We start from the raw sequence: 55,173 nt of genomic DNA, 5'->3' as shown, positions 1-55,173 counted from the left end.
CGCTCAACCGTTCATTTACCTTGATGCGAGATAAGCCATAAGCCGAGTTCTGTATTAAGCAATCATCTATCTAGGCCTACTGTTGCCAGTAAGCTCAAGCGACGCACCCAGAGGCGGGACGGGCAGCCCCTTAATTGCCTCTCTATTCGGTCTTGCTCCAAGTGGGGTTTACATAGCCGTGAAGTCTCCAACACGCTGGTGAGCTCTTACCATCACCTTTCCACCCTTACCTAAGTAAAACTTAGGCGGTATATCTCTGTTGCACTTTCCTTCAAGTCGCCTTGACTGGACGTTATCCAGCACTCTGCCCTGTGGAGCTCGGACTTTCCTCTCCTAGATCAAAGTCTAGCAGCGATTGCACGTCTCACTCGCAAAATATATGTTAACATACTTTATTCGAATAAGCAAATACTTTTTTTATACTATTAAAATTTAATTATAATTATATTAAAATTAGTATTATTGTTAACAGGATTATTATTATTAATCCATATATGCTCACCCCGCAAAATAATAAAGTTAATAATATTATTCCTGCTACTATTAATTTGGGGTAGCATAGAAATAAAAGAGGATTCTTACCTGCAAAAAAGGGGAACCATCCATTTATACCTCCATACTTTTTTCGACTTCCTCCTCTAAAAAAACCTTGTATTGCTCTCCTACTATGTTTAAACATATTTTTAAAATCTTTTTTCAAATCCTCTCCAGCTCCACTGGTATAATCATCATCTCTACTCATAATTCACCACAAAATTATTATTACGGTACTATTATATGCATATCTTTCACGATTTAGTTAACATACTTTGATTTTAATAAAAAAATTACTATGAAACAGCTTATTGAAGCATGATTTCATAGTAAAAATAATTTATTATTTATATTTAAATAAATTCATAAGGATCTTCACATTTATTTGAAAAAATGAATTCTACATCTTGAAATTTATCTTTTAAGAATTCTAATGATTTTAAAAATACAAGATATTCTGTTGAAAAATGACCTGCATCTATTATACTTATTCCCATTTCTTTAAAATCAGATGCAAAATGATAAGTTGTATCCCCTGTTATTATACATTGTGCTCCAAGATTTTTTGCTTTTTGAAAGAAGTCCTGACCACTGCCATTTATAACTGCTAATACTTTTATTTTATCAGCACCTCTAACAATTCTCATGTTTTTTACATTTAGATTTGTTTTAACAAGATTGATAATATCATTTAAAGAACGTTCCTTTTCTAGCCTTACAATTCTCCCTATTCCACTATCTTTGTAATTTTTATTTTCACTAGGTTCAATTATTTCACTTGAAGCTAACCCTAACATATTAACTATTGTTTCATTAATTCCACCTTTAACACTATCTAGGTTTGTATGACATGAGTATAAGGCTATATCTTCTTTAATTAAACTTATGACTTTATCACCTAAAAGATCTCCCTTTACTATATTCTTAGGCTTTCTAAATATTAGTGGATGATGAGTTATAATCAAGTCACTTTTAGTTTCGATTGCTTCTTTAATTACTTCTTTTGTACAATCAAGAGCTAGCAAAACCTTCTTCACTTCTTTAGACTCATCGCCAACCATTAATCCCACATTATCATAGTCTTCACTTAAAAATTTCGGAGCAAATTTTTCAATCTCCTCTGCTATATCTATCACCTTAGTCATAAATTCACCACCTAATATTTTTTAATAAATTTTCTAATTTTTCATTTTTTTCTTTAAGTTCACTTTTTCTATTTATGGCATGTTCTGTATTGTCTACAATGAATTCAATAATTCTTTTATTTTTTTCAATTTTGTTTTCTATATATGACTTTAATAACGGAAGCTTTTTGTTTAACATTATAGGGCTTATTTCATAATACATATCTTCCAATTTTATGTAATCACCTAACTTATATCTTACTTTAAAAACTTCATAATATTTATTTTCATCTAAGCATAAATCTTCTTCTAAGATTTCATAGTCATTATTATATAAGTACTCCCTTAAAACTTCAGGATTTTGCGCTGGTTGAAGTATTAAGTAATCAAGGTTCTTTACTTTATTTAAATCTTTTTCTAATATATCTCTAATTAAATTACCGCCCATACCTGCAATTATTACTACCTGAGCTTCTTTATTTTTTAATGGAGATAATCCCCCGCCTAATCTTAATTCAATCTTATTTAATACTCCATCTAATGCAGCATTAATTTCAGCCTTTCTTAACGGATCTTTATTAATGTCAGAGGCAATAACTTTTTCAGCTATATTATTTTTAATTAAATAAATTGGTATATATCCATGATCTGTTCCAACATCCATTATTGTATCAGTCTGGCTGACTTTATCTAAAATCCATTTTAATCTTTTACTTAATTCCATATTTACCTCGCTTTTCTAATAAACATGATACATGCGCTTAAAAATAAGCACCTATTATGTAGGTGCTTATCTTTAATCTAAATAATCTTTTAATTTTTTACTTCTTGATGGATGTCTTAATTTTCTTAAAGCTTTTGCTTCAATTTGTCTAATTCTTTCTCTTGTAACATTAAATTCTTTACCTACTTCTTCAAGAGTTCTAGCTCTTCCATCATCAAGACCAAATCTTAATCTTAGCACTTTTTCTTCTCTTGGTGTTAATGTATCCAATACATTTATTAATTGCTCTTTAAGCATTGTAAATGCTGCTGCCTCAGCTGGTGCTGGAGCTTCATCATCTGGAATGAAATCTCCTAAATGAGAATCTTCTTCTTCACCTATTGGAGTTTCTAATGAAACTGGTTCTTGAGCAATCTTTTGAATTTCACGAACTTTATCTACAGGAAGTTCCATAACTTTTGAAATTTCTTCTGGAAATGGATCTCTACCTAATTCTTGCAATAATTGTCTTTGCACTCTTATAAGTTTATTTATAGTTTCTACCATGTGAACAGGGATTCTTATTGTTCTAGCCTGATCTGCAATAGCTCTTGTTATTGCCTGTCTAATCCACCATGTAGCATAAGTCGAGAATTTATATCCTTTTCTATAATCAAATTTTTCAACAGCTTTAATAAGTCCTAGGTTTCCTTCTTGAATTAAATCTAAGAATAACATACCTCTTCCAACATATCTTTTAGCGATACTTACTACTAATCTTAAATTTGCTTCCGCTAACTTCTTCTTAGCTTTTTGATTTCCTTCTTCAATTTCTCTAGCATAAGTTATTTCTTGTTCAGAAGACAATAAAGGTACTTTACCAATTTCTTTTAAGTACATTCTAACAGGATCATCTATTGCTATACCTTCTGGTACTGATAAATCTATTTCTTCTTCTTCAGGGTCAGTTTCATTTATATCACCTATAATTTCGACACCTGTCATTTCTAAAACTTCATAAATCTTTTCTATTTGCTCTGGACTTAAATCTATATGATCCATTGTTTCCATAATTTCTTTATATGTTAAGGAACCATTCTTTTTGCCCTTATCAATTAATTCCTTTACAGCCACCATTTTAGCATTCTTATCTTTTTTATCATCTTTTGGCTTTACTACTTTTCCATTCGCTTTTTGTTCCATATTATTATTGCCTCCTTCCGTCACAACCTTTAACCTCTCTCTCCCTTTTTAAGTGTCTCTGATAATTTAGCAAGCTCAATTGCAATTTTAATAGATTCTTCAATTTTTCCTTCTTTTTCAAATCTATTTTGTTTTTTCTTTAAATCGTCAATTTGCATTTTAAGTCTGAAGCTTTTTACTTCATTTAAGTAATCATGAATTAATCTATCCTTATCAGTAAAATCTAAGATTTCATGATCTTTAATTTTGATTAATTCTTTAGAACTTTCAATATCATCACATCTGTTTTCTACATAGGACTCTATATTTATAGTATCCTCACTTTTTCCTTGTAATATTAATGAATAAATTTTATTATGTGATTCTATCACAAAATCTCCTAATTTTATGATATTTTTAAGTTCATCATAAAATTCATCTTTAAACATCAACTTTAACAGCGCTCTTTCAGCCTTTAAATATCCTGGTTCTACATATAATTTTGTTCCAACATATTCCTTTTTATTCACAAAATTGTCTTCTTTTTGTTTTTTTGTTATTACTTGTGAAAGTAAGTCATATAATGCCTGTTCTTTAATTGATGTTTCTTCTGAAATTTTCTTTATATATACATCTTTTTCTATAGGATTTAAATCTGCCAAAATTTCTGCGAACTTCTCTCCATATGTTATTAATTCATTGCCATTCTTAAGATTAATTCCTTGCGCCGCCCTTTTAATTTTATACTCTATTAAAGGCAGTGCATCGTTAACCAACCTTAAAAATGCCTCTTTCCCATTATTTCTCACAAATTCATCTGGATCTTTTCCTTCTGGAACTGTTAATACTTTTACATTAAGTCCAGCACTTCGTAAAATTTCTAATCCTCTTTGAGTTGCAGTTTGACCAGCCAAATCAGCATCATAAGAAATTATTACTTTATTTACATATCTCTTAAGAAGTCTTACTTGATTTACAGTAAGTGCAGTCCCAAGCGATGCTACAGCGTTAGTAATACCATATTGATGAAGCGCTATTAAATCCATATATCCTTCAACTATAATTATATAGTCCTCTTGCAGTCTATTCTTAATTGCAAAATTTAACCCATAAAGATTAATTCCTTTTTGGAAAATCATGGTTTCTGGTGAATTTAAATATTTTGGTTTTGAATTATCTAAAACCCTGCCTCCAAATCCAATGACTTTTCCTCTTGCGTCAAATACAGGAAACATCACTCTATTTCTGAACTTATCATATACATTTCCAGTCTTTTCATTCTTTGAAACTAATCCTGCCTCAAGTAATAAATCATTTTTATATCCTTTTGATCTTAAATAATTCATTACTCCGTGCCAACTGTCACTAGAATAGCCCAAGCCAAATCGCTTTATTGTTTCTTCCTTGACTCCTCTTTTTAAAAAATATTCTTTTGCTACTTTATCTTTTTGTAAATTTGCAAAATAATATCGAGCTGCTTCTACATTTATCTTATACAAAAGTTCCTTTTTTCTAGATATCTGATTGTTTTCCTGACTTTTCATTTCTAATGGAATATTAGCCTTATCTGCTAAATATTTTGCTGCTTCTACAAAAGTAAGTTTCTTATATTTCATGACAAATGTAAGCACATTTCCAGCTTCACCACAGGAAAAACACTTGTATATCTGCTTTTCACTTGAAACACTAAATGACGGGGATTTATCATTATGGAATGGACATAAACCCATATAGTTTCTTCCCGATTTCTTTAATCTTACATTTTCTGAAATAATATCAACTATATCATTTTGTTGTTTTATATTTTCAATTACTTCTTCTGGTATTTGCAAGGAGACATCTCCCTCTCTACTGCTTTTTTTGGCAATTATATATTATTCGACATAAAAACAAGTTTTCCTCCTAAACTTTTATAAAAATATTTATTTATTTTAATTGAGTATTCACTTATTCTAAAATAATAATAATTAAATAGCATTACACTATATTAAATAATTCTTTTTTTTATTTTAAAATCCTCTTTTTATTTTAAAACTTGTTTAACAAATATTTAAACTTATTTGGCGATTTTAGCTAAATAGTTAATCAATTACTACCTTTGGCACAAATATTTTATTAAACAAAGATAAACAATAATCATCACTCATTCCAGCAATATAATCAGCAACAGCTCTCTGCAAATTTTCATTTTCCGCTATTGATAAATATATATCTGGCATTTCTTCTGGATTTTCCTCAAAATGTTTTATTAATTGTTGCAAAATAAATTTAGCTTTATTTCTCTCAACCTTTAATGTATCCCCTAAATATATATTTTTAAACATGAATTTTCTAAGTTCAACCATTGCTTCATTGATTTCCTCACTTAGCCCTACTTTTCTAATTCCACTATTAAGATTATCATTAGAAGTTTTTACAAAATCTTTAATTAATATATTCAATCTTTGAGTAGAATTATCACCTAGAACTTTAACAATTTCTTTAGGTATTTCCTCTTTGCTTAATAAACCCGCACGTATAGAATCATCAATATCATGATTTAGATACGCCATTTTATCACTAAATTTAACTACAATTCCTTCTAAAGTAATTATGTCTTTTATAGTTCCAAGTCCACTATGATTTAAAATTCCATTAATAACTTCTTCTGTTAAATTTAGCCCCAAGCCATTGTTTTCAAGCTTAGTTACAACCCTTACACTTTGTTCATTGTGACGAAAACCATCTTTTAAATATTCATTTAACACTTCTTCTCCATTATGTGCAAAAGCTACATGACCTAAATCATGGCCTAATGCAATTGCTTCAATTAAATTTTCATTTAATCCAATTCCTATACCAATATTTCGAGCAACTTGTGATACTTCTAAGGTATGAGTTAATCTTGTTCTATAGTGATCTCCAAAAGTTTTGATATAGACCTGGGTTTTATGTTTAAGGCGCCTAAAGGATTTACTTTGGATAATTCTATCTCTATCAAGCATATAACATGTTCTAATCTCATCATCTTCTTCCTTAACTTTCCTTCCCAGAGAGTTTTTCGAAAAAGCTGCTTCCTTTATCAATGTCAAGCTTTCAAAATTTTGAATTTTTTCTCTCACACTCATATATTCTCACCTCTTTTTATGTATTCTATCTTTATCATTATATTCCTCTATTTATTGGCTATATTTATTATTTGCAAATAATATAAAAATAATATCTATATTAAATAAAAATTTAAACTTTTATAAAACTCTTTAAGTATATTAATAAAATTACTTTAATATTATTTAATTATAAGGAATTTTATTGTATTCTAATTACTTCAACGTTATCAAACACGAAAAACAAAGCTTACTCTCCAAAAACAAAATAATAATTATTCTTTAATTTTTATGACAATGAGTTTGACTAAATGTATTTAGAGTAAAAAACTTTAATTATTATAATATACAATCACTTTATAAAGGAGTGTGTTTATGAGTACAGAAATTTTATCTTTAGAGGAATCTAATCTATCCCCTGAAATAATTAAAGAAAATGTTTTGCCTTATTATAATTTACAAAATGCTAAAATCTCCATAATTAAATTTAAAGATACAGAAAAACAGAGAGCCGTATATAGAATTGACTTTAAAGAAAAAAGTTATTGCTTAAAAAAAGTTTATTACAGCATTGAAGATTTGCTATATGTGTATTCAGCAACCGAGTGGCTTTACAGACATCGTATTAGGGTTCCCAAACTTTTACCTACAATTGATAACAACCGCTTTGTTTCTTATCAAAACATGCTTTTTATTTTAACCCCTTGGATAGAAGGCGATAAATGCAGTTTTGATAATTTAAACCACGTTATAATTTCAGCAGAGAAACTGGCTACTATTCATAATATCTCTCGCAATTTTCATCCCATTGTAGGTAGTTCATTAAAAAAAGGTTTTGATGATTATTACATATCAACATTAAAACATTTTCAAGATTTACTTCACGCATCAAATGAAGCGTTTAAATATAAGGACACTTTTTCAAGGCAATTTATTTTACACTTTGATACGAATTTACAACTTGCTAAACTCTCTCTCGATATTGCTAATAAGATTGAAACTAATAATTTAAGTAAATCTCTATGCCACGGTGATTATGTAAATAAAAATTTAATTTTTCCACACGACTTAGATCCTTGGATAATTGATTTTGATAAATGCAAAATAGATTATTGTTCAAAAGATTTGGCATATTTTATGCGTAGACTACTCAAAAGAGATAATACTAAATGGAATATTCAATTGGCTTTATCTGTTTTAGAAAGTTACCATAAAATATCTCCATTAACTCAATCAGACTTAAGATACATTATATCATATATTTGTTTCCCTCAAAAATATTGGAGAATATCAAGAGATTATTATAAAAACATTAACAAGTGCAACAAGTCTGCCTTCCTAACCTTATTATCTAATGCAGTCTCAAAAACAGATTTCCAATATGAGTTTGCAATAAGTATAATAACTGAAGTGCAAGAAAGATTTAATACTAATTTATTGCTAAAATAAAGGCTCCTTGAATCCAAGGGGCCTTTATTAAAAGTAAATTCTAGTCATATTTAAGCACAACAATCCCTGAATAATCTTTAATATTCGCTTTGCTTAATTCAAGTTCTTCATACTCTTTTGCTTTTAGTCCTGAGGCTGAAATGAATTTATCAACCTTTCCAAAGATATAACCCACTAGCCCTAATGCTTTTGTCCTGTAGTGCATAGGTATAACAATCGTTGGATTTAACTGCTTCATTACCTTAACAGCATCAAATGCATTAATTGTGGCTAAACCACCAACAGGAAGAAGTAATATGTCTACATTTCCTATTTCTTCTATCTGATTAGGGTTTAGAATATGTCCAAGGTCACCACAATGACAAATATTTATATCATCAATATTGAATTTATATATAGTATTTTTCCCCTTCTTTGATCCAGAGCTTTTATCATGAAATGTTTGTACACCGTTTATTTCTATTCCATGTTTTGAAAAATGACCTAGCTCATTTATGTGTACAAAACTACTCTTGACTATATCTATATTATTATGGTCCTTGTGATTGTGACTTGTAGATACTATATCAGCTTCCATTTCAGGCAATTCATAACCAAGCATTTTCTTATAGGGATCTGTTAATACTTTTATTCCACTTTTAGAGGTTATCATAAAACATGATTGGCCAAACCATTTAATTTTCATCTCAACTCTCCACTCTTTATTAATATTGTGGTTTCTATTTTATTTATCTTTATTCTATTTCAATGATGAAACTATTTCTTTTGTAGTTCTAATTCTACCAATCCTAGGAAAAATGTATTTGCAGACATAATCATGTTCTTCTTTTGTTACTGCAGTCATAGCATCTTCTGCAAAAATTTGATTATAACCATGTTGATATGCTTCTCTTGCTGTAGTATCTACACCAATGTTAGTAGAAATTCCACCTAATATAATAGTGTCAATTCCTCTACGTCTTAATTGTAAATCTAGATCAGTACCATAGAAAGCTCCCCATTGTCTCTTTGTAATAATATGAGCATTCTTAGTGTCAGCTATTTCAGGTACTAGGTTATCCCAACCTTCTGGATATTTCATTCCAACAGCTTTTGAATCAGTTTTTGGTTTAACCATATCCTTACCGTCTATAGTAGAAACTCTTACAAGAACTATAAAAGCTCCTTTTTCACTAAATGCCTTAACTAACTTGCTTGCATTTTGAATAACCTCTTCACTTGTATGAGGTGAAAGCTCTCTACCTGCAATTCCATTTTGTAAGTCTATAAGTACAAGAGCACTTTTTTCTACATTAATAAATTCATTTTCATTTAATTTTAAATTTTCCATATTTATATCTCCCTTTTCGTTTTATTTTTTATAGAATTAAGTTATTGATTAAATAAGAATTGTTTAATACTTGTTATAAAAATTAGCTATCCAACAATCTAATAATATTATTCATTTAAATTGAGTTTTTTATAAACCTTAAAGTATACCCAAATTGCATTTGCAAGTAACAATGCACTTGTGATAAGAAATACATATTGCATTCCTAAGATTCCTGCAATCTGCCCACCTAAGACTGAACCTCCAAATACTCCCAAATATCCTGCTGACATATTAAAACCAAATACTCTGCCAGTAAGAGAAGACGGTGTTATTTTTTTTAATATAATATTTACAGATGGATTAAGCCCTGCAGATGCTAGTCCTAATAGAAATCTAAGTCCCATTAACTGCCAAGTATTTTGTACAAAAGCTTGTGGTATAAAAATAATCACTGCACCTATAAGGCATGCTAACATTACTTTATGAGCTCCTATCTTATCTGAAAGTTTTCCAAGTCTTGGAGCCGCAATTATATTGGCAAGGCCAGAAGCTGAAAATGTAATTCCAGCTAAAAGTGCAATATGTGAACTGTTATTAGATAACTGCTTAACATATATTGTTACAATTGGTTCTACAGAATACAATGCTACAGATAATATAAAGAAAGTTAAAAACATCGTAACAGTTAAGCTTTTTTGTGGAACAGAACTCCAAACCTCTTTAATAGTAATTATCTTTTTCTCTTCTCTAACAAATGATTCTTTTACAAATATAAGCGTTGTAATAAATGAAATTAAAAGTAAAGCTCCTGTTATGAAAAATACACTTTGCAAACCTAATATCTCATCTATAAAACCACCAACTGTTGGGCCAAGTAAAGAACCTGCAATACTTGCTGTTGATAGTGTACCTAACGCATATCCTGCATGTTCCTTATCAGTTTGAGTTGCAATAAGTGCAGTACAAGCTGTACTGTAACCAGTAATTACTCCTTGAAGCAACCTTAAGCCTATGAGTATATACACGTTTGGTGCAAACCCCATACATCCTATAGTTATTGCCATACCAAGGCTTGCTCTAAGTATCATTGGCTTTCGTCCATATTTATCAGCTGCACTTCCCCAAATTGGTGAAAAAATAGCTGAAATTATAAATGTGATACCAAAGGCAATTCCTGAAATTTTTGTAATTGTTGCTGTATCTTGAACACCAAGATGTTGTATGTAAAGTGGTAATACTGGGGCAATCTGACTCATTCCTATAGCAGCCACAAATATTCCAAACCAACATACTATTAAATTCTTCCTCCACATTTCCATAAATATACTCCTCTCTTTTGTATAAATTAATATGTAATAAAATCTTTTCATAATAATTATTCAACTAGATTGCGCCACTCTAACAAAATATTGCTCAATAGTAATATTAGTAAACAAAACAATAACAAGTTGTGTATTTTTTCTTAATTAAATTTTCCTTATCCCAAGATTAATTGTAAACTACATTTTATAATTTGTAAACTATAAAATATAGTTTATTGTTTATAACTATAATTTGATAAATATGTTTTGTAATGTTAAACTACTGTTATACGGTAAGATTATAGGAGTGAAAATTAAATGCAAAAAAGAAATTTAACCAAAGAAAAAATTATTCAAGTTTCTTTTTCTTTGGCAGATGAAATTGGTCTTAATCAACTTACTTTCCAAAAAATCGCTGAAAAATTAAATATAAAATATCCTTCTTTATATAATCATTTTACTAATATGGATACTCTTAAAATTGAAATGACAGTATATCTTTTAAATGAATTGAATCAAAAATTAATGCAGAGGTTAATTGGTAAGAGTGGCGATGAGGCCATAAAAGAATATGCTAGGGTTTATAAAGAGTTTGCTTTCGAAAATACGACCGCTTATAGACTTTTTGTGAGTATTCCGAGTACTGAAAACTCAGAGTTATTTAATTTGGCAAAAGGAACTACTCGTATCATTCGTCAGATTTTAGAGTTTTACATTAAGGATGAAATCCGTTTGGTTCATAAGAGCCGAACTTTAAGAAGTCTTTTGCATGGTTTTGTCTCATTATACTCATTTGGATATTTTCATAATAATGAAGTAACTTTAGATGAGAGCTTTGAATCTATGATAGATGACTTTATTTCATCCCTTTCAAAAAAATAAATTAATAACATAAGGTATTACTTAAAAATTAATTTAATAAAAAATAGAGTATAGTGACTTAAAATTATTAATAAAATTAAGTCACTATACTCTATCCTTTTATAGCATTATAATCCTTATTTAATAGCCTATTATATCAAGCTTTCAGATTAAAATTACATTATTTATTCGATTTATCTTGGTTGTTTTACTTGCGCTTGTGCTGCCGCAAGTCTTGCAAGAGGCACTCTAAATGGTGAACATGATACATAGTTAAGGCCTATGTTATGGCAGAATTCAATTGATGATGGATCTCCACCATGTTCTCCACAAATTCCTAGATGAATGTCAGGACGAGTTGCTTTTCCTTTTTCTACTGCTATCTTAACTAGTGAGCCAACTCCTGTTTGGTCTAATTTACCAAATGGATCTTGTTCATAAATCTTCTTTTCATAGTAAGCAGATAAGAACTTAGCAGCATCATCTCTTGAGAATCCAAATGTCATTTGAGTTAAGTCATTTGTACCAAATGAGAAGAATTCAGCTTCTTTAGCTATTTCATCAGCTGTTAAAGCTGCTCTTGGAATTTCAATCATAGTTCCAACTTTATAATTTAAAGTTACGCCTTTTTCTTTCATAACTGCTTCAACTGTATTTACAATTACATCTTTAACATATTTTAATTCCTTAATTTCTCCAACTAATGGAATCATTATTTCTGGTACTATATCATAGCCTTTATCCTTATTAACTTCTATAGCTGCCTCGATAATAGCCCTTGCTTGCATTTCTGCAATTTCTGGGTAAGATACTGCAAGACGGCAGCCTCTGTGACCCATCATAGGGTTAAATTCATGCAACTCTTGAACTGTAGCTTTAAGTTCTTCATAAGTTATGCCCATTTCTCTAGCTAAATCCTTAATATCTTGATCAGCAGTTGGTAAGAACTCATGTAAAGGTGGATCTAATAACCTTATTGTAACAGCTCTTCCTTCCATTGCTTCATATATTCCAATGAAATCTGATTTTTGCATTGGTAATATCTTATCTAAAGCTACTCGTCTTTGTTCTACATCTTTAGAAGTGATCATTTGTCTTACAGCCATAATTCTATCTTCTGCAAAGAACATATGCTCTGTTCTACAAAGACCTATACCTTCTGCACCAAATTCGACAGCTTGCTTTGCATCTCTTGGACTATCTGCATTAGCTCTGACTTTTAATTTTCTTATTTCATCAGCCCATCCCATAAATGTTGCAAAGTGACCTGAAATTTCTGGTGTAACAGTCTTTATCTTTTCTCCATATACATTACCAGAAGTACCATCAATTGAAATATAATCTTCACTAGTATAGACTTTTCCGTTAACTTCTACAGTTCTCTTTTCTTCATCAACTTTAACAGTTCCACATCCAGCTACACAGCAAGTTCCCATTCCTCTAGCAACAACAGCAGCATGAGAAGTCATACCACCTCTTACTGTTAGAATTCCTTGAGCCGCTATCATACCTTCAATATCCTCTGGAGAAGTTTCAAGTCTTACAAGAACTACATCTTCACCAAGTGCAACTCTATCTTTAGCCTCATCAGCTGTAAAGGCAATTTTACCACATGCAGCTCCTGGAGATGCTGGTAACCCCTTAGCTATTGGTGTAGCACTCTTTAAGTCTTCAGTATAGAATGCTGGGTGTAGTAATGTATCTAATTGTTTTGGTTCAACCTTTAAAATTGCTTCTTCCTTAGTAAGCATTCCTTCTTCAACTAAGTCAACTGCAATCTTCAAGGCAGCTTGAGCTGTTCTTTTACCATTTCTAGTTTGTAAGAAATATAACTTACCTTCTTCTATAGTTATCTCCATATCTTGCATATCTTTATAGTGAGATTCTAACTTATCAACTATGTTTTCAAATTCCTCATAAATCTTAGGATCTTGTTCCTTTAATTTTGATATTGGAAGTGGTGTTCTAATTCCTGCAACAACATCTTCACCTTGTGCGTTCATTAAATATTCACCATAAATCGCTTTTTCACCATTAGCTGGATTTCTTGAAAATACAACTCCAGTTCCTGATGTTTCTCCTTTATTTCCAAATACCATTTGTTGTACATTTACAGCTGTACCCCATTCTCCTGGAATATCATTTAACCTTCTATATACTATAGCTCTTGGATTATCCCATGATCTAAAAACAGCTGTTATAGATTCTATTAATTGAACTTTTGGATCACTCGGGAAATCTTCACCTTTTTCCTTTTTATAAAGAGCTTTAAACTCAGAAACTAATTCTTTCAAATCATCAGCTGTTAAATCTGTATCAAATTCAACACCTTTCTTTTCTTTAAGTTCATCGATTTTATTTTCAAATAATCTCTTTTCAATACCCATAACAACATCAGAGAACATTTGAATAAATCTTCTGTATGAATCATATGCAAATCTAGGATTGCCTGTTAGCTCTGCCATAGCTTCTACTGCTTCATCATTTAATCCAAGATTTAAAATAGTATCCATCATTCCTGGCATTGAAACTCTTGCTCCAGATCTTACTGAAACTAGTAAAGGATTTGTGTTATCTCCAAATTTCTTTCCTGTGGATTCTTCAAGTTTAGCTAAATTATCATAAATTTGACATATTATTTCGTCAGAAATTTTTCTACCATCTTCGTAATACTTATTACAAGCTTCTGTTGTAACAATAAAACCATTTGGTACTGGAATTCCTAAGCTAGTCATTTCTGCTAAATTAGCACCTTTTCCTCCAAGAAGATTTCTCATTGAAGCATTTCCTTCACTAAAAAGATATACATACTTATTTGACATCTCAATACTCCCTCTTTTCTTGTATTTTTCTCAATATATTTACTATCGATGTCTATCCTAGGCATATTCAACAGAATAATAAATCAGCATGCTGGTCTATTTCCCGTTACACTTCGTCAGTATATTTACCTAATAGCCCACACTATGAGGTAAACATACTTCCTTGCCTAACTGGAAATATACATCGCATCATGGACTTATTATTTTCTTTCATATGCCTAAAGACCTCGTAGTTACCCAAATAATTAATTCTCACTTTCTCCAAGTCTAACAAATAATTTTGTTATATTAGTCTTAGAGACTTTGCCTATTATTTTCATTTGATCCTTACCATCAGACCTTTTTATTATGTCAACAACTGGAATACTGTCGATTTCATGTTCAATTATTTTCTTAGCTAACTCATAGGCATTATCGTTTTCGTTTGCACAAATAATATTTGGCATTCTAGTCATGATTACGCCAACTGGAACCTTATGAATATCGGTCCCCCCTATAGAAATTTTAAGAAAATCTTTTCTTGAAACAGCACCTGTTAATACTCCATTGTTTTCTATAAATAATGTCCCAACATCATTTAAAAACAAGAATACGATTGCATCATATACCATTGTATCTTCGCTTACAGTCACTGGTTTAGACATTATTTCAGACACTTTAATTTTACTTATTTGTTGATAAACTAATTTATTAGAAGATTTTCCTGTATATACATATCCAACTTTTGGCCTAGCATCTAAGGTTCCTATCATTGTGAGTACTGCTAAATCTGCTCTAAGAGCAGCTCTAGTCACTCCAATCTTCTCAGCAAGCGCCTCACTTGTTATTGGCGCATTTTCTTTAACTAAGCATACTATTTCTTCTTGCCTAGGTGATAATTTCAATCTTATCCCTCTTTCTATAAATTCAAGAAATATTTAGTTAATCTTCATTAATTTTTATCACACTCTAATTATATCATGTAATTATTGTTTGACTAGAGTTAATTTTCAGAAAAATCAAATAAATTCACCAAATATTTCTTGAATACTAATTTTATATACTTTTTAAATCTATTTTTCTTTATTTTTCTCTTAATATCCTTTAATTTTCTGAATTTTCTTTTTCTTCATCAAAGTTAACAGTATAACTATAAACTGTTTCAGATCCTGGATATACTTTTTGATTTGAATCGCTGTCCTTTTTATTGCTTTCATAATCATGCTTTATTTCACTAACTTTACTTTTAATGATATCAGCAAAATCACTTGCTGCATTTTTAACATTACTTGCGACTTCAGAAACATACTTATTTATTACTTCTACCGATCCATCTTCTTTAGTTATTTCAATAGTAATTTGTGTTGCTATAGCCGCAATAACACCAGCTGCAAGTATTGGTGGAATAATAATAGCCACAACTCCTGCTGCAATCCCTGCATTAACAGGAATATCTATTAGTTCAGTATCGTCCTTCTTTATCTTTATTCGAGTTACATTACCCTTTTCTATTGTTTGTTTAAACCATGCTTTTAATTCTTCTATAGAGATTGGTGTTTTACTATCATCTTCAAAAGCTTCATTTTCATTATTTTGTGTTCCTTCAGCCTTTTCAATGTATATTAAAGCTTCTAATACATCTCCTTCACTTTTTTCTAAGGCTTCTTTAGCTTTTTCATAGCTAACACCTGTTCTCTCACGTATCATATCAACTTTTTCCAATGTTATATTTTCCATAAATCATCACTCCTTAATAAATTTTAACATCTCTAAACTTTTAGGTTTTTTTGCATAATTATTTGATATTAAAAAAGTAATTACTTTTTCTAACTCTTCCTTTATTTCGTTATTTAAGTTTAATCTATATAATTTATCAATATCCATATTCATCAAAAATCTTAAAGCATTATATGTACCTTTTGATATGAACATTCCATGCTCTTTTGGACATTCATTACATATACCTCCATAATAGGATAAACTTATATAATTTGATGTGGATATCTTTTTTCTGCAAATGCTACAATTGTCTAATATTAAACTATATCCTGTTGCCTTTAGCAATCTTAATTCAAAAGCTCTTATCAGCAGTTCATAATCTAGTGCATTTGTATTTAATAAATATAATGTCGTAACTAAATCTTTAAAAAGTCCAGTATTTACTTCATTATCAGCACAAGCAATATCAATAAGTTCGCATAAATATGATGAATAAGTAAGTTTATGCAAATTATCTAAAAGTCCTTGAAAAGAATTTATTATCTTTCCTTCTTGAAGAGTATATAAATTTTTCCCCTTATATACCATATATTCTCCATAACATAAAGGTAAAGTTAATGCTAAAAACTTACTTTTACTTTTCTTTGCCCCCCTAACCACCGCCGTGATCTTTCCTAATTTTTCAGTATAAAACCAAACTAATTTATCATTTTCTTTAAAATCCTGTGTCTTAATAATTACAGCTTTGGTTTCAAAAATCGACAGACTAACCATCTCCCACAAAATAATTAAAAATTAAGGATGAATAATCAATGATTAAGGATAAAATTCCAATGGAATTTCTATAAAAATATAAAATCCGAGAAATTACGAAGTAATTTATTCATTCATTCTTCATCATTCATCAATTAAAATTTTCATTAATTTATTTCTTTGTCTTGTATCCTAATTCTTTTAATAACAGTTGATTGTCTCTCCACTCTTTTCTGACTTTAACCCATATTTTTAAATTAACCTTGCTTCTTAAAAATTTTTCTAATTCATATCTTGAATTTTCCCCAATTCTTTTAAGCGTCTGCCCATTCTTACCTATTATTATACCTTTGTGGGAATCCTTTTCACATATTAAATCTACTTCTATATGATATGTTCCTATTTCATTTTGTTTCATTTGAATTATATCTACCGCTATACCATGAGGCACTTCATCTCTTAATGTTCTTAATGCTTTTTCCCTAATTATTTCGGAAACTACAAATTTTTCTTGAACATCTGTAATCATATCATCCGGATAATATTTAGGCCCTTCCGGCATGGCTTTCTTCATAAGTTCCACTAATCTATCAACATTTTTACCCTTAATTGCAGAAATAGGTATCATTTCGGCAAAATCAAATTCCTTAGAATACATTTCTAATGTTTTAGCTACCCTATCTTGTGTATTTTCATCAACTTTATTCAATACAAGAAATATAGGACATTTCTTATCTCTTAATGATTCTAATATAAATTTGTCTCCTCTTCCTATCTCATCGTCGGGATTTGTTAAAAATAATACTAAATCAACATCCTTGGTTGATTCTTTTGCTGAATTTACCATGTACTCTCCTAATTTATGTTTAGGTTTATGTATACCAGGCGTATCAACAAATATCATTTGATAATCATCGCCTGTTAATATTGTTTGAATATTGTTTCTTGTAGTTTGCGGTTTATTAGAAACTATAGATAACTTTTCTCCCATTATGTAATTTAACAAAGTTGATTTCCCTACATTAGGTCTTCCAACTATTGAAACAAATCCTGATTTAAACATTTTTTCCTCCTCAAAAATAAGCTTCTCTTTATTTAGAAGCTTGACTAATGTTATACTACTTTACAAATAGTATACTCTATTTATAAGTTAATTGACAATGCACTGTAAGATTCCCTATTGATATTTTAACTAATTAGATTTTTCTTTTAATATTTTCCCCTCAAAATAATAATTTTATTATCAAATGTTTAATTAAAGCCTAAATAAAGTGAAAATGAATAAAGTTAGTAAAATCCCGAAAATAGCTCCAACAATAACTTCAAAAATACTATGTACTTCAGAATCAACTCTACTTTGCGCAGTAATAAATGCTAGTAAAAAGCTAAGCAATATACAAATTGGTTCCTCAGTAATTAATGATATTGCAGTTGCAATAGAAAATCCCAGAGCACTATGACCACTAGGCATTCCCCCTTTTAATGGAGTTCCCTCTCCAAATATAGCCTTTGCAATAATTGTTACTATACAAACTATCACTAACACAATAAGAATAGTATACGGTTCTGAATTTTTGACTTTATTAATTAAGCTAAATGAAATCTTAGTTAACTTATCCCAAAATATAATATACCCAACAAGTAATGCATTTATAGCAGTAATCAAAACTGCTCCCGCTGCTGCATTTTTTGCTATCTTAGCCAGCGGATGATAATAATTAGTTGTCATATCAATTGTGGCTTCTATAGCTGTATTTACTAATTCAGCAGCTATGACCATTGCTATTGTAACTGCCAAAATAAGAAATTCATATTTTGTAACATCAAAGAAAAAACTTGCTACCAATACTACTAAAGCTGCAATCAAATGTATTTTCATATTTCTTTCCGTTCTTACCGTATCTACAATCCCTGTTATGGCATTATTAAAGCTCTCTAAAGTTTTCTTCATTTTCATTGCTTACCCCTACTTTACTTTTTGGATGAATGATTAATGATGAATAATCAAGAATTTAGGTAGACATTGCTACGCAATGTCAATAAAATAATATAATCAAAAAGCTGCAAGCTTTTTTTCCAAAATCATTCATCATTCATCATTCATCTTCCACAAATTTCACTACCTTTTAAGCTTATAAAGAATTTATGCTTTCCAAAATATTATTTACCTAGTTATGTTAAGTTTCTCTAGAATCTCTTCTTCCCTGCTCCTCATAACTTTTTTATCTTCCTCTTCCATATGATCATATCCTAATAAATGCAGCACCGAATGCACAACTAAATATGCTGCCTCTCTTTCATAAGAATGATTATATTCTTTACTTTGTTCTAATGCTTTTTCTAAAGATAATACGATGTCCCCCAGCACAAGTTCATCTCCGTCAAAATCGCTTTGAGAAAATTCATAGCCCTTATACATTTCCTTAAATACTTTTTTATTTTCGTATTCTAACATTGGAAAAGATAAAACGTCAGTTTCTTTATTTATTCTTCGTGTACTATTATTAATTTCCTTAATTTCATTGTTATCTACAAATACCAATGAAACTTCACACGCTATGTTAACCTCTTCTTCCTTTAAAGCAAATTCTATTACCTTTGTTAATTCTTCAACAAATTCATCTTTTATTTCAAGTTTATTTTGCCTGTTATCTACATAAATCATCTACAATTACTCCTTAGTTTCAATTTCCTTATTTTGATCATTCAATTCTTTAATTTTCTCTTTTGGATACTCTATTCTCTGATGATATATTCCATTTAACGCATTTAAAAAACATATTCTAATTTTTTCTATATCTTTTAAAGTTAAATTGCAGTTGTTAAGTTGACCTGATGATAATTTATCATCCATTATACAATTAACCATTTCACTAATTTTATCTTTATTTCGATCTTTAATTGACCTAACAGCTGCCTCCACACTATCTGCAAGCATTACTATTGCTGCTTCCTTTGTACTTGGTATCGGTCCTTCATACATATAATCTTCTTCTCTTATTTCATTTGGATCTTTAGCATTATTTTTCACTATATAATAAAAGTACTTAACCAAGGTTTTCCCGTGATGTTCTACTATGATATCTTGTATTATCTTTGGAAGCTTATGTTTTCTAGCTAATTCAAGACCATCTTTTACATGGGATTTTATTATCATTGTGCTTAAGTTGGCCGGTATATTATTATGAGGATTATCTCCCCCCATCTGATTTTCCCCAAAGAAATAAGGTCTTTCTACTTTACCAATATCATGAAAATATGATCCTATCCTAGTAACTACAGAATTAGCACCTACTTCTTCTGCTGCCATTTCAGCAAGATTTGCAACAAGCATGCTATGATGATATGTCCCAGGTGCATCCATTAATAATCTTTTTAGAAGCGGATTATTAGGATTTGATAATTCTAATAATTTTAATGTTGTAACCTCATTAAATGTACCTTCTAAAAACGGTAAAATTCCTAAAGCAAATACTCCTGATAAAAGTCCTCCTATTGCTGTTATTCCACCTTTTAATAAGACATCCATAAGATTACTTGATATTAATACTCCAGTAGATAGAGTAAATATTGCACTTGAAGCAGCTATATATAAGGTTGAATACAATAATTCATTTCTTTGCTGCATTTTTTTGAGTAAGGTAGCCCCTAATATTGAACTTACTATTCCTAATATAATAATTTGAACATCAAAGCCATTTAATGCACTTATAAGTATTATATTTAAAGCGCTAAGGACAAATGATATTTTGTAGTTTACTAACAATGTAAGCATCATAGGAGCGCAAGCAAAGGGAATTAAAAATGGGGACATAATTCCAATTGTTCTGCCAAATATTAACGAAATTAAATTAATAACGCTTATTAAAATGAGCTTTTTAGTATTTTTAAATATATCAATATAATTTATTTTTATATAAATATACTGAAGGAATAAAATTATTCCTAGGAAGACCGCAAGTGCAACATATACATATAAATTTACTGTCGCATTTTCATTATCCAGCATACCTAAATCTGATAAAATGTCTAACTGATCCTTAGTAACAGGTTCTCCTTCTTTTACTATAGTTTGATTTTGCTTTATTATCACCTTTGAAATGCTTTTTTGAGCTTCTTGTATTTTTTCTTCTGTCTTTTCTGCGTCAAAAAAAACATTCGCATTGACTTGTGTCTGAATTACTTGTTTTAATACATTAGTTATTTCGGTTCCTAAATTTAATGCTTCAATTTTAGTTGTAACCGTATCTTTTGCTTCCTTGAGAGATGTTTCATCATTTTCATTTATGTTTTTTTCATACACAGAGTCAATAATATCTAATGATTTTGTTTCTAAGCCCGCTAAATTATCCTTAGGAATGTTTACCAGTACACTGTATTGTTCATCAGTTAACTGAAATATTGTTAATTTCTTTAATTCTACTATTTTATCACTTTCTTTTGGAAATGTTGCTTGGCTGGCAGCATTTATTGATACAAGCTTGTCAAATAAGCTTTTTAAATTGTCTTCAGCTTGTTTTTTTACTTCTGGTTTTAAGGTATACTGTTTGCCTACTTTTTCAAGAGCCTGATCTTCCTTTTCCTTAGTAGCTTTTTCATCTACTATGTCTCTTGGTGCTTTTATATCTGATCTAGGTATATCCCCCTCTTTTAAATTATATTGTTTAGGAGTTATTGCAGTCACAAGCAATAAATAACCTATAATAAATACAAGAGCAAATAATATAATTCTCTGAATTTTATTATCTTTCCACCTATTATTATTCTTTAAATTCATGCTATTCACCTTTTCATCTTATAATAGAGTAATTAGGCATTATAAATAACGGCCAAGTTACTTCATGGTATGTTTCTTGCAATATCTTGTTCTACTGTAAAAATCACCTTAATTAATATTTTCCCATCATTTATATCTTCTACTGTAACTTTTTTATCAATAATCTTAGCATCGTTATTGAGTGTCTTTTTTAATGAATCTTCTAATTTTTGCGTAGACTCCTTAACTGTAGTATCCTTATCTAAATTTACTGGCTTACCTTTTTTCTCAAAATATGTTATCTTGTTAAAAAATCCATTCTTTTCTTCTATTTTATCATAATTATCAAACCCATTTATAGCTTTTTTCAAGTAAATTTTCTTTCCAAAAAAGCTTAAATAAATATCGCTGTTTTTTCTCCCTGTTCTTTCTAGTTTTTCTCCACTTATCTGCATCTCCATAAATTTTTCATAAAAAGTATTTGCTACAACTGTCCCGCTAGGCTTTACTTCTCTCTCAAATCCTTCTCTTCCTTGAATAGGCAATATTAAATCATCACCTTTTTTTACTATGTCACCTGGTACTACAGCCGGATTACCCGAATTAGTATATACTCTTTTTACTTCTCCATCCATTTTAGCTACTACCTGGTTATATAATGTTTTTTCTGTAGACGGCGGATTTACTTTTTCCTTAATGACAAGTTTTAGAGTTGAGCCCTCAATTCTAACCCTAATCCACATTATTTGATCATTTAAATTCTCCATCTTCTTTTCTATATCATATACATTTATTTGTGATTTACCTATTCCAGGCTTAATTCCAATAGCAGTAAGTTGTTGTCTAATTTCAAATGGACTTAAATTTCTTTGAGTTTGTATATCTATTGCCCATATATAATTTGATAATCCATATATAACGGCAAAAAATAGGATAGCACCTATCACTAAAGAAACTCTTTTCTTTAATTTTATAAGTAAAACTATAAAACCTCTAGTATTAACTATTTTTACTTTTCCTTTATGTTTTTTAATTAAGCTTACGGTTTTCCCGTAATCTTTATAATATATTGTTAACCTAATCGTAGTTAAATTAATCTTAATAATATTGCAAGTATAAATTTCATTGTTCCAAAGAACATTTAATATATTTTCTGGCATTAATGCATTAACTTCTATGGTTGCTTGTCCTGATTTTAGACTATCAAATATCATCTTTACCTCTCATATGAAATACCTTTAAAAATTCCGCTTATTGTAATACTTGTTTCAGCAATAAAAAGTATTTCAAATTCCTCTCCTTGTATTACTATGCTTCCAATTCTGGAATTTATTTTAACCATATTAGTTTCAAAAAATATAATGCCTCTATGATTTTCAATTGTTATTTCCCTATTTCCTACTACTATTATTTTAGGTAAATCTAATGAAATATCACTTGGAAAATCTAATTTACTAAGAATTTTTTCTTTTCCTTTTTGAAATTTCTCTTCCATAATTTCCTCCCACATAAACTTCTTCATTGTAATTTATGATGGCTTTGGAAATTTAATACCTTTTTTAGATTTATTTAAATAATATATCCAAAAATAATAAAAGAACTCAAGATTACCTTGAGTTCTTTTATTATTTATTATTTAAATATTCTTTAACAATTTGACTTACAAGTTTACCATCAGCTTTCCCTAATACTTTAGGTTTAACAGCTGACATAACTTTTCCCATATCTTTAATGCTATCTGCACCCACTTCTTCAGCTGATTCTTTTACTATTTGTTTTATCTCTTCTTCACCTAATTGCTGAGGAAGGTATTTTAACAAAATCTCTATTTCAGCCTTACACTGATCTACTAAATCTTGCCTATTTCCTTTTTCAAATTCAAGCATAGACTCTCTTCTTTGCTTGACTTCTTTAGCTAATATACTAATAACTTCATCATCTTCAAGCTTTCTATTATCAGTTTTTTCAACTAATAATACAGCAGACTTAGCAGTACTAATTACGTTAGCTGTAAATTTATCTTTTGTCTTTAAAGCAGCTTTCCAATCATCTTGTAATCTATCTTTAATTATTGACATAATTGAACCTTCTTTCAAAAGCAAATATCACTATTTAAACTTTCTCTTTCTAGCAGCTTCTGACTTTTTCTTTTTCTTAACGCTTGGCTTTTCGTAATGTTCTCTCTTCCTAACTTCTGAAAGAACCCCAGCTCTAGCACATTTTCTTTTAAATCTTCTTAACGCACTTTCAAGTGTTTCGTTTTCTCCAACTTTAATTTCTGACATTTACTATCCCTCCCTCCGCTAGCTTAAATTAACTCAGCTATGGGCTTAATAACACATGCTATATTATACAATATTTAAATAAACAATGTCAAGAAATTAAGAAAAAATCTCCAATGCTTTCTGATGGAATAATAACATAGTGTTAGCCCGGTGGCCACTGTAAACTTCTTCCTCCAAGTACATGAAAATGAATATGTTTTACTGTCTGTCCGCCATCATCTCCACAATTGTTGACAATTCTATACCCTGAACTACTAATATTAAGTTCTACTACTAATTTATTAATAACCTTAAATATATGTGCAACAACATCTACATTATTATCATTTAAAGCATTAGCACTTTCAATGTGTTCTTTTGGTATTACTAAAAAATGAACTGGAGCTTCTGGATTTATATCATAAAAAGCATATACTTTATCATCTTCATATACCTTTTTGCTTGGTATCTCTCCCTTAACAATCTTACAAAAAATACAATCTCCCATAAATTCACCCCCTTTTATTCAGTTAACAGTTAACAATTAACAGTTTACAGTTATCTCAATATTTCTTCTGTTAAAAGTTAGTATTAACAATATAGAAATACTTTAATCTTTTTCCATTGTATCAAATTTATATTATTTTTCCAATAACATAATCTCCACTTGCTTCTTCAATTCTGCAAAGAATTATTTTACCTACCATATTTTCATTTCCACTCTGAATTTCAACTTTTACATAATTTCTTGTATATCCTTCAAATACTCCTGGCTTATTAGAAACCTCTTGTTCAACTAACACATCTAATTCTCTTCCAATTAAAGACTTACTAAAATCGCCTTCATTTTTTGCATTAAGCTCAATTAAAGCCTTGCTTCTTTTATCTTTAACAACCCCATCTACCTGATTAGGCATATCAGCAGCTTTAGTGCCTTTCCTTGGGCTAAATTTAAATATGTGAGTTTTAGTTAGCTTAAGTTTCTTTAGGTATTCGTAAGTCTCACTAAATTCTTCATCAGTTTCCCCCGGAAAACCAACAATTACATCCGTAGTTATAGATGCATCCTTTAGATTCTCCCTTATCCTATTGACCGCATCTTCATATTCTTTAGCCGTATATCTTCTATTCATTCTTTTTAAGGTTGCATCACAGCCGCTTTGAAGGGATAAATGAAATTGTGGGCATAGTTTTTTCATCTTTCTCATTTTCTCTATAACTTCATTGGTAAAGAAACTAGGTTCAATTGAGCCTATTCTAACTCTTTCAATTCCATCCATTTTTTCTATTTCTTCTAATAAGGTGATTAAGGTTATATTTCCTTCCAAATCTACGCCGTAAGAAGCTGTATGAATTCCAGATAATATTATTTCCTTAAATCCATGTTCACTTAACTTCTTTATTTCATCTAATACCTTTTGAGGATCCTTTGAGCAAGTTGTCCCTCTTGTATATGGTATTAGGCAATATGCACAAAATCTGTTACATCCATCTTGTATTTTTAAAAATGCTCTAGTCTTATCTTGATATTCTTCTATATTTAGTTCTTCGAATTGTTTATTCTTTAAAACTTCTCCAACCATTAATTGTGGCTTCTGCTCATCTTTTGCTTTATTTACATAGTAAACAATGTCGCCTTTATTTCTGGTTCCAAGTACAACATCCACACCTTCTATATTAGATACCTCTTCTGGCGCTACTTGTGAGTAACATCCAACAGCCGCAATTATTGCATTTTTATTTGCTCTTCGTGCTCTACTTATTATTTGTCTTGATTTTTTATCGCTCATATTAGTTACTGAACAAGTGTTTATAACATATACATCTGCAAAATTATTAAAATCAGTAACTTCATAACCTTCTCTTATGAACTTTTCTGCCATTGCTTCTGTCTCATAATGATTTACTCTACATCCTAAAGTTGCAAATGCCACTAGACTCTTTCCTTCTGTATTTTTCGCAGGCTCTTTATTAGATAATTTTTCAAGTTTAGTCTTATCATTATCTACTCTAACTATCTTCACTTGGTTTTCTCCCATTACAATAGCTTTCCTCCTAAATCTCCTAATTCATACTGAATTAACGCTGCACTTGTAAATCCAGCTGTTTCCGTACGTAGTATTCTATTTCCAAGAGTAACAATATAGGCGCCCTGTTCTTTCAAACTGTTAATTTCAGATTCTTCAAATCCACCTTCAGGCCCTATAAAAACCCCCACTTCATTTATAGTATTTAAATTTATATTATCTTTATCCAACTTCTTTATAAGAGTTTTCATTCCAAAATCTTCTGCATTCTCATAAGGAACTATAATCAAATCCATTTTTTTCAGTTCATTTATTGCTTCATTAAAATCAATAACCTCTTTAACCTGAGGGATTATACTTCTTTTTGATTGCTTACATGCCTCTAAAGCAATTCTATTTAATCTATCAAGCTTTTTAAATTCTCCCTTAAGCTTAACATCTACTCTAGCTGTTATTGTAGGAATAAATTCAAATACTCCAAGTTCTGTACCCTTTTGTACTATTAAATCCATCTTTTGACCTTTGGGCAATCCTTGGAAAAGATGAATTTTAACTTTACTTTCATTATTTATATCTAATTTCTTAATTACTTTAACTATAACCTCATTTTTCGTTATAGCTTCAATTTCACCTAAATACTCTATTCCCTGGCAATTATTTAATATTACTTCTTCACCCTCAGATAGCCTTAAGACTTTATAAATATGTTTTACATCATCTCCAAATATTCTACCTTCAGTTTCATTAATATTATGAGGTTCTGTAAAAAACTTATGCATACAAACGCCACCCCCTTTAGTCAGTTTACAGTTAACAATTATCAGTTTACAGTTGAGGTAGACATTGCTCGGCAATGTCTATATTATTAAATAATCAAAAAGCTGTAAGCTTTTTTTCCTTAATTATTCATCATTCATTTTTCATTATTCTCTTCTATTTTCCCGCTTTTATAAACCTTGTATGAGTTAAATGCTTTTAATTTACAATTATTTATTAACAGCTTTTGCAACTATGCAATTCCATTCTCCATCTTTATTTATTTCAATAACTTCAAAGCCGCATTCTGCAAATTTATCTTTTACCATGTCTACTCGGTCATGGATTATGCCAGAAGTTATAAATAGGCCACCTTCATTTAATGCTTTTTTTACATCTTCAGTTAATATGCAGATGATTTCTGCTATTATGTTTGCAACAACAATATCAGCTTTTCCTTCAACTACATCTAATAGATTTCCTTCTAATACTTCAATATTATTTAAATTATTGAAACCAATGTTTTCTTTAGATGAATCAACTGCAACTGGATCTAAGTCTACGCCAACTACATGTTTAGCACCAAGCTTTGCTGCTGCTATAGCAAGTATTCCAGATCCACATCCAACATCAAATACTGTTGTATTAGGTTTTACATACTTATCTAAGGCTTTTATACACATTCTAGTTGTTTCATGAGTCCCTGTTCCAAAAGCCATACCTGGATCTAATTCTATTATTATCTCCTCATCTTTTATCTCGTATTCTTCCCAAATTGGTTTTATAACAATCTTATCTGTTATTTTAACTGGCTTATAGTATTGCTTCCAGTTATTTGCCCAGTCTTCTTCATGCATAGTTTTAACTTCTACTTTTCCCTCACCTATATCAATTCCAAACTCTTTTAGTTCAGAAAGTTTCTCTTTTACATACGAAGCAATTTCTTCTACTTTGTCATCTTGAGAAAAATAAGCTTTAACTACTGCTGCATTTCCTTTATGCTCTAAAATATTTATATCTGCAAAATCCCAAGTTAATGGTCCTTGTTCTCTAGAAAGCAAATCTTCAGGGTCCTCAATTGCAACATTTGGGCAGTCTAACCCATAAAATATTCCTGATATAGGCTCTAAAGCCTCACTTTTTGTTATTACGCTAACTTCTATCCAAATTCCGTCCATGTTTATTTATCATCCTTTCACATCACATTATACGTGTTTCCACCTATCATCTTAATTCTTTTGAGCTATTAAAAATTTTATCTTAATTCCCTGCTCACTAAACATCCTCTCATGCTCAGTTTTCACATTTCCTTCAAAACCACTATTATGTAAATCATATGTTATATAATTAATTTTAAACTTCGACTCCTTAAAATATTCAAGAGATTCCTCAAATAATTCATCATCATCAGTTTTAAAATAAATCTCACCATCATTGTTTAAAAATATCCTATATTGTTCAAGTTGTCTTGGATGAGTTAATCTTCTCTTTTTATGCTTTTCCTTTGGCCAAGGATTACAAAAATTTATGTATATTCTGCTTATAACGTCTTCTTCACTTAAAATTTCATTGATTAGTCCTATTTCTTGAGCCATTAGTTTAACATTATCAACAGTTTTACCTTTTTCTTCATAGGCTTTTTCTATATTCCTTTTGGCTAATCCTAAAACTTCATCTTTTATATCAATTGCAATGTAATTAATATCTGGATTTTCAGAGCCATGCACTGCCATAAAGGTCCCTTTTCCACATCCTAGTTCTAAGTATATAGGCTTATCATTTCCAAAAAATTCTCTCCACTTACCTCTATATTCCTTAGGATTTATAACAAAAAAATCACAGCTTTCAAGTTCAGGTCTCGCCCATGGTTTCTTTCTCATTCTCATGTTAATTCACTCCATCATTTATCATTCATAATAATTATACATATAAATATATATATTGCAATTTTTATCTGAAAAATATGCAGTTATTGTAAAATAGTTGAATTATCTTACAATACTGCATATATAATCTCCTTTATAAGTTTATAGCTTATTTCTATAAATATAGCACACTTCCAAACTTATGAAAATGTGCTATGTTAAACATTTGTTTACTATTATTTATTATACTTATTTACTATTTGTAATAATTCATCTTCATTATTTTCTACAAAATCATAGAAATCCACATTTTTATTTTCTATATACAATGATAACTCGTACAAAAATTCTGGTATTTCACGAGCAAGTAAATCACCATATATCTTTCCAAGTCTTGCACTTCCTGTTTCAAAGGATCCGTTAATATGTAATTCAAATACATCTTCAACAGTATCTCCAACTTTTTTACGCTTTCCTGTAAAGCCAATACCAACAATTTCATGAACTGCACAAGAATTTCCACATCCAGATATATGAACTCTTGGAAGTATATCTTTATTATAGCCTTTCTCTGCAAAATAATTGATTATATCATTTAGCATTTTTTGACTCTCTAAAATTCCAACTTGGCATATTGGCACTCCAATACATGATACACTTTGCGCTAAAGCTGTTTCTCCTCCAATATTTTGTGTTATATCTAAAAGTTCTTTAGCTTCATCACCATTTAAGTTTCTGAAGTATAACCCTTCTGTCATTGTAAGTCTTATTTCTAAATCTTGTACTGATTTCGCTTTATCTAAAATTTCTCTTAATGTCTTAACAGAAATTTGTCCTCCAATTGGGTGGAAATATACACTGTATAATCCTTTTTGTTTTTGTGAATATAATCTTGAATGTGTTAATTCTATTTCTTTACCCTCTTTAGTAATTTCCTTAGATTCTACAAATAAATCTAACTCATTATTATCTAATACATCTTTCAAATGCTCTTTATATGTTTCTATGAATTTCTCTTTGCCCATTCTCTCCAATATATATCTTATACGAGCTTTATTTCTATCTTCATAATTACCTTCTTTTACGAATAAATTTGTCATAGCTTCTACATGATATAATACATCACTTGGTTTTATAAGCTCATCATATTCAACTGCAACTTGAGGATTTCTTCCAATTCCTCCTCCCAAAAATACTCTAAAATATTTTTCATTATCTTTTATGGTTGCTAAAAATCCTAAATCTGCAACATTACAGTGACCATGATCTGAGTCGCTGCTTGAAAAAGATACTTTAAACTTTCTTGGAAACTTATATGATGTTATTTTGCTTAAAAAATGATTATTTACAGCTAATGCATATGGTGTTACATCAAATGCTTCATCTTTATCTACTCCTGATAATGGAGACATAGCTACATTTCTTGGAAAGTTTCCGCCTCCACCTCTAGAATATATATCATTATCTATACCATCCTTCATTATTCCGCAAACCTGATCTATTGTTAAATTATGATATTGCACTGCTTCTCTTGTAGTTAAGTGGAATCCACCTAACTCATATTTTTCTGCTATATTGCATAACCAATTCATATTTTCAAAACTACTAATTCCAGAAGGAATCCTAAGTCTTATCATAAATTCTTTTTTATTACGTTCTGAGTATACTCCCATTCCTCCAGAGACTTTTTTGAAATCCATAATAGATACTTCACCAGATAAAAATTTATTCCCTAATTCTCTGAACTCTTCTATTTCAACTAATAATTTTTCTTTTAAATCCTTCACTTGTTTTCCTCCTAAAAATAATTTGTTTTTATATATTATACCCTATAATTGCAAACAAGACTATAGCTATAGGATTTATCGGTGAATTTTCGTCATATTTGTTCAAAAAATAAGAAAAGAAACTATTTAAATAATGCGTAAGACTTAGCATATTTAAATAGTTCCAAAAATTTCTTATTTATTTTTACCAAAAAGTTTTTTCTTAGGAGCAGGTGCGTTTCCATCTTCAAATTCTTCACCTGATGCTCTCATAAGTTCATATAAGGCTTCTTTTTGTTCTTTATTTAATGTCTTTGGAATATCAACAATAACTTTTACGTATTGATCTCCTTTTCCGCTTGAATTAACTCTTTGTATTCCCTTACCTTTTAATCTAAACATAGTTCCTGATTGCGTACCTGGCGGAACTGTATATTTAACATTGCCATCCACTGTAGCTACAGTAATTTCTGTACCTAAGGCAGCTTTAGCCATAGAAACATGTGCATCTATATATACATCATTACCTTTTCTTGTGAATACTTTTGATGGAGTAACATTAATTCTTACATATAAGTCTCCAGGACTTCCACCTCTTAATCCATGTTCACCTTGTCCTCTTAGCGGCATTACATTTCCTGTATCTACACCTGCTGGTATGTTAACTTTTATCTTTCTTGTTTTTCTAACATTACCTTTTCCTCTACATTCAGAACATGGTTTTTCAATAATCTTTCCAGTACCTCTACAAGTATCACATGTAGAAGTTGAAACAAAGCTTCCAAGAGGGGTTTGTCTTTGTACTCTTACTTGACCTGCTCCACCGCAAGTCGGACACGTCTTAGCACTAGTTCCTGGTTCAGCACCACTTCCGCTGCAATGCTCACAATTTTCACTTCTTGTAACAGAAATTTCCTTTTCAACTCCGAAAACAGCTTCTTCAAAGGTTAATGTTATTGTATATTCAATATCATTTCCTCTTACAGGGCCATTCCTTCTTCTAGAACTTGATGCTCCACCACCAAAGAAGGATTCAAAAATATCTCCGAAGCCACCCATATCAAATCCATCAAAACCGCCGAAACCACCGCCTCCGAAGCCGCCGCTACCATCAAAAGCAGCTGATCCAAACTGATCATATCTAGCTTTTTTCTCAGGATCTGAAAGCACTTGATAAGCTTCATTTATTTCTTTGAACTTCTCCTCAGCTTCCGCATTTCCTTGGTTTCTATCTGGATGATATTTTACAGCTAGTTTTCTAAAGGCTCTTTTTATCTCATCATCACTTGCTCCCTTTTGGAGGCCAAGCAATTCATAGTAGTCTTTACTTGCCATTTGTTTTCACCACCTAGTTTTATTTACTGTAGAAAAGGGAAGACGAGCTTGCCTTCCCTATCCTATTATATTAGATAACTATAGTTTAGTACAACTAATTTATTATCCTTATTTATCTTCATCTACCTTGAAATCTGCATCTACTACATTGTCATCATGTGGTGCACTTTGTGCTCCACCAGCTGCATTTGGATCAAAACCTGCTCCACCTTCAGCACCGCCAGCTTGTTGATACATCTTTGTAGCTATTGGATAGAATGATTGATTTACTGCTTCAATTGCAGCCTTGATAGCTTCAACATCTTCTCCATCTTTAACTTTCTTTAAATCTTCAATCTTAGCTCTTACAGCTGCTTTTTCATCTTCAGTAGCTTTGTCGCCAACTTCATTTAATGTCTTTTCTATTTGGTATATAGTTTGGTCTGCATTGTTTACAGCTTCAACTTTTTCTTTTCTCTTCTTATCTTCTTCAGCAAATTTTTCTGCTTCTTTTACAGCCTTATCTACTTCATCATCACTTAAGTTAGTTGATGCAGTAATTGTTATATTTGCTTCTTTTCCAGTTCCCTTATCTAAGGCTGATACCTTAACAATACCATTAGCATCTATATCAAATGTAACTTCAATTTGAGGAATTCCTCTTGGTGCTGGAGCTATTCCTGATAATGTAAATTGTCCAAGTGACTTATTATCTACAGCCATTTGTCTTTCACCTTGAACTACATTAATTTCAACTGATGTTTGGTTATCTGCAGCTGTTGAGAACACTTGACTCTTCTTTGTTGGAATAGTTGTATTTCTTTCAATTAATGGAGTGGCTATTCCACCAGCAGTTTCAATTCCAAGTGTTAATGGAGTAACATCAAGTAATACTACATCCTTAACTTCTCCAGTTAATACACCTGCTTGAATAGCTGCACCTACAGCAACACATTCATCTGGGTTAACTCCCTTAGATGGTTCTTTTCCTGTAAAGTTTTTAACCGCTTCTACTACAGCTGGAATTCTTGTTGATCCACCAACTAAGATTACTTTATCAATATCACTTAATGAAAGCTTAGCATCTGCTAATGCTTTTCTCATTGGTTCAATACTTCTTTCTACTAAATCATGAGTAATTTCATTAAATTTAGCTCTGCTTAAAGTTAAATCTATATGCTTTGGACCTGTTGCATCAGCTGTAATAAATGGTAAGTTGATGTTTGTTTGTTGAGAAGCTGATAATTCAATTTTAGCCTTTTCAGCAGCTTCTTTTAATCTTTGAACTGCCATTTTATCTTGCATTAAATCAATACCATTTGAAGCCTTAAATTCATTTGCAATGTACTTCATTATCTTTTCATCAAAGTCATCTCCACCAAGCTTTGTATCACCATTAGTTGATAATACTTCGAATACTCCATCTCCTAAATCTAGAATAGATACGTCGAAAGTACCACCACCTAAGTCATAAACTAAGATCTTGTGAGCTGAATCCATTTTATCTAAACCATAAGCTAATGATGCTGCTGTTGGCTCGTTTATTATTCTTAATACTTCAAGACCTGCAATCTTACCAGCATCTTTAGTTGCTTGTCTTTGGCTATCATTAAAGTAAGCTGGTACAGTAATAACTGCTTGAGTTACTGTTTCACCTAAATAGCTTTCCGCATCTGCTTTTATCTTTTGAAGAATCATAGCAGAAATTTCTTGTGGTGAATATTGTTTTCCATCTATATCAACTTTATAGTTTGTTCCCATATGTCTTTTTATTGAAATAACTGTTTTATCTGGATTAGTAATCGCTTGTCTTTTAGCAACTTGCCCAACTAATCTTTCTCCATTTGCTTGGAATGATACTACTGAAGGAGTAGTTCTAGCACCCTCTGAGTTTGCTATAACAGCTGGTTCTCCACCTTCCATAACTGCTACACATGAATTTGTAGTTCCTAAATCAATTCCTATAATCTTTGCCATGATATTTTCCTCCTAAAACTTTATTAGTTTATTTTAATTTGAAATTTTCAATAAATAAATTTATATTATTAGTTATATCTTAATTAAATAATTTATTTTAATTAGCAACTTTAACCATTGTATGTCTTATTATTTTGTCATCTTTTTTATATCCTTTTTGGAAAACTTCAGCTATTACATTTTTACCCAAGCTTTCATCTTCAATATGCATTACCGCATTATGAAGGTTAGGATCAAATTCACCTGTGGCATCTATTTCTTCAACACCAAGTTTTGCAAATGAATCTTGACAGCCTTTAATTGTCATCTCGATTCCTTTTTTCAAATCTTCTAAACTTCCATCAGCTGCAATAGCTCTCTCTAAATTATCAATAATTGGAATAATTTCTTTTAATACATCAATATATGCATCGCTGTATATTCCCTCTTTTTCTTTAATAGTTCTTTTTCTGTAGTTATCATATTCAGCTGTCACTCTCAAAAGTCTATCTTTTGCAGCATCTAATTCTTCTCTCAATTTTTTATTTTCCTCTTCTTGGTTTTTTGCTAAATCTTCTATATCTTCCTCTGCTGCTTCCTTATTTTCAGAAGCTTCTTCACTCGCATCGTTATTTTCCGATGCATTATCATTTTCATTTTCTGTTGTTTCATTTTCTTCGACTATTGTTTCGTCTTTAATTTCTTCGTTTTTCAGCTCTTCATTTTTCATATCTTTATTATCCTCCATATATCTAAAGCACACCTCTTCTCTTCAAATCAACTTTTATTTTTGATTACTTAATATATTATTAAGCTCTTTTATAACTTCAGCCATTATTACTATTACCTTTGAATAATTAATTCTTCTAGGCCCAATTAATCCTATTTTTCCAATTGGTCTATCTTTGAAAGAATATTCAGCAGAAATTATGCTACAATCTTTAACTTGTGGTTTGTAATTTTCATCACCTATACTAACTGTAATATTATCCCGCGGATTAAACAAATCCATTAGAGCTTCCTTATCATTAAGAAGAGATAACATTTCTTTAGCCTTATCAATATCGTTATATTCAGGATAGTTAAAAATATTTGTTGTTCCTTCCATAAATACTTCTGTAGAATCAGCGAAGTTCAATGTTTCATATAAAATAGGTAAAATTGCATTGAATATTTCTTCATATTGCCCTAAATCGTTTTTCAGGTTATTAATTACCTCTAAATTTATTTCTTGAATAGACAGATTTACCAGCCTATTATTAATAACTAGATTTATGCGATTTAAAGTTTCTACTTCTGGAACTCCATTATTTAACTTCATAATATGATTTTTTATAAGACCAGTATCTGTTAAGAAAACTGATACCAAATTATAATCATCTACCTTAATAAGTTGAATTGATTTAATAAAACTCTTTTTAACTGAAGGTGTTTCGATTACACAAGTTAATTTAGTAAGTTCTGATAATAAGGCACTAGTTTGCTTTACTATTTTGTCTACTTCAAGCATTGCAGAATCGATTATATATTGTTTAATTTTTAGATCCTCTTCGACTGTTAGTCTCTGATTATCCATAAGTTGGTCAACATATAATCTATATCCCTTACTGGAAGGAATTCTTCCTGCAGAAGCATGAGGTTGTTCTAAGTATCCCATATCTTCAAGGTCAGCCATTTCATTCCTTATAGTTGCAGACCCAATACCTAAATTATAGTTTTTAGCAATAGTTCTTGACCCAACTGGATCTCCTGTACGAATATAGTCATTGATAATAGCTTGAAGTATCTTTATTTTTCTGTCATCAATACTCATAACCTCACCTCTTTTTGTTAGCACTCATTAACCTCGAGTGCTAATGACTATGTTTTTAATATATTATTTATGATGTTTTTTGTCAATTCTATTTATTTTTATTATAGCTATGTATAGTTAATAATAAATGAATTTTATTAAATTATCTCTTCATTACTGCTATTTACTCTTATTTCCTATATAATTTATTTCTAGACGTTACATATTTCCATAGCAATGCCTAACTAGCTTTTCCCAGAACTTTTTATCCTAAAATAAAATCGCTCATTACATAATTTGATAATTCAACTCCTTTGGGCGTTAGAAATAGTTTTCCCGAATTGCAGCTTAATAATTCTTTGTTTATATTTTTTTCAATTATATCTCCATAAACTTCATATATATCTTTATTAAATCTTTCTTTAAATCTACTAACTTCTATACCATCAATCATCCTAAGTCCCATAAAGACAAATTCCTCCATGTTATCGTCCGTACTATTTTCATAACTTTCTTGAATTATATCTTCATTACTCTCCATTTTTCTTATATAATCTTCAATGTTATCAATATTTTTAATTCTTTTATTATTAATAAAGGAACTAGCCGAAACACCTAAACCTAAATATTCATCACATTTCCAATACACTTTATTATGAAAGCATTCCTTACCCTCTCGTGCAAAATTAGAAATTTCGTATTGATGATATCCATATTTATTCAAAATTTCTTTTGTGATTAAATACATTTCCCTTTCATTCTCTTCCTCTGGTAATTTTAACTTTCCTTGTTCATATAGTTCATAAAAACCTGTACCTTCTTCAAGTATTAAACTATAGGCTGAAATATGATCTAACTTAAGATTGGCTATATCCTCTAAGGACTTGCCCCAATCATCAATAGTTTGATTGGGCAATCCAAACATTAAATCAACATTTATGTTATCAAACCCCATGCTTCTAGCTAATAGATAATTGCTTTCGAAATCTTCATAAGTATGTATCCTTCCAATCTCTTTCAAAATAGAATTTTTTGTTGACTGCAACCCCATACTAATCCTGTTTACATTATATCTTTTCATAATACTAAGATTTTGTTTATTTAGCGTTCCTGGATTGCATTCTACTGTAAATTCTAAATCTTCTTTCAAACTTAAGCTGCTTATAGTATTTAATAACCTTTCTAAATTAGAAAACTCTAAATAAGATGGCGTCCCTCCACCAATAAATATGCTATTAATTTTATAACTTTGTGTTTTTTGTAATAATTCCTTTTCTAATGCATCTATATATTCATTCATTAGATTTTCTTTTCCTGAATATGATGGAAAATCACAATAAAGGCATTTTTGCTTACAAAACGGAATATGTATATATAAAGATATGTCTTTCAATAAATTTTCCTCCTAGTCTCTATGTCCTATAAGTACTTTATACAAAATACTTATAGGACATTTTCATAATAAGCCACAATTTAAATTAAAAGCATACATTTGTTTCTGATACTTTAAATTTCTCTACATGTCCGCAGGTCACTAGTAAAATTAAAGTAATAATCTTCTCCAAAAGCATGCCTTACTTTATATTATTCAATTTTAATCAAATATAAAAGAAAGAGAATAATTATTCTCTTTCAACTTAATACTACCCTTATTTAAATTATTCTACATATATTTATGCTAATAATTTCTCTGCTTGTTCTTTTAATAAATCAATTTTACTTTCTGCATCTACAACAGAAAAACTATAAACATCAACAAAGTTGTAGAAATAATTAGCAAAAGCTATTCTTTTACTGCGTTTTATTTCTAAATTTTCTCCTATTTCTTCTAAAAGACTTACTTCTTTTTCATCATATTCTCCGTCAATAAGCGCAAGCCCTATCAATTCAAAATAAATGATATTTCTTTTTCTTTCAGAAGAATCTTTTAATGTTACATATATAGAATTTAAGTCCAAACAGTCTGGTATTTCATTTTCTTGTAAATTCAATTCTTCTAGATAATCATAAAAAAGATTTTTTTCTTCTTGTGCAAAAGTATTATCTGAATTTGCAATACTCTTAACTAATTGCATAAATGCAATTCCTTCATTTTTATTTAACTCATTTAAAAACATAAAACCCCTCCCAGATTTCTTCAAATACTAATTTATTATATAATACTTAATTTATATTATACAAATAATTCCCTAAAAATAATATATTTTCTAAATATATATTTCTAATATTGTGATTTTTAGAATTCTGCGCTTATTGAAAATAATCAAGTTAATATATTTATTATCTAGTCTACTTTTAGTACTGCCATAAATGCTTCTTGTGGAACTTCAACTGATCCGACCTGTCTCATTCTCTTCTTTCCTTCTTTTTGCTTTTCAAGTAATTTCTTCTTTCTTGAAATATCTCCACCATAACATTTAGCTAATACATCTTTTCTCATAGCTTTTACAGTCTCTCTAGCAATAATCTTAGATCCAACTGCAGCTTGAATTGGAATTTCAAATAACTGTCTTGGAATTATTTCCTTTAGCTTTTCTGCTATGCCTCTACCTTTATGGTAAGCTCTTTCATCTGGAACTATCATTGATAATGCGTCAACTACATCTCCATTTAATAAAATATCTAACTTAACTAGCTTAGTTCTAGTATATCCTTTAAACTCGTAATCTAATGATGCATAGCCTCTAGTCCTAGACTTTAACGTATCAAAGAAATCGTATATTATTTCATTTAAAGGAATATCATAGTTTACAACCGCTCTAGTTTCTTCTATGTATTGAATGTCAATATATGTTCCTCTTCTATCTTGACATAATTCCATAACTGCTCCAACATAATCTTTTGGAGTAATTATTGATGCTTTAACTACTGGTTCTTCCATATAATCTACTTCTGTTTGAGGCGGAAGATTGGTTGGATTTGTTATTTCCAGCACTTCCCCATCTGTTTTTATTACTTTATAAATAACTGATGGCGCAGTAGTTATTATGTCTAAATTAAATTCTCTTTCAACTCTCTCTTGAATTATTTCCATATGCAGTAAACCTAAAAAACCGCATCTAAAACCAAAACCTAATGCAATTGATGTTTCAGGCTCAAAGCTTAGTGCTGCATCATTTATTTGCAGTTTTTCTAGAGCTTCCCTAAGCTCATCGTACTTTGCTCCATCAACTGGATATATTCCTGAATAAACCATCGGTATAGCAGGTTTATAACCTGGAAGAGCCTTATCTGTTGGATTGCTTGCATCAGTTATAGTATCCCCAACTCTTGCATCTCTAACATTTTTAATTGATGCCGTTACATATCCAACATCACCAGCACTTAATTCACTAATTGGAAGTACTCCTGGAGTAAATACTCCAACTTCGGTAACTTCATAAACTTTATTAGTGGCCATTAATTTAATTTTTGTTCCAATTTTTACTCTTCCATCCATTACTCTAACGATACATACAACACCTTTATAGCTGTCGTAGTAAGAGTCAAAAATTAATGCTTTTAACGGAGCTTCTTCATCTCCATCTGGTGATGGTATAGTTTTAACAATGCATTCTAAAACATCTCCTATATTAAGTCCTGTTTTAGCTGATATAGCAGGTGCTTCCTCGGCATCAATTCCTATTACATCTTCTATTTCTTGTTTAACCTCATCTGGCCTTGCAGAAGGCAAATCAATTTTATTTATTACTGGCGCAATTTCCAAATCATTATCTAAAGCTAAATAGCAGTTAGCTAAAGTTTGAGCTTGAATCCCTTGAGTTGCATCAACTACTAATATTGCACCTTCACAAGCTGCTAAACTTCTTGAAACTTCATAATTAAAATCTACATGCCCTGGAGTATCAATTAAATTAAGAATATATTCTTCACCATTTTCTCTTCTATATACAAGCCTCGCTGCTTGAGACTTTATTGTAATTCCTCTTTCTTTTTCTATCTCCATATTATCTAGAACTTGTTCTTCCATTTCCCTTTTAGTTAAGGTTCCTGTAGTTTCAAGCAATCTATCCGCAAGGGTTGACTTACCATGATCAATATGTGCTACTATTGAAAAATTTCTGATATGTTTTTGTCTTTCACTTTTCATATGCATAACTGTTTTTATTGAGCAAAAACAGTCCTTTCACCCCCGTTATAATTAAATCAGCTAAATTATAACATATATATATTTAAAATGGCTATTAAAACTTTAAGCCTTATCTAAGTTTATATAGTTATCAATTCTAAAATTTTATGTTTCCAAGTACTTCTTGAATCTTTTTTATATAAATTGATTCACCACTTATTTTAAATTCTTCATTACCTAATCTAACCAATATATCCTTATCAGGTTCCTTGTAAATTTTTAAAAATGAATTATCCTTGATAAAATTTGAGAAATCTTCTCCAAACTCTTCGCTTACAAGTTTATAATTTTCACTAGTATTTCCAAGAGGGGATAATGCCTTCGTATTTATAATATCAATTTTAATTACTCCAACTAAAATACAACTTAGTAGTAAAAGGGTTGGCAAAACTTTTTTTAATACATAACCTTTAAAATTTACCTTCAATCTATGAACACCTCTTCAAGTTTTATAAATTTTTATTTGTATTCTTCCCACTTTAAAAAGGTACTATTCACTACATCTCAGAACAAAAGTGTCTGTGCCACTCTTTAGGCTAATTCTCTGATTTTATCAGCTTTTCAATCTTCAAAAATTTTATACTTTTCTGGATAGGAAGACAGAACAAAAAGAGAAAGCAATCTGTTATACAGGGTGCCTTCTCTTTCTGCCTATCTATTTAAAATTTCCGCTATTACTCTAGCCATACATTCTGCAGTAACCTTTGATTCCTCTGGAGTGTTAGTGTGTGAACCAATTTCAAAAAGTAAACATCCATCGCTCTTACTCTGATTAAATGCATTTTTTCCTCTGTGGTAGGTTAAAATTTTTATTGGTAATGTCGGAAATAATTCAGCTGTCTTATTAAATACTTTCTCTGTAAGTTCTTTATTTTTAGCATATCGTGTACTATTTTCAGCATTAACAAACATTATTTTAGATGCACTCATACCATCAACTTCTGTTGTTGTAGCTGCTTTATCTTCTACTGAATCCCTATGCAGATCTATTATCATTTTAAAATCCCCATATTGTTTTAAATACTTATCAACAGTTTCTCCAGATCTTGTATAACTATCATTATATGATATACAGTGATTAGTTTTATCATGTATTACTGAAATTCCGTAGTTTTCTTCAAGTTCGTTGGCTAATACATCTCCAACTCCAACTACATTAGTATCTTCATTTAAACTATCCGGCTCTGAAGCATTATAGTTTTCTGTTGTATGACTATGATATATTAATACTTCTGGCTTTGATTTATTAATTTCTTTCTTTAAGCTCGGATCATAAATTTTTGTATTTTTACTATCATTATTAACTGATAACTTTTGAATACTATCATCACTTATTTGAAATGGGTTAAATGAAAAAGTTGATTTATTTCCACTGCCATTCTCTCCAGCATTAAATAAACTAATCTCATTCTCTATTATTCCCTTGTAGCTAAGATTATTTAACCCTAAGACTTGAAGGCACACATTTTTTAGGGAAATCTTATTTTCAGCGTAAGTTCCTTCATCATAGACTTGGGACTCAATAATAGGCATTCCTAAATTTAAAAGTTGCACATAAGCAAAAGCTCCTCTTTCCTTATTATTATTTAAAACATTGCCCAATCTTACAAATAGAATACTTATAAATACAATGAGTATTATTAAGCCTATATTAATATTGGGTCCTATCTTTATTCTCTTTCTAATGTCACCTTTTTTTCCTCCTCTGCTCATATATGTCACCTTAATCCCCCCTTGTACTCCTTATATTATATTAATGAATTTACATAATTATTCTAATTTAATTTTCATTGTGTTTAAGCATTAGTATTAAATCGTAGTAAAAAAGCTGCTCTAAAATAAATAACTATTTTAAAACAGCTTTACTTTTATATATATTGTTCAAAGTTATTACTCATCCTAAAAATTTATTAATTTCATCCATATCCATATTAGGCTGTACTGCCATATTTATTCCGTTAGCCACTATCTTGGATAATGAATTAATAATTAAGTCAACATCTTTTGGTGTAACTATCATATCTATACTATTTTTTGATGACATTACTTCTTTAATGAGTCTTTCCTTTTCACCTTTATCAAGTGACTTTAACATTTTATAAAAATCCTTTCCACTGGATGAATTACTTATTAATGAATCTAACACCAAATCTATTGTATCATTAGCAATTGTAATCGCATCCACAACAGTTGGAACTCCTATGGCAATAACCTTAACTCCTAAAGTTTCTTCATTTATCTGCTTTCTATTATTTCCAACTCCAGCACCTGGTGAAATTCCAGTGTCTCCAATTTGAATTGTTGTATTTACTCTTTCGATTCTCCTTGCTGCTAAAGCATCTATACATATTACTAAATCCGGTTTAATTTTTTCCACAACACCTTTTATTATTTCCACAGTTTCAATTCCTGTTATCCCCAAAACCCCCGGAGCTATAGAGCAAACTGGCCTTACCGAATCATCGATGGCCTCAGGCATCACAGTCTGCAGATGTCTTGTAACCATTATTTTTTCTGCTACCTTGGGACCTAAGGCATCTGGAGTCACTTGCCAATTTCCAAGGCCAACAATTAATATATTTTTTTCAACATTAATCTTAATTAATCGTTCTAAAACTTCTGACAGAACCTGAGAAACTCTATCCATTGTTTCTCCATCATAAGGTGTAAAATCAGGTATATCTATAGTTATATAGTTTCCTTTTGGCTTTCCAATTTTTTTGGCACCTCCTTCATTTTTTACTTTTACAGTAGTTACTTTAATATCACTTTCACTTTCCTCGATTACTTCAATTCCATCTATATCCACCTCATCCTTGTGTTTTTCTTTATAAAGCTCCCTTGCTTCGAGTACTAGATCTGTCCTAACATTTATCATAACAACACCTCATTCTAAATTTAGTCAGTATTATTTTTCCTTTTTCTTTGAATTTAATACTTGAATTACATAACTTCTGATGCTATAATAAGGTTTGTTGAATATGAACTCGTACGCAGATTTCCCCAAAAACTGCAGAGACCCTATAAAAATTTAAGGGGGTGAATTAAGAATGGCAAATATAAAATCAGCAAAGAAGAGAATTAAAGTTACTGAAACTAAGACTTTAAAGAACAGAATGGTTAAGTCTGCTTTAAAGACTACTATAAAGAAATTTGAAACTGCTGTAGAAGCTAAGAACAACGAAGAAGCTAAAGCTTTATTTACATCAGTTGTTAAGTCATTAGATATGGCTACAACTAAAGGAGTTGTTCATAAGAATGCAGCTGCTAGAAAGAAATCAAGATTAGCTGCTAAGTTAAACGCTATGGCATAATCTTAAAACCCATCTAAACTAGATGGGTTATTTTTATATCTGTATATATTATTTTTTCACCGTAAGTGTATTAATAAGAAGAAATTCCATTTCCATAGTTTTATCTATTCCTGTAGATTTTAACTTTGTCTCTGTTTTTACACAAAGTTTAACCAGTTCTGCTAATTGTTTTTCTGTAAACCTATGGGTTTGACTTATTAATTTTTCGCATACAAATTGAGGCAGCCTGTATTCCGAGATAAAATCTTCTACTTTTTTTCCTATAGCTAATTTACATTTAATTTCATATAGTCTTAAAAAATGTTTTTGAATTGCACTAATTATAAGCATATGCTGATCTGATTTATATAAAATTTCCTTCATTATATCAATAGCTTTATCAATTTTCTTAATTGCAATTAATTCTACCAAATCAAAAATATCATCTTCATTTGAATTTAAAATCAACAAATCAATATCATCTTTTTTTATTTCCCGTCCATGGCAATATGATACTAATTTATCAGCTTCTCTTTTTATAATATCAAAATTATTAGGAACTTTTTCACAAAAATATGTTAACTCAACTCTACCAATTTGCTTACCCTTCTCCTTAAATATATCAGAAACCTTTTTTTGGTATTTGTCCTTTTTGAGTTTATCACAATACACTATTGGTAAAGCTTTTCCTAATGTATTCAACTTCTTGTTCTTATTTGGCCTATCTCGTTTGTCATTAAACAAATAATACATTATTAATATTGTGTATGATGGCAAATTCAAAACATAATCCTTAATATCATTATATATTTTAGTTCCTGTTGAATCGCTTTTCTCTTGTAGAAAGTTCGCCCTGTAGACAATTACCACTTTCTTTTCTCCCATAAAAGGCATTGTCTCACAAGCATTCATAATATCATTAAAATTAGTATTCATTCCATCTATTCTAATCAAATTAAGTTCTTTAAATTCTTCTTGTATTTCCCTTTTTACAATTAAATTTATTCCATCCTTAATAAGTTCCTCATCCAAACCGCAAAATACATATCCTTTTTGTACTTTACCTTTTTCAATTTCTTGTTCATAAACTTCGTAATTAATCAATTTAATTTTCCTCTCGTATAACAAATTACTGCTTATAAGAATTAATTATTTTTCTTAATAATTTTATATTATATTGCCATTTACTATAAATATCTTATTATTAACTCTATTCTCAAGGTTTATTATATCATATCCAGTGGGTACATTTTTAGAGCTTGCTACTTTCAATAAATATTTTTCTTTTGAAGTTTCTAAAATGTAATTCTTATCTTCTAATCTAATGTTACATATCCCATCGATATCTATCAGCTTACCTTTTCTATAGTATTTCGTTGCTGCTGTTGCTTTTGATAGTCTTTGTATATCAATTTGATTTTTATTAGCAATTAATACCCTTTGCCCCTTATAACTAACTAATATAGCGCCTTCCTTATAATATACTATATTGGGTATTGGACTATATAATTGAATTACTATTACAAAAATAGCTATAAGCGGAAGATAAATAAATTTTTTGTGTTTTTTCTTCACTAAATAAAAACTCAACATTAGTATTAAATAAAAGAAAACTACATATTCATTTCCATAGAACATTGGAAGTGAAAAATTCTCAATTATATTTAGAATCCAATCAAATACTTTTATTATATTTAAATTTAAATAGCTGCAAAAGTCAAACAGCTTTGGAAAGAAATACGTCAACGCTAATACATTGCCACTAATAACCATAAGATCTACTAGAGGTACTAATAGCATATTTCCGATAATAAAGTTAACAGAAAAATCTTTAAATATCAAAATTAAATAAGGCAATGTAAAAACTTGCGCACTTAGGGTTAGACTCAAAGGCTGCCTTAATTTAGCAGTAATTTTATACAATACATCATTAAATCTCTTATTAAACATAACTATTCCTAAAGTAGCTAGATACGACAAATGAAAAGAAATATTAAAAATGCTATATGGCTGAAAGATTATTAAAATTATAGCCGATAAACATAATGCCGATATAGAACTATTATTTCTCTTTAAAATATGTCCTCCTTCTACAGATGCAAGCATTACAAAAGCTCTAATGCTAGAATAATTATAACCCGTAAATATAACATATATAATAGTTGATAGTAATCCCAATTTGCTTCCCATAAAAATTCGCAAAAAACCATATACAATGGCAACATGAAGTCCAGATACACTTATACTATGAATAACCCCGAGATTTTTCATATCTTCCTTATCCTCAGGATCTAAAAAATCAGAATATCCGAAAGCAACTGATGCTATAAGTCCAGCCTTTCTTTTCCCCAAATTTTCTTCTAAGGAAGAATATATATTTCTCTTAATCTCATACAGCCTAGTAATAAAATCACCATTGATTTTACTAATTTCCTGAGGCTCTACTTCTCCCACAATCCCGTTATATTCATCTTTTATTCTTTTAACTTTCCCTATTATTTCATATTTGTCACCTACATAAAAATTTTTATTATTAGTTTTTAAAGTAATATTTTTACCTTCATAGGTAGCAATAACACCATAATTACTTACTTTAACTATTCGAACTTCACCATTTACTTTATCTGTAATTCCATAATAAGAATAATTAATAAAAATTCCCATAAGGAAAAATATAATCATTAGATAGCTAAAACTGAGTCCACAATAGTAGAACAAGCAAACAAAATAGAGGCTTACAATTAATATAGCAAGCCCCTTAAAATCTTCTTGTATTCCATAATAAATACAACTTATTGCTAGCGATAAAAAAATATAAACAATTGGATTACCTACATCTTCTATCTTTTTAGATAACATCAACTCACCTCATTAATGAGTTTTGCCACTTTCTAGCTAAAATTTCAAATATGATTAAAAATATAATAGATATCACTAATTCAATTATAATTATATCTCTAAGAAGTATGTTATAAATCAAAACAATACTGACTGTTGATATAATAGTCACTAGTAACGCTACTAAGCCTAAAATTAATTCTTTAGACATTCGTCTTATAGAAACATTACTATTAAATAATGTAAATAATAAAGTCCCAATAGATAAAATAATTAATGGAATTAAAGTTGCTTCCTTACCATCAACTTTATAAATTGAAATCATAGTCATTATACTTAGGATTAAAGCCCGAGTAAATACCTCATTACTACTAATATCTCGTCCATTTCTTAATAAAATAATTAGTGATAATGGAATGAATAAAACTCCATTTATAACAAGAACATTCCAAAAATCTAAACTTTCAGGTTGTCCCATAATAAGGCTTCCCATTAATACTAAAAGTTCTGTAAAAACAGTCATAAAATATATTTTGAAAGCTCTATCTATATTTTTATCGAAAACCCTAGAAAAAAATCTTAATTTAAAAAATCCATCTAAATAATTTTCTTTAATATAAACATCTGATACTTTTTTTACTATTGAAGATGCTTTACCTTTTCCAATACCAACATTAGATAGGTTAAGAGCAGGCAAGTCACCTAAAGTTTCACCTGTAGTTACAACTTTATGCCCATCTTTTACAAATAATGAAACAATTCTTGACTTAATTTCGGGATTAACTCTACAGAATACTCTTACTCTGGAAAGTAAATCTTTTAATTCTTGATGGTTTAATGAATCTAACTCTATTCCTGCTACAACTTGATTATTATTTCTTATTATGTTTGCCGCTTTTGCATTTGTTATTGCACTCAATTTACTTTCTTCTGTAAATAATATTGGCACTATAGCTTTATCTTTGATACGGTTTATGCTATTTTCAAGGTTTTCTTCAAGAGGATTTTCTAATCCCATTATTCCAACAAAAACCATATTGCTTTCAATATTTTCAGATCTAGATGGTTCATAGTTAAAATTTCTATAGGCAAATCCTTGAGTTATTAATCCTTCAATGGATAAATTCATATCTATTTCTTTTATTCCTGCTTTATACTCTTCAGTTATTTCTCTTTCAACGCCTTCTATCATAATATGTGTACATTGTTCTAAAACAGCATCTACATATCCCCTAGTATTAGCTCTATATCTTTTATCGAACTTACTTACAACTGTAGAAAATCTCTTGTCAGAATCCATAGGTATTTCTAATACTTTTGCATTTCTAGCATCTATAGAAGCCTTGTAAACTTTTTTCTTAGCTGCATAGTTTAAAAATGCAAGTTCATCTAATTCACCTTTTCCATTATTATCATCTGCGCTATATATTGCATTATTACATATTAATGATATTTCTATTATTCTATCAAAAGTTATTTCCTTTATATAAGGATCATCTGTAGATATTAAATTATTATTAATATATAACTTCTTTACAATCATTTCTTTTTTACTTATTGCGCCCACTTTATCTAAAAATAAAATATTTACATCTTTAATTAAATTAAATACAGAAAAATTTATTATTTCAATGTTCTCGTCTAAGAACTTTTTAGTGACTGCTCTAAAGACAAGCTTAGCAATTACAGCAATTGGAAAACATGCTAAAGCAAATAATGCTGTAGCTATATATCTTTTTTGAATATCTTGCCCTGAATATACGAAATAAGAACCTATAACAACAATTCCTAAGAAATATTTTAATAAATACTTTTCTAAAATACTTGATATCATTGCACCAAAATTATGCTTTCTATTACTTGCATATGTTAACATTGCAAGCATTCTTCCCAATTGTGTAAAGTTCCCAGTGGCAATTACTATTCCTAATCCACTACCTGATTTTATTACCGATCCTTTAAATAATATGTTCTTCATATCTGTAAGGGAAGCAATTGTTCCTTCTATTCTGCTTTCAAACTTTTCCTTATAAAAAGCCTCTCCCGTAATGCTCTTTTCATCTACCTTTAAATCATTAGCACTTATTATTCTTATATCTGCAGGAACAATTGAGTTAACAGAAAACCTAACTATGTCTCCCATTACTAGTTCTTCAGATTTAACAACTTTTTGTGCTCCATCCCTAATAACTATTGTATCAGCCGAATTTAACCTTTCTAAAGCACCAATTTCCCTATCTCTTTTTATAGAATGCCTTATAACTAATATTAAATTACATACTAATATAAATGCAGCTACCCCAGAAAATAAAAAATATTTGAATACAAGTAGTATTATTGCAATTACTATATATATAATTACAGATTTTTGCTTTAAAGCACCAAATATATGTTTATAAAGCTTATTTCCAGTTGGTAAATCAATTTTATTTGTTCCATATTTTTGGCTTAATTCCTCATAATCATTTTCACTAATTCCATTTTGTATATTACTATTTAATAATTCAACTATCTGAGTCCAAGAATTATTACAATATTTCTCCAAATGAACCCCACCATTCTTCATCTCTTCATTTTCTATTTCTTTGTAGTATAATTATACATGTTAAGGCATTAAAAGGCAAAACTTTAGCATATAATTATTTTTTCGTTACATTCTGATTTTACTTAATACCATATATCTATTATATTTAAATAGAATTAAAATTGTTAGAAAGCTTTAACTGATTGCACACTAATACCCATACCCCAAAATCCATGCTTTTTTATTTCTTTGTTTTAGGATTAAAAATCAGTGCCATAAAGTAACCAAAAAATATAGATGCTGTTATCCCTGCCGCTGCACCTTTAATTCCTCCAGTAAATGCACCTATTAATCCCGTTTCTTTTACCTCTTTAATAGTAGCTTTTGCTAATGAATTTCCGAAGCTTGGAAGAGGGACTGTAGCTCCTGCTCCACCAATCTCAACTAGTCTGTCATACCAGCCAAAGGCTCCTACAACTGCACCAAGAACAACAAATACTACTAATATTCTTCCTGGTGTTAATTTAGTAAGATCTATTAATATCTGTCCTATAACACAAATAATTCCTCCAATTATAAATGCACTTATATAATTCATAAAAAATCAATCCTTTCAGCTAAAATATATCTCTAAGATCTAAAAATTCATTTGATATATCAGTTTAATTCATCTCAATAGCAACTGCATGAGCTATACCTGGAATTGTTTCACCTTGCAAGGAAGATGTTGTACTCATAAGTGCACCAGTTGAAACTAATAATACTTTCTTAATCTCTTTTTTCATAAGTCTTTTATATAAATATCCCGTAAATACAACTGCTGAACAGCCACATCCACTTCCCCCAGACTGAGTATTCTGATTTTCATTGTCAAATATAATCTCACCACAATCTATATGTTGCTTCCTAATATTATACCCGAATTCTTCTATCAATTTATCTGTAAGTTCTTTTCCTATTACTCCCAAATCACCTGTTGCTATAATATCATAGTCCTCTGGCTTTCTTCCCGTATCTTTAAAATGACTTACAATAGTGTCAACAGCTGCTGGTGCCATAGCAGCTCCCATATTATTGGCATCTTTCTGTCCATAATCTTTTACTATTCCTGTTGTCACATAAGTTACTTCTGGAAAATCTCCTTCATGACCAAGAACCACTGCTCCCGAACCTGTTACTGTCCATTGCGCTGTTTGAGGTCTTTGCGATCCATATTCAAGAGGAAATCTAAATTGCCTTTCAGCAGAACTAAAATGAGAGGAAGTAGTTGCAACCACATGATTAGCGAACCCGCCATCCATTATGATTGATGCTAAGCTTAATGATTCCGACATAGTAGAACATGCTCCATATAGTCCAAAAAATGGAATGCTAAACTCTCTAGCAGCAAAGCTAGATGAAATTATTTGGTTTAATAAATCCCCTGAAAATAAATAATCTATATCTATTTCCTTAAGCTTTGCTTTTTTCAAAGCTTCGGATATAGCAGTAAACATCATTTGGCTTTCTGCTTTTTCAAAACTTTTTTTTCCTAAGGTATCATCGTCCAATATTTCGTCAAAGTATTGGCTTAAAGGTCCTTGACCTTCTTTGGGTCCTACTATTGAATGTGTTGCTATTATTTTGGGTGGATGCTCTAATTTCACTGTTTGGCCACCTATCTTTTTATTATGGGTTTGCATATTAACCACTCCTCCTATATTTCAATGTTTAAAATAAAATTACATTTATAACATTTATCCAAATACCTAGTTAATCTTTAAATAATAGCTATTATGTAATATATCAAACCAATAATTACAGAACTACCAATTCCATATACTAGTACTGGTCCTGCAATTTTAAACATATTTGCTGCAACTCCAAATACAAAACCTTCTTTTTTAAACTCTATTGCTGGGGAAACAACAGCATTAGAAAAACCAGTAATAGGCACAACTGTACCTGCCCCTCCAAAATCAGCCAACTTTGCGTATGTACCAGTTCCCGTTAATAAAGCACCCAAGAATATCATCACAATAGGAACAATATTCATTACCTGTTCTTGACTGAACCCAAAACCAGCAGCTATGTTATAAATAAATTGGCCTACATCACAAATTAGACCACCAACTAAAAAAGCTCTTAAGCAATCTTGTAATATTTTAGATTTTGGAGCCGCATCACTTGCCATTGTTTTATACTTTTCCATAATTTTATTTTCATCCATACCATAACTATTACTAACCAAAATATTCACTCTCCTTTTTACCTATATACCTATTATTTTCAAATCCTTAAAAGTTAATCGTGTTATTTTATGGTAAACAGCAAAAATAAAGAGTAGATATTGTTTTAATCAATAATCAAAACAATGTCTACCCTTTATGCATTAGAATTATATAATAAAAACTTATAATTTTTATATTTAGAAAAATTTAATACAACTTATATAAATAGTGATAAGTTATTCTTCTAATTTTTTTCGCATTTCGATTAATACTTTCTTTTCAATTCTAGACACCTGAACTTGACTTATTCCAAGCATTTTGGCTACCTGCACCTGCGTCTTATCCTTAAAATACCGGAGCATTATAATTTGTCTTGCTTTGTTATCTAGGCTTCTTAGCGCCTCTTTAAGAGCTATCCTTTCAATAAGATTTCCATCATCAACACTTTTTTCACTTAATTTATCAATTAAAAGTACTGGTGACCCATCATCTTGGTGTATAGTATCATATAAATATTGCAAACTGTTAGAAGATTCTATTGCAAATAAAATCTCTTCCTTATCCACATTCGCATATTCTGCAAGTTCCTCTAGAGTAGGCGATCTCTTAAGCTTTTTAGTTAAAATTTCTTTATGAAAATGTATTTTTCTAGCTAAACTTTTAACATTACGACTTACTTTAATCATTCCATCATCTCTTAGAAACCTTTTAATTTCCCCAATAATCATAGGGACTGCATATGTTGAAAACTTAACATTATAAGTTAAATCAAAATTATTAATGGCCTTAACTAGCCCAATTGATCCTATTTGAAATATATCTTCATAATCATATCCTCTATTTAAAAACTTCTTGCTTATGGATGACACTAATGGTAAATTCATTTCTATTAATTTATTCATAGCATCAGCATCACCACTTCTTGCTAAAGCTAATAACTTTGGATTGCTGTCATAATCATAATCCTCTCGTTTTAAATCCTCTTTTTCCATATTATTTCACCTAACTTACCACGTTAAATTTCTTCTTAATTACCACCTTTGTACCAATTCCCTTTTCACTTTCTACCTCTAATTCATCCATAAATGTTTCCATAACAGTAAAGCCCATACCTGATCGCTCTAAATCCGGCCTTGATGTATACAATGGTTCCATAGCCTGCTCTATATTGTCAATTCCTACTCCTTTATCGCTAATTACGATGATTATCTCATTTTCATAAATTTCTGCCTCAATTCTAATTAATCCGTCTTCTTTATTTTCGTATCCATGTATTATTGAATTTGTAACTGCTTCAGATACTGCTGTTTTTACATCATTTATTTCATCAATTGTTGGATCTAATTGAGCAACAAAAGCGGCTACAGCAACTCTTGCAAAAGCCTCATTTTGAGATTTGCTCACAAACTCTATGCTCATTTTATTGTCAGACATGATAACCCCTCCATCTAAATGCACCTTACTGCTTCATCTACAGTATTAAAATTTTTAATTAACTTATATAAACCTGCTAGCTCAAAGATTCTATTAACATTTTTACTTGGTTCTGCAATACAAAGAATTCCACCTTTATTTGATAACTTCTTATACCTTCCCAGGACAGCACCGATTCCTGAACTATCCATAAAAGTTACTCCAGAAAAATCTAAAATTGCTTTTTCTATGTTATCTCTATCAATTCTATCATCAATTTTCACTCTAACTTCTTCGGCGCTATTATGATCTAACTCTCCATTGAGAGTAATTATTAGAATATTATTCTTTTTCTCAAAATTTAAATACATATAAATTAAGAATATCTCTACAAGTTTCCACTTAATAAACTCTAATTAAAAGTTTATTTGTATTACTAAGGAATGAATAAATTCAAAAAATTATAATATTTTAGGTATATAATAATTTGAATTTTAGTATAATATTTTGAGATATTCTGTTTTCACCTCCTCATAAACTCTCTTTCACCCTTTTACCATATTTTAACATAGTATTTTATTCAACGTCAAACTATTTATTACATTTTATTCTATATATTATTTTTTAACTTTAATTTCAGGAAAGCATAATCATCCAAAACATTTTACTAAAGGCATATAAAAAATAAAAGATATCTTTGCTTAATTTTAATAATAGGCAAAGGCATCTTCTATCTATCTTATATTTAGTTTATTAAATTACTTATACATAAATATACTAGTTATATATTACTTTTTCTTTTTTATATTCTTATATTTTGAAATTTCATTTTCTATTTCCTTATAGAAGTTTTTTACGGATTCGCCTTCATCAAGTATCAATACCTCGATTGCATCTTCTAACGTTTCCATAGTATAGATATGAAATTTTCTTTTCTTGACATCTTCCTCAACTTCACTTCTTAAAATTAACTCATCAACATTAGTACTTGGTATTAATACTCCCTTATCATTAATTTTATCTATAATACTGCATACTCTATGAAAGCCTTCGATTTTTTCATTAATGCCACCTATTGGTTGAATTTCTCCAAATTGATTTATAGATCCGGTTACAGCAATATTTTGTCTTATTGGTCTCTTACTAAGTGCTGATAAGATGCAAATAATTTCTGCAACAGATGCACTATCTCCCTCAACCATTCCATAAGTTTGTTCAAAACTCAATTGTAAATCTACTGGCAGCTTTTCATATGGACTTATTAAATTGCTCAATAAACCTCTTAGCGTACTGATCGATTTTTCATGAATATTTCCACTCATTTTGCACTCTTTATGAATATCTATAATTCTGCCTTCACCTATATGGGATAAACACGTTATTCTCATAGGCTTACCGAAGCTATAAGCGCCATCGCCAACTACAGCCAATGCATTAATTATTCCTACTTTAGTTCCATTTGTAGTAATTAGTATCTTTTTATTTTTGTAATTATCCATTATATCTTCTAAAATCTTTTCATCTTCGTAGGCAACTTCAATTATATCCTTCTTTTCAATATTGCTTCTTTCTTCTTCTTTTGCATTAGTGTTAGCTAAATATAATAATTTATTAATATAATAATCATCTATAGATATTTTATTTCTTTGCCCTGTAACTCTAGATAAATACTTTATTATTTCATTAAGCGCATCATCAGTTATCTCCAATAAATTATCTTTTTTTATTTTTTCCTTAATCATAGATACTATAGTATTTCTTGCACTATTGCTATATTTAAGTTCAACATCCGCCTCAATCCTAATTGGAAATACTCGCTTAAAATCTTCATCATTATCATATAGTATTTGAAAACTTTCATAATCACCTATTATAATAACTTTTAAGTTAATGGGAATAGGCTCTGGCTTTAGCCCCGCAATAGAGATCACCTCTAAATAGCTTCTAGTATAGCTATAGCTTACCTTTTCATGAATTAGCGCCTTTTTTAAATAATAATAGCTTAATCCACTGCTTATTAGAGAACTTAATCTTAATATTAAGCATCCTTCATTAGCTTTTAGCAAACTTCCTGCTGTAATCAAAGATATATCCGTGCTATATCCGCCATTATTATTTCTATACTCAATATTCCCCATTAAATTTCCAATTGTAGGATCCTCTTCATAAATAACATTTGGATGACTTGCATTAGAGTTATCAACAATTACATTTATAGCATACTTAGAAAATACATCTTTTATTGACTCCTCATCTTCCTCTAAATTTATTGTATAACAATCAACTATTTTCTCTTCTAGGTCATCATACATTTGTAATAAATATTTATAAACTTCATCTTGAGAAATAAATTGCAATAATAAATCATCTTTATATTTTTGCATATTCTTTTTTAAATAATCTCTATAAAGACTCTTAAGTTTTTCAATTGATTTAATTTCAATATCTTTTAATGCTTCTAAAATAATTTCTGCTTCTTTTTTTAATTTTGATGCCTGTTTTTCGATAGTTTCTTGGGTGTCAGTCTCCAAATTTTCGTAATCATTTTGAGTCATTTCATCTCCTTCATCTTTTAAAGGAATAAATACAAATCCACCACTAGTTGCTTTAACATCAAAATTTTTTGTTTTTGCCGAATCCATAAGCTTAGTTATATAATTATTTCTTTTTTCACTTATATCTTCAATTATACCTTCCTTCTCATCGTCAGCAGAGCTTGTATAAAAACTTATTATACATTCAAGATATTTCTCTTTAAGCTCCTCTATCATTTCTTTTAATAAATTACCTTTACCATTAGGCAAAAATAAGGCAATTGGGTTTGATTGTTCTTGTGACATAGCATAACAAATATCCTTAGGTGGCGGAAGATTCTCATAAATGCTCTTAACATATTCCACCAATCCACTTAATTTTTCCTTTGAAAATGAATCTACATAATATATATTGTATCCATCTTTTTCAATGCTCAAGCTCTTTTTTATTTTATTTAAAGTCGAAGCAAATTCGGGTATTCTGTTAATCTTGCTTTTCTTAATTGTATCTGTGCTAGACGCACAAAAAATAATTTCACTTGGAGTTAATTCTTTCTTCATATTTTATCCCACTTTGAAATTATTCCTGTTTATAGATAAATAAACATTCCAAAGCAGACTCCTCCCTAAATTGATAGTATATAATATTAATATTCTTCAAATAGTAAAATAGATATATTTTTTTACAAACAAAAATTTAAATATCTGAATATTATAAATAATCAATGTACAGATTAGACTTATGTGGTAACTTACCGAAATCATAAATATTTTTATTCCTAAGAACTATGAAAATATCGCTGAAGGTTCTAAGTTACAGGTTGTGCCCACTTTAGCATGTTCCCACTTTCAGTGTGACAAGCTAAAGTGGAACAACCTACAACTAAGAACCTTTAACAGCTCATTTTCAA

50 protein-coding genes and 1 other RNA gene are annotated in these 55,173 nt (G+C 29.8%); 3 read left to right on the top strand and 48 right to left on the bottom strand.

The annotated features are described in order from the left end of the window. Positions 1 to 22 precede the first annotated feature (22 nt). The 7 genes from rnpB to COL3_RS27880 form a co-directional block, all read right to left on the bottom strand. Positions 23 to 371: RNase P RNA component class A (gene rnpB / locus COL3_RS27910), an RNA gene on the bottom strand. A 71-nt stretch (positions 372 to 442) separates the two neighbouring features. Then, entirely contained in the window at positions 443 to 742 is a 300-nt protein-coding gene (locus COL3_RS27905; protein WP_008429589.1) for a hypothetical protein, read from the bottom strand. Positions 743 to 887: 145 nt separating this feature from the next. Continuing rightward, positions 888 to 1,679 (bottom strand): Nif3-like dinuclear metal center hexameric protein, encoded by a 792-nt coding sequence (locus tag COL3_RS27900; RefSeq protein ID WP_008429592.1) that lies wholly within the window; start codon positions 1,677 to 1,679, stop codon positions 888 to 890. A gap of 4 nt (positions 1,680 to 1,683) precedes the next feature. Continuing rightward, the gene (locus COL3_RS27895; protein ID WP_008429595.1) at positions 1,684 to 2,382 is read right to left on the bottom strand and encodes a class I SAM-dependent methyltransferase; all 699 of its coding nucleotides are present in this window, start codon (positions 2,380 to 2,382) and stop codon (positions 1,684 to 1,686) included. Positions 2,383 to 2,454: 72 nt separating this feature from the next. Continuing rightward, positions 2,455 to 3,564, bottom strand: a complete 1,110-nt coding sequence (gene rpoD / locus COL3_RS27890) for an RNA polymerase sigma factor RpoD (RefSeq protein ID WP_008429597.1) — start codon at positions 3,562 to 3,564, stop codon at positions 2,455 to 2,457. Positions 3,565 to 3,593: 29 nt separating this feature from the next. Further along, the gene (dnaG, locus tag COL3_RS27885; protein ID WP_008429599.1) at positions 3,594 to 5,375 is read right to left on the bottom strand and encodes a DNA primase; all 1,782 of its coding nucleotides are present in this window, start codon (positions 5,373 to 5,375) and stop codon (positions 3,594 to 3,596) included. A 249-nt stretch (positions 5,376 to 5,624) separates the two neighbouring features. After that, positions 5,625 to 6,650, bottom strand: a complete 1,026-nt coding sequence (locus COL3_RS27880) for a deoxyguanosinetriphosphate triphosphohydrolase (protein ID WP_008429601.1) — start codon at positions 6,648 to 6,650, stop codon at positions 5,625 to 5,627. 354 nt (positions 6,651 to 7,004) lie between these two features. Here COL3_RS27880 and COL3_RS27875 point away from each other — a divergent pair, with 354 nt between their 5' ends. Next, complete coding sequence (locus COL3_RS27875) at positions 7,005 to 8,078, top strand: CotS family spore coat protein (protein ID WP_008429603.1); 1,074 nt, start codon at positions 7,005 to 7,007, stop codon at positions 8,076 to 8,078. Between the two features lie 40 nt (positions 8,079 to 8,118). On the opposite strand, the gene COL3_RS27870 is transcribed toward COL3_RS27875, so the two are convergent. The 3 genes from COL3_RS27870 to COL3_RS27860 form a co-directional block, all read right to left on the bottom strand. Further along, entirely contained in the window at positions 8,119 to 8,763 is a 645-nt protein-coding gene (locus tag COL3_RS27870; protein ID WP_008429604.1) for an MBL fold metallo-hydrolase, read from the bottom strand. A 54-nt stretch (positions 8,764 to 8,817) separates the two neighbouring features. Continuing rightward, positions 8,818 to 9,408: a hydrolase gene (locus COL3_RS27865; protein ID WP_008429606.1), complete on the bottom strand. Its 591-nt coding sequence runs from the start codon at positions 9,406 to 9,408 to the stop codon at positions 8,818 to 8,820. Positions 9,409 to 9,515: 107 nt separating this feature from the next. After that, positions 9,516 to 10,709: a multidrug efflux MFS transporter gene (locus tag COL3_RS27860; protein ID WP_008429608.1), complete on the bottom strand. Its 1,194-nt coding sequence runs from the start codon at positions 10,707 to 10,709 to the stop codon at positions 9,516 to 9,518. 300 nt (positions 10,710 to 11,009) lie between these two features. Here COL3_RS27860 and COL3_RS27855 point away from each other — a divergent pair, with 300 nt between their 5' ends. Next, positions 11,010 to 11,573 carry a TetR/AcrR family transcriptional regulator gene (locus COL3_RS27855; protein WP_008429610.1) on the top strand — a complete coding sequence of 188 codons (564 nt, stop codon included), beginning with the start codon at positions 11,010 to 11,012 and terminating at the stop codon, positions 11,571 to 11,573. A gap of 173 nt (positions 11,574 to 11,746) precedes the next feature. On the opposite strand, the gene ppdK is transcribed toward COL3_RS27855, so the two are convergent. The 28 genes from ppdK to gpr all read right to left on the bottom strand — a co-directional run bounded on the left by ppdK (position 11,747) and on the right by gpr (position 42,328). After that, a complete protein-coding gene (ppdK, locus tag COL3_RS27850) occupies positions 11,747 to 14,374 on the bottom strand; it encodes a pyruvate, phosphate dikinase (protein WP_008429612.1) in 2,628 nt (875 codons plus the stop codon). 245 nt (positions 14,375 to 14,619) lie between these two features. Further along, a complete protein-coding gene (locus COL3_RS27845) occupies positions 14,620 to 15,258 on the bottom strand; it encodes a helix-turn-helix transcriptional regulator (RefSeq protein ID WP_008429614.1) in 639 nt (212 codons plus the stop codon). A gap of 199 nt (positions 15,259 to 15,457) precedes the next feature. After that, positions 15,458 to 16,090, bottom strand: a complete 633-nt coding sequence (locus COL3_RS27840; RefSeq protein ID WP_008429617.1) for a DUF4342 domain-containing protein — start codon at positions 16,088 to 16,090, stop codon at positions 15,458 to 15,460. Between the two features lie 6 nt (positions 16,091 to 16,096). After that, positions 16,097 to 16,846 (bottom strand): DNA repair protein RecO, encoded by a 750-nt coding sequence (gene recO, locus COL3_RS27835; protein WP_008429619.1) that lies wholly within the window; start codon positions 16,844 to 16,846, stop codon positions 16,097 to 16,099. Between the two features lie 151 nt (positions 16,847 to 16,997). Beyond that, entirely contained in the window at positions 16,998 to 17,888 is an 891-nt protein-coding gene (gene era, locus COL3_RS27830; RefSeq protein ID WP_008429622.1) for a GTPase Era, read from the bottom strand. Positions 17,889 to 18,080: 192 nt separating this feature from the next. Further along, on the bottom strand, positions 18,081 to 18,782 hold the full coding sequence (locus COL3_RS27825) for a diacylglycerol kinase (RefSeq protein WP_008429623.1): 702 nt from the start codon (positions 18,780 to 18,782) through the stop codon (positions 18,081 to 18,083). Positions 18,783 to 18,989: 207 nt separating this feature from the next. Next, positions 18,990 to 19,490: an rRNA maturation RNase YbeY gene (ybeY, locus tag COL3_RS27820; RefSeq protein WP_008429626.1), complete on the bottom strand. Its 501-nt coding sequence runs from the start codon at positions 19,488 to 19,490 to the stop codon at positions 18,990 to 18,992. Between the two features lie 6 nt (positions 19,491 to 19,496). After that, entirely contained in the window at positions 19,497 to 21,602 is a 2,106-nt protein-coding gene (locus COL3_RS27815; protein ID WP_008429628.1) for an HDIG domain-containing metalloprotein, read from the bottom strand. Positions 21,603 to 21,664: 62 nt separating this feature from the next. Further along, on the bottom strand, positions 21,665 to 22,795 hold the full coding sequence (gene yqfD, locus COL3_RS27810; RefSeq protein WP_008429630.1) for a sporulation protein YqfD: 1,131 nt from the start codon (positions 22,793 to 22,795) through the stop codon (positions 21,665 to 21,667). A gap of 2 nt (positions 22,796 to 22,797) precedes the next feature. Then, positions 22,798 to 23,076, bottom strand: coding sequence for a sporulation protein YqfC (gene yqfC / locus COL3_RS27805; RefSeq protein WP_008429631.1), 279 nt, complete (start codon positions 23,074 to 23,076; stop codon positions 22,798 to 22,800). Between the two features lie 130 nt (positions 23,077 to 23,206). After that, on the bottom strand, positions 23,207 to 23,659 hold the full coding sequence (locus COL3_RS27800) for a GatB/YqeY domain-containing protein (RefSeq protein WP_008429633.1): 453 nt from the start codon (positions 23,657 to 23,659) through the stop codon (positions 23,207 to 23,209). Between the two features lie 30 nt (positions 23,660 to 23,689). Next, the gene (rpsU, locus tag COL3_RS27795; RefSeq protein WP_008429643.1) at positions 23,690 to 23,866 is read right to left on the bottom strand and encodes a 30S ribosomal protein S21; all 177 of its coding nucleotides are present in this window, start codon (positions 23,864 to 23,866) and stop codon (positions 23,690 to 23,692) included. Positions 23,867 to 24,008: 142 nt separating this feature from the next. Beyond that, complete coding sequence (locus COL3_RS27790; protein ID WP_008429647.1) at positions 24,009 to 24,353, bottom strand: histidine triad nucleotide-binding protein; 345 nt, start codon at positions 24,351 to 24,353, stop codon at positions 24,009 to 24,011. A gap of 127 nt (positions 24,354 to 24,480) precedes the next feature. After that, on the bottom strand, positions 24,481 to 25,884 hold the full coding sequence (mtaB, locus tag COL3_RS27785) for a tRNA (N(6)-L-threonylcarbamoyladenosine(37)-C(2))-methylthiotransferase MtaB (RefSeq protein WP_008429648.1): 1,404 nt from the start codon (positions 25,882 to 25,884) through the stop codon (positions 24,481 to 24,483). Beyond that, complete coding sequence (locus COL3_RS27780; protein WP_008429651.1) at positions 25,884 to 26,651, bottom strand: RsmE family RNA methyltransferase; 768 nt, start codon at positions 26,649 to 26,651, stop codon at positions 25,884 to 25,886. The genes mtaB and COL3_RS27780 overlap by 1 nt, the downstream gene beginning before the upstream one ends. Positions 26,652 to 26,858: 207 nt before the next feature. Then, positions 26,859 to 27,806: a 50S ribosomal protein L11 methyltransferase gene (gene prmA, locus COL3_RS27775; RefSeq protein WP_008429653.1), complete on the bottom strand. Its 948-nt coding sequence runs from the start codon at positions 27,804 to 27,806 to the stop codon at positions 26,859 to 26,861. A 51-nt stretch (positions 27,807 to 27,857) separates the two neighbouring features. After that, entirely contained in the window at positions 27,858 to 28,514 is a 657-nt protein-coding gene (gene trmB / locus COL3_RS27770; protein ID WP_008429655.1) for a tRNA (guanosine(46)-N7)-methyltransferase TrmB, read from the bottom strand. A 215-nt stretch (positions 28,515 to 28,729) separates the two neighbouring features. Continuing rightward, positions 28,730 to 30,280, bottom strand: coding sequence for a nitrite/sulfite reductase (locus tag COL3_RS27765; RefSeq protein WP_008429656.1), 1,551 nt, complete (start codon positions 30,278 to 30,280; stop codon positions 28,730 to 28,732). A 174-nt stretch (positions 30,281 to 30,454) separates the two neighbouring features. Next, positions 30,455 to 31,594, bottom strand: a complete 1,140-nt coding sequence (gene dnaJ, locus COL3_RS27760; RefSeq protein WP_008429658.1) for a molecular chaperone DnaJ — start codon at positions 31,592 to 31,594, stop codon at positions 30,455 to 30,457. 108 nt (positions 31,595 to 31,702) lie between these two features. Next, positions 31,703 to 33,550 carry a molecular chaperone DnaK gene (dnaK, locus tag COL3_RS27755; protein ID WP_008429661.1) on the bottom strand — a complete coding sequence of 616 codons (1,848 nt, stop codon included), beginning with the start codon at positions 33,548 to 33,550 and terminating at the stop codon, positions 31,703 to 31,705. A gap of 97 nt (positions 33,551 to 33,647) precedes the next feature. Beyond that, positions 33,648 to 34,277 (bottom strand): nucleotide exchange factor GrpE, encoded by a 630-nt coding sequence (gene grpE, locus COL3_RS27750; RefSeq protein WP_008429663.1) that lies wholly within the window; start codon positions 34,275 to 34,277, stop codon positions 33,648 to 33,650. Positions 34,278 to 34,313: 36 nt separating this feature from the next. After that, on the bottom strand, positions 34,314 to 35,342 hold the full coding sequence (gene hrcA, locus COL3_RS27745; RefSeq protein ID WP_035284580.1) for a heat-inducible transcriptional repressor HrcA: 1,029 nt from the start codon (positions 35,340 to 35,342) through the stop codon (positions 34,314 to 34,316). A 244-nt stretch (positions 35,343 to 35,586) separates the two neighbouring features. Beyond that, positions 35,587 to 36,714, bottom strand: a complete 1,128-nt coding sequence (hemW, locus tag COL3_RS27740; RefSeq protein ID WP_008429667.1) for a radical SAM family heme chaperone HemW — start codon at positions 36,712 to 36,714, stop codon at positions 35,587 to 35,589. Positions 36,715 to 36,994: 280 nt separating this feature from the next. Next, positions 36,995 to 37,438 carry a hypothetical protein gene (locus tag COL3_RS27735; RefSeq protein ID WP_008429670.1) on the bottom strand — a complete coding sequence of 148 codons (444 nt, stop codon included), beginning with the start codon at positions 37,436 to 37,438 and terminating at the stop codon, positions 36,995 to 36,997. A gap of 167 nt (positions 37,439 to 37,605) precedes the next feature. Further along, positions 37,606 to 39,411 carry a translation elongation factor 4 gene (lepA, locus tag COL3_RS27730; RefSeq protein WP_008429672.1) on the bottom strand — a complete coding sequence of 602 codons (1,806 nt, stop codon included), beginning with the start codon at positions 39,409 to 39,411 and terminating at the stop codon, positions 37,606 to 37,608. 136 nt (positions 39,412 to 39,547) lie between these two features. Then, positions 39,548 to 39,877, bottom strand: a complete 330-nt coding sequence (locus tag COL3_RS27725) for a hypothetical protein (protein ID WP_008429673.1) — start codon at positions 39,875 to 39,877, stop codon at positions 39,548 to 39,550. Between the two features lie 224 nt (positions 39,878 to 40,101). After that, entirely contained in the window at positions 40,102 to 41,163 is a 1,062-nt protein-coding gene (locus COL3_RS27720; RefSeq protein ID WP_180278005.1) for a stage II sporulation protein P, read from the bottom strand. A 181-nt stretch (positions 41,164 to 41,344) separates the two neighbouring features. Further along, positions 41,345 to 42,328, bottom strand: a complete 984-nt coding sequence (gpr, locus tag COL3_RS27715) for a GPR endopeptidase (protein WP_008429678.1) — start codon at positions 42,326 to 42,328, stop codon at positions 41,345 to 41,347. 172 nt (positions 42,329 to 42,500) lie between these two features. Here gpr and rpsT point away from each other — a divergent pair, with 172 nt between their 5' ends. Continuing rightward, entirely contained in the window at positions 42,501 to 42,764 is a 264-nt protein-coding gene (gene rpsT / locus COL3_RS27710; RefSeq protein WP_008429680.1) for a 30S ribosomal protein S20, read from the top strand. 48 nt (positions 42,765 to 42,812) lie between these two features. On the opposite strand, the gene holA is transcribed toward rpsT, so the two are convergent. The 10 genes from holA to COL3_RS27660 all read right to left on the bottom strand — a co-directional run bounded on the left by holA (position 42,813) and on the right by COL3_RS27660 (position 54,823). Further along, a complete protein-coding gene (holA, locus tag COL3_RS27705) occupies positions 42,813 to 43,847 on the bottom strand; it encodes a DNA polymerase III subunit delta (RefSeq protein WP_008429682.1) in 1,035 nt (344 codons plus the stop codon). Between the two features lie 63 nt (positions 43,848 to 43,910). Beyond that, entirely contained in the window at positions 43,911 to 45,602 is a 1,692-nt protein-coding gene (locus COL3_RS27700; RefSeq protein ID WP_008429684.1) for a ComEC/Rec2 family competence protein, read from the bottom strand. Positions 45,603 to 45,606: 4 nt separating this feature from the next. Further along, a complete protein-coding gene (locus COL3_RS27695) occupies positions 45,607 to 48,126 on the bottom strand; it encodes a cation-transporting P-type ATPase (RefSeq protein ID WP_008429685.1) in 2,520 nt (839 codons plus the stop codon). Between the two features lie 220 nt (positions 48,127 to 48,346). Beyond that, entirely contained in the window at positions 48,347 to 48,703 is a 357-nt protein-coding gene (spoVAE, locus tag COL3_RS27690) for a stage V sporulation protein AE (RefSeq protein ID WP_008429687.1), read from the bottom strand. Between the two features lie 64 nt (positions 48,704 to 48,767). Next, entirely contained in the window at positions 48,768 to 49,787 is a 1,020-nt protein-coding gene (gene spoVAD / locus COL3_RS27685) for a stage V sporulation protein AD (protein ID WP_008429690.1), read from the bottom strand. A gap of 77 nt (positions 49,788 to 49,864) precedes the next feature. Beyond that, the gene (spoVAC, locus tag COL3_RS27680; RefSeq protein WP_035284588.1) at positions 49,865 to 50,314 is read right to left on the bottom strand and encodes a stage V sporulation protein AC; all 450 of its coding nucleotides are present in this window, start codon (positions 50,312 to 50,314) and stop codon (positions 49,865 to 49,867) included. A gap of 237 nt (positions 50,315 to 50,551) precedes the next feature. Then, on the bottom strand, positions 50,552 to 51,307 hold the full coding sequence (sigF, locus tag COL3_RS27675; protein ID WP_008429694.1) for an RNA polymerase sporulation sigma factor SigF: 756 nt from the start codon (positions 51,305 to 51,307) through the stop codon (positions 50,552 to 50,554). A 10-nt stretch (positions 51,308 to 51,317) separates the two neighbouring features. Beyond that, positions 51,318 to 51,749 carry an anti-sigma F factor gene (gene spoIIAB / locus COL3_RS27670; protein WP_008429696.1) on the bottom strand — a complete coding sequence of 144 codons (432 nt, stop codon included), beginning with the start codon at positions 51,747 to 51,749 and terminating at the stop codon, positions 51,318 to 51,320. A 14-nt stretch (positions 51,750 to 51,763) separates the two neighbouring features. Next, positions 51,764 to 52,099: an anti-sigma F factor antagonist gene (gene spoIIAA / locus COL3_RS27665; RefSeq protein WP_008429698.1), complete on the bottom strand. Its 336-nt coding sequence runs from the start codon at positions 52,097 to 52,099 to the stop codon at positions 51,764 to 51,766. A gap of 417 nt (positions 52,100 to 52,516) precedes the next feature. Then, positions 52,517 to 54,823, bottom strand: a complete 2,307-nt coding sequence (locus COL3_RS27660; protein ID WP_008429701.1) for an AAA family ATPase — start codon at positions 54,821 to 54,823, stop codon at positions 52,517 to 52,519. Positions 54,824 to 55,173: the final 350 nt, after the last annotated feature.

Source organism: Clostridium sp. LS (assembly GCF_002760435.1).
Taxonomy (GTDB): Bacteria; Bacillota; Clostridia; order Clostridiales; family Clostridiaceae; genus Clostridium.
Note: the sequence above shows the minus strand (reverse complement) of the source record. Positions and strands in the feature narration are given on the sequence as shown.

Excerpts from the sequence above, each read along its gene's own strand:
- COL3_RS27790 (WP_008429647.1), bottom strand. The coding sequence starts at position 24,353 with ATGGGAGATTGTATTTTTTGTAAGATTGTTAAGGGAGAGATACCAAGC.
- rpsU (WP_008429643.1), bottom strand. The coding sequence starts at position 23,866 with ATGTCAGAAATTAAAGTTGGAGAAAACGAAACACTTGAAAGTGCGTTA.
- COL3_RS27860 (WP_008429608.1), bottom strand. The coding sequence starts at position 10,709 with ATGGAAATGTGGAGGAAGAATTTAATAGTATGTTGGTTTGGAATATTT.
- trmB (WP_008429655.1), bottom strand. The coding sequence starts at position 28,514 with ATGAGAATGAGAAAGAAACCATGGGCGAGACCTGAACTTGAAAGCTGT.
- dnaK (WP_008429661.1), bottom strand. The coding sequence starts at position 33,550 with ATGGCAAAGATTATAGGAATTGATTTAGGAACTACAAATTCATGTGTA.
- rpsT (WP_008429680.1), top strand. The coding sequence starts at position 42,501 with ATGGCAAATATAAAATCAGCAAAGAAGAGAATTAAAGTTACTGAAACT.
- COL3_RS27780 (WP_008429651.1), bottom strand. The coding sequence starts at position 26,651 with ATGCATAAGTTTTTTACAGAACCTCATAATATTAATGAAACTGAAGGT.
- ppdK (WP_008429612.1), bottom strand. The coding sequence starts at position 14,374 with ATGTCAAATAAGTATGTATATCTTTTTAGTGAAGGAAATGCTTCAATG.
- ybeY (WP_008429626.1), bottom strand. The coding sequence starts at position 19,490 with ATGATTTATGTAGATAACAGGCAAAATAAACTTGAAATAAAAGATGAA.
- COL3_RS27900 (WP_008429592.1), bottom strand. The coding sequence starts at position 1,679 with ATGACTAAGGTGATAGATATAGCAGAGGAGATTGAAAAATTTGCTCCG.
- recO (WP_008429619.1), bottom strand. The coding sequence starts at position 16,846 with ATGGTTAGTCTGTCGATTTTTGAAACCAAAGCTGTAATTATTAAGACA.
- dnaJ (WP_008429658.1), bottom strand. The coding sequence starts at position 31,594 with ATGGCAAGTAAAGACTACTATGAATTGCTTGGCCTCCAAAAGGGAGCA.
- COL3_RS27880 (WP_008429601.1), bottom strand. The coding sequence starts at position 6,650 with ATGAGTGTGAGAGAAAAAATTCAAAATTTTGAAAGCTTGACATTGATA.
- COL3_RS27815 (WP_008429628.1), bottom strand. The coding sequence starts at position 21,602 with ATGAATTTAAAGAATAATAATAGGTGGAAAGATAATAAAATTCAGAGA.
- COL3_RS27800 (WP_008429633.1), bottom strand. The coding sequence starts at position 23,659 with ATGTCAATAATTAAAGATAGATTACAAGATGATTGGAAAGCTGCTTTA.
- COL3_RS27735 (WP_008429670.1), bottom strand. The coding sequence starts at position 37,438 with ATGTTTTTAAATGAGTTAAATAAAAATGAAGGAATTGCATTTATGCAA.
- mtaB (WP_008429648.1), bottom strand. The coding sequence starts at position 25,884 with ATGGGAGAAAACCAAGTGAAGATAGTTAGAGTAGATAATGATAAGACT.
- yqfD (WP_008429630.1), bottom strand. The coding sequence starts at position 22,795 with ATGATATTTGATAGTCTAAAATCAGGACAAGCAACCATAGAAGTTAAT.
- hrcA (WP_035284580.1), bottom strand. The coding sequence starts at position 35,342 with ATGAGTATTGATGACAGAAAAATAAAGATACTTCAAGCTATTATCAAT.
- prmA (WP_008429653.1), bottom strand. The coding sequence starts at position 27,806 with ATGGACGGAATTTGGATAGAAGTTAGCGTAATAACAAAAAGTGAGGCT.
- spoVAD (WP_008429690.1), bottom strand. The coding sequence starts at position 49,787 with ATGCAAACCCATAATAAAAAGATAGGTGGCCAAACAGTGAAATTAGAG.
- COL3_RS27825 (WP_008429623.1), bottom strand. The coding sequence starts at position 18,782 with ATGAAAATGAAGAAAACTTTAGAGAGCTTTAATAATGCCATAACAGGG.
- COL3_RS27660 (WP_008429701.1), bottom strand. The coding sequence starts at position 54,823 with ATGAAGAAAGAATTAACTCCAAGTGAAATTATTTTTTGTGCGTCTAGC.
- gpr (WP_008429678.1), bottom strand. The coding sequence starts at position 42,328 with ATGATAAATGTTAGGACAGATCTAGTACTCGAAGCAAGGGAGCTTTAT.
- spoIIAA (WP_008429698.1), bottom strand. The coding sequence starts at position 52,099 with ATGTATTTAAATTTTGAGAAAAAGAATAATATTCTAATAATTACTCTC.
- sigF (WP_008429694.1), bottom strand. The coding sequence starts at position 51,307 with ATGGAAAAAGAGGATTTAAAACGAGAGGATTATGATTATGACAGCAAT.
- COL3_RS27895 (WP_008429595.1), bottom strand. The coding sequence starts at position 2,382 with ATGGAATTAAGTAAAAGATTAAAATGGATTTTAGATAAAGTCAGCCAG.
- lepA (WP_008429672.1), bottom strand. The coding sequence starts at position 39,411 with ATGAAAAGTGAAAGACAAAAACATATCAGAAATTTTTCAATAGTAGCA.
- COL3_RS27720 (WP_180278005.1), bottom strand. The coding sequence starts at position 41,163 with ATGAGCAGAGGAGGAAAAAAAGGTGACATTAGAAAGAGAATAAAGATA.
- spoIIAB (WP_008429696.1), bottom strand. The coding sequence starts at position 51,749 with ATGTCTGACAATAAAATGAGCATAGAGTTTGTGAGCAAATCTCAAAAT.
- spoVAE (WP_008429687.1), bottom strand. The coding sequence starts at position 48,703 with ATGAATTATATAAGTGCATTTATAATTGGAGGAATTATTTGTGTTATA.
- COL3_RS27875 (WP_008429603.1), top strand. The coding sequence starts at position 7,005 with ATGAGTACAGAAATTTTATCTTTAGAGGAATCTAATCTATCCCCTGAA.
- rpoD (WP_008429597.1), bottom strand. The coding sequence starts at position 3,564 with ATGGAACAAAAAGCGAATGGAAAAGTAGTAAAGCCAAAAGATGATAAA.
- COL3_RS27865 (WP_008429606.1), bottom strand. The coding sequence starts at position 9,408 with ATGGAAAATTTAAAATTAAATGAAAATGAATTTATTAATGTAGAAAAA.
- spoVAC (WP_035284588.1), bottom strand. The coding sequence starts at position 50,314 with ATGGATGAAAATAAAATTATGGAAAAGTATAAAACAATGGCAAGTGAT.
- COL3_RS27870 (WP_008429604.1), bottom strand. The coding sequence starts at position 8,763 with ATGAAAATTAAATGGTTTGGCCAATCATGTTTTATGATAACCTCTAAA.
- grpE (WP_008429663.1), bottom strand. The coding sequence starts at position 34,277 with ATGGAGGATAATAAAGATATGAAAAATGAAGAGCTGAAAAACGAAGAA.
- COL3_RS27700 (WP_008429684.1), bottom strand. The coding sequence starts at position 45,602 with ATGTTATCTAAAAAGATAGAAGATGTAGGTAATCCAATTGTTTATATT.
- yqfC (WP_008429631.1), bottom strand. The coding sequence starts at position 23,076 with ATGGAAGAGAAATTTCAAAAAGGAAAAGAAAAAATTCTTAGTAAATTA.
- COL3_RS27905 (WP_008429589.1), bottom strand. The coding sequence starts at position 742 with ATGAGTAGAGATGATGATTATACCAGTGGAGCTGGAGAGGATTTGAAA.
- era (WP_008429622.1), bottom strand. The coding sequence starts at position 17,888 with ATGTTTAAATCAGGATTTGTTTCAATAGTTGGAAGACCTAATGTAGGG.
- COL3_RS27855 (WP_008429610.1), top strand. The coding sequence starts at position 11,010 with ATGCAAAAAAGAAATTTAACCAAAGAAAAAATTATTCAAGTTTCTTTT.
- COL3_RS27840 (WP_008429617.1), bottom strand. The coding sequence starts at position 16,090 with ATGGAAAATATAACATTGGAAAAAGTTGATATGATACGTGAGAGAACA.